Origin of the sequence: Psychrobacter urativorans, from assembly GCF_001298525.1 — a bacterium.
Lineage (GTDB): Bacteria > Pseudomonadota > Gammaproteobacteria > Pseudomonadales > Moraxellaceae > Psychrobacter > Psychrobacter urativorans_A.
The window spans coordinates 1268772-1326442 of record NZ_CP012678.1 but is presented as its reverse complement, the minus strand read 5'-3'; the positions used below and the strand labels follow the sequence as shown (position 1 = coordinate 1326442).

Annotated in this window: 58 protein-coding genes (2 of these 58 cut by a window edge); 33 read left to right on the top strand and 25 right to left on the bottom strand. The window is 43.0% G+C overall.

Translation table 11 applies throughout. From position 1 onward, the window contains the following. Positions 1-459, top strand: the 3' portion of a protein-coding gene (ftsW, locus tag AOC03_RS05765; RefSeq protein ID WP_062534148.1) for a putative lipid II flippase FtsW. It extends 666 nt beyond the left edge of the window; only the last 459 of its 1125 coding nucleotides appear in the window; its start codon lies beyond the left edge, outside the window; its stop codon occupies positions 457-459. A 137-nt stretch (positions 460-596) separates the two neighbouring features. Here the strand turns inward: ftsW and gluQRS are convergent, their stop codons facing one another. The 6 genes from gluQRS to AOC03_RS05735 form a co-directional block, all read right to left on the bottom strand. Further along, complete coding sequence (gluQRS, locus tag AOC03_RS05760) at positions 597-1628, bottom strand: tRNA glutamyl-Q(34) synthetase GluQRS (protein WP_227514296.1); 1032 nt, start codon at positions 1626-1628, stop codon at positions 597-599. A 222-nt stretch (positions 1629-1850) separates the two neighbouring features. Next, complete coding sequence (gene dksA, locus AOC03_RS05755; RefSeq protein ID WP_062534146.1) at positions 1851-2288, bottom strand: RNA polymerase-binding protein DksA; 438 nt, start codon at positions 2286-2288, stop codon at positions 1851-1853. 353 nt (positions 2289-2641) lie between these two features. Continuing rightward, entirely contained in the window at positions 2642-3475 is an 834-nt protein-coding gene (locus AOC03_RS05750) for a metallophosphoesterase (RefSeq protein ID WP_062534144.1), read from the bottom strand. 230 nt (positions 3476-3705) lie between these two features. Next, on the bottom strand, positions 3706-4521 hold the full coding sequence (locus AOC03_RS05745) for a metal ABC transporter permease (RefSeq protein WP_062534142.1): 816 nt from the start codon (positions 4519-4521) through the stop codon (positions 3706-3708). 99 nt (positions 4522-4620) lie between these two features. After that, on the bottom strand, positions 4621-5427 hold the full coding sequence (locus tag AOC03_RS05740) for a metal ABC transporter ATP-binding protein (RefSeq protein ID WP_084785781.1): 807 nt from the start codon (positions 5425-5427) through the stop codon (positions 4621-4623). A gap of 100 nt (positions 5428-5527) precedes the next feature. Beyond that, positions 5528-6037, bottom strand: a complete 510-nt coding sequence (locus AOC03_RS05735) for a transcriptional repressor (protein ID WP_420480456.1) — start codon at positions 6035-6037, stop codon at positions 5528-5530. 170 nt (positions 6038-6207) lie between these two features. Here AOC03_RS05735 and AOC03_RS05730 point away from each other — a divergent pair, with 170 nt between their 5' ends. From AOC03_RS05730 to AOC03_RS05670, 13 genes are all read left to right on the top strand, one after another. Continuing rightward, positions 6208-7164, top strand: coding sequence for a metal ABC transporter solute-binding protein, Zn/Mn family (locus tag AOC03_RS05730; protein WP_062534140.1), 957 nt, complete (start codon positions 6208-6210; stop codon positions 7162-7164). 230 nt (positions 7165-7394) lie between these two features. After that, positions 7395-7793 (top strand): ATP synthase subunit I, encoded by a 399-nt coding sequence (locus tag AOC03_RS05725; RefSeq protein ID WP_062534138.1) that lies wholly within the window; start codon positions 7395-7397, stop codon positions 7791-7793. Positions 7794-8685: 892 nt separating this feature from the next. Next, the gene (gene atpB / locus AOC03_RS05720) at positions 8686-9552 is read left to right on the top strand and encodes a F0F1 ATP synthase subunit A (RefSeq protein WP_062534136.1); all 867 of its coding nucleotides are present in this window, start codon (positions 8686-8688) and stop codon (positions 9550-9552) included. Between the two features lie 33 nt (positions 9553-9585). Then, positions 9586-9834, top strand: coding sequence for a F0F1 ATP synthase subunit C (atpE, locus tag AOC03_RS05715; RefSeq protein ID WP_025651437.1), 249 nt, complete (start codon positions 9586-9588; stop codon positions 9832-9834). Between the two features lie 116 nt (positions 9835-9950). Beyond that, complete coding sequence (locus AOC03_RS05710) at positions 9951-10421, top strand: F0F1 ATP synthase subunit B (RefSeq protein ID WP_062534134.1); 471 nt, start codon at positions 9951-9953, stop codon at positions 10419-10421. A gap of 13 nt (positions 10422-10434) precedes the next feature. Further along, on the top strand, positions 10435-11058 hold the full coding sequence (locus tag AOC03_RS05705) for a F0F1 ATP synthase subunit delta (RefSeq protein ID WP_062534132.1): 624 nt from the start codon (positions 10435-10437) through the stop codon (positions 11056-11058). Positions 11059-11155: 97 nt separating this feature from the next. Continuing rightward, positions 11156-12700 carry a F0F1 ATP synthase subunit alpha gene (atpA, locus tag AOC03_RS05700; protein WP_062534130.1) on the top strand — a complete coding sequence of 515 codons (1545 nt, stop codon included), beginning with the start codon at positions 11156-11158 and terminating at the stop codon, positions 12698-12700. Positions 12701-12878: 178 nt separating this feature from the next. Further along, positions 12879-13760, top strand: coding sequence for a F0F1 ATP synthase subunit gamma (gene atpG / locus AOC03_RS05695; protein WP_062534128.1), 882 nt, complete (start codon positions 12879-12881; stop codon positions 13758-13760). Between the two features lie 38 nt (positions 13761-13798). Further along, positions 13799-15232 (top strand): F0F1 ATP synthase subunit beta, encoded by a 1434-nt coding sequence (gene atpD / locus AOC03_RS05690; protein WP_062534126.1) that lies wholly within the window; start codon positions 13799-13801, stop codon positions 15230-15232. A gap of 99 nt (positions 15233-15331) precedes the next feature. After that, the gene (locus AOC03_RS05685; RefSeq protein WP_062534124.1) at positions 15332-15748 is read left to right on the top strand and encodes a F0F1 ATP synthase subunit epsilon; all 417 of its coding nucleotides are present in this window, start codon (positions 15332-15334) and stop codon (positions 15746-15748) included. Between the two features lie 527 nt (positions 15749-16275). Further along, complete coding sequence (locus tag AOC03_RS05680; RefSeq protein ID WP_062536526.1) at positions 16276-16986, top strand: response regulator; 711 nt, start codon at positions 16276-16278, stop codon at positions 16984-16986. 218 nt (positions 16987-17204) lie between these two features. Next, positions 17205-18887, top strand: coding sequence for an ATP-binding protein (locus AOC03_RS05675; protein ID WP_062534122.1), 1683 nt, complete (start codon positions 17205-17207; stop codon positions 18885-18887). Positions 18888-18976: 89 nt separating this feature from the next. Next, positions 18977-19156 (top strand): hypothetical protein, encoded by a 180-nt coding sequence (locus AOC03_RS05670; protein WP_062534120.1) that lies wholly within the window; start codon positions 18977-18979, stop codon positions 19154-19156. A gap of 115 nt (positions 19157-19271) precedes the next feature. On the opposite strand, the gene AOC03_RS05665 is transcribed toward AOC03_RS05670, so the two are convergent. Further along, positions 19272-20720 carry an ATP-binding protein gene (locus AOC03_RS05665; RefSeq protein WP_062534117.1) on the bottom strand — a complete coding sequence of 483 codons (1449 nt, stop codon included), beginning with the start codon at positions 20718-20720 and terminating at the stop codon, positions 19272-19274. Positions 20721-21016: 296 nt separating this feature from the next. Here AOC03_RS05665 and rpsP point away from each other — a divergent pair, with 296 nt between their 5' ends. From rpsP to rplS, 4 genes are all read left to right on the top strand, one after another. Beyond that, complete coding sequence (rpsP, locus tag AOC03_RS05660; RefSeq protein WP_062534115.1) at positions 21017-21286, top strand: 30S ribosomal protein S16; 270 nt, start codon at positions 21017-21019, stop codon at positions 21284-21286. Positions 21287-21465: 179 nt separating this feature from the next. Next, positions 21466-21999, top strand: coding sequence for a ribosome maturation factor RimM (gene rimM / locus AOC03_RS05655; RefSeq protein WP_062534113.1), 534 nt, complete (start codon positions 21466-21468; stop codon positions 21997-21999). Positions 22000-22035: 36 nt separating this feature from the next. Next, the gene (gene trmD, locus AOC03_RS05650) at positions 22036-22800 is read left to right on the top strand and encodes a tRNA (guanosine(37)-N1)-methyltransferase TrmD (protein WP_062534111.1); all 765 of its coding nucleotides are present in this window, start codon (positions 22036-22038) and stop codon (positions 22798-22800) included. A gap of 203 nt (positions 22801-23003) precedes the next feature. Beyond that, positions 23004-23396, top strand: a complete 393-nt coding sequence (rplS, locus tag AOC03_RS05645; protein WP_062534109.1) for a 50S ribosomal protein L19 — start codon at positions 23004-23006, stop codon at positions 23394-23396. 249 nt (positions 23397-23645) lie between these two features. On the opposite strand, the gene AOC03_RS05640 is transcribed toward rplS, so the two are convergent. Then, on the bottom strand, positions 23646-24203 hold the full coding sequence (locus tag AOC03_RS05640; protein WP_084785780.1) for a DUF4442 domain-containing protein: 558 nt from the start codon (positions 24201-24203) through the stop codon (positions 23646-23648). Between the two features lie 732 nt (positions 24204-24935). Between AOC03_RS05640 and AOC03_RS05635 the strand changes: the two genes are divergently transcribed. Beyond that, a complete protein-coding gene (locus tag AOC03_RS05635) occupies positions 24936-26459 on the top strand; it encodes a DUF3360 family protein (protein ID WP_062534107.1) in 1524 nt (507 codons plus the stop codon). A gap of 126 nt (positions 26460-26585) precedes the next feature. Further along, a complete protein-coding gene (gene uvrC, locus AOC03_RS05630) occupies positions 26586-28439 on the top strand; it encodes an excinuclease ABC subunit UvrC (RefSeq protein WP_062534105.1) in 1854 nt (617 codons plus the stop codon). A gap of 82 nt (positions 28440-28521) precedes the next feature. On the opposite strand, the gene AOC03_RS05625 is transcribed toward uvrC, so the two are convergent. From AOC03_RS05625 to lgt, 3 genes are all read right to left on the bottom strand, one after another. Further along, positions 28522-29082: a dihydrofolate reductase gene (locus AOC03_RS05625; protein ID WP_062534101.1), complete on the bottom strand. Its 561-nt coding sequence runs from the start codon at positions 29080-29082 to the stop codon at positions 28522-28524. A 45-nt stretch (positions 29083-29127) separates the two neighbouring features. Next, positions 29128-29988, bottom strand: a complete 861-nt coding sequence (locus AOC03_RS05620; RefSeq protein ID WP_062534100.1) for a thymidylate synthase — start codon at positions 29986-29988, stop codon at positions 29128-29130. Between the two features lie 62 nt (positions 29989-30050). Next, the gene (gene lgt, locus AOC03_RS05615) at positions 30051-30935 is read right to left on the bottom strand and encodes a prolipoprotein diacylglyceryl transferase (RefSeq protein ID WP_062534097.1); all 885 of its coding nucleotides are present in this window, start codon (positions 30933-30935) and stop codon (positions 30051-30053) included. Positions 30936-31161: 226 nt separating this feature from the next. On the opposite strand from lgt, the gene AOC03_RS05610 reads away from it, so the two are divergent. Together AOC03_RS05610 and AOC03_RS05605 are read left to right on the top strand one after the other, a co-directional pair. After that, positions 31162-31986, top strand: coding sequence for an NRDE family protein (locus tag AOC03_RS05610; protein WP_062534094.1), 825 nt, complete (start codon positions 31162-31164; stop codon positions 31984-31986). A 210-nt stretch (positions 31987-32196) separates the two neighbouring features. Then, positions 32197-33291 carry an NAD(P)-dependent alcohol dehydrogenase gene (locus AOC03_RS05605; RefSeq protein WP_062534092.1) on the top strand — a complete coding sequence of 365 codons (1095 nt, stop codon included), beginning with the start codon at positions 32197-32199 and terminating at the stop codon, positions 33289-33291. Positions 33292-33441: 150 nt separating this feature from the next. On the opposite strand, the gene AOC03_RS05600 is transcribed toward AOC03_RS05605, so the two are convergent. Beyond that, positions 33442-33963: an RNA pyrophosphohydrolase gene (locus tag AOC03_RS05600; RefSeq protein WP_062534090.1), complete on the bottom strand. Its 522-nt coding sequence runs from the start codon at positions 33961-33963 to the stop codon at positions 33442-33444. A 441-nt stretch (positions 33964-34404) separates the two neighbouring features. Here AOC03_RS05600 and AOC03_RS05595 point away from each other — a divergent pair, with 441 nt between their 5' ends. Together AOC03_RS05595 and AOC03_RS05590 are read left to right on the top strand one after the other, a co-directional pair. Further along, positions 34405-34818, top strand: a complete 414-nt coding sequence (locus tag AOC03_RS05595) for an OsmC family protein (protein WP_062534088.1) — start codon at positions 34405-34407, stop codon at positions 34816-34818. Positions 34819-34832: 14 nt separating this feature from the next. Continuing rightward, positions 34833-35258 (top strand): MAPEG family protein, encoded by a 426-nt coding sequence (locus AOC03_RS05590; RefSeq protein WP_062534086.1) that lies wholly within the window; start codon positions 34833-34835, stop codon positions 35256-35258. 32 nt (positions 35259-35290) lie between these two features. Here the strand turns inward: AOC03_RS05590 and AOC03_RS05585 are convergent, their stop codons facing one another. The 8 genes from AOC03_RS05585 to AOC03_RS05550 all read right to left on the bottom strand — a co-directional run bounded on the left by AOC03_RS05585 (position 35291) and on the right by AOC03_RS05550 (position 41510). Then, a complete protein-coding gene (locus AOC03_RS05585; RefSeq protein WP_062534084.1) occupies positions 35291-36319 on the bottom strand; it encodes a tRNA dihydrouridine synthase in 1029 nt (342 codons plus the stop codon). Next, on the bottom strand, positions 36309-37805 hold the full coding sequence (locus tag AOC03_RS05580; protein WP_062534082.1) for a UvrD-helicase domain-containing protein: 1497 nt from the start codon (positions 37803-37805) through the stop codon (positions 36309-36311). Before AOC03_RS05580 ends, AOC03_RS05585 begins: the two co-directional genes overlap by 11 nt. 104 nt (positions 37806-37909) lie before the next feature. After that, positions 37910-38692, bottom strand: coding sequence for a twin-arginine translocase subunit TatC (gene tatC, locus AOC03_RS05575; RefSeq protein ID WP_420480455.1), 783 nt, complete (start codon positions 38690-38692; stop codon positions 37910-37912). A gap of 83 nt (positions 38693-38775) precedes the next feature. After that, entirely contained in the window at positions 38776-39489 is a 714-nt protein-coding gene (tatB, locus tag AOC03_RS05570; protein WP_062534078.1) for a Sec-independent protein translocase protein TatB, read from the bottom strand. Positions 39490-39549: 60 nt separating this feature from the next. Further along, entirely contained in the window at positions 39550-39828 is a 279-nt protein-coding gene (gene tatA / locus AOC03_RS05565) for a Sec-independent protein translocase subunit TatA (RefSeq protein ID WP_062534076.1), read from the bottom strand. A gap of 52 nt (positions 39829-39880) precedes the next feature. Continuing rightward, a complete protein-coding gene (locus AOC03_RS05560; RefSeq protein ID WP_420480445.1) occupies positions 39881-39991 on the bottom strand; it encodes a twin-arginine translocase TatA/TatE family subunit in 111 nt (36 codons plus the stop codon). A gap of 153 nt (positions 39992-40144) precedes the next feature. Continuing rightward, on the bottom strand, positions 40145-40972 hold the full coding sequence (gene hisIE / locus AOC03_RS05555) for a bifunctional phosphoribosyl-AMP cyclohydrolase/phosphoribosyl-ATP diphosphatase HisIE (protein ID WP_062534074.1): 828 nt from the start codon (positions 40970-40972) through the stop codon (positions 40145-40147). Positions 40973-41066: 94 nt separating this feature from the next. Continuing rightward, positions 41067-41510, bottom strand: a complete 444-nt coding sequence (locus tag AOC03_RS05550; protein ID WP_062534072.1) for a thioesterase — start codon at positions 41508-41510, stop codon at positions 41067-41069. Between the two features lie 590 nt (positions 41511-42100). Here AOC03_RS05550 and rpmI point away from each other — a divergent pair. From rpmI to AOC03_RS05525, 5 genes are all read left to right on the top strand, one after another. Continuing rightward, on the top strand, positions 42101-42298 hold the full coding sequence (rpmI, locus tag AOC03_RS05545) for a 50S ribosomal protein L35 (RefSeq protein ID WP_062534070.1): 198 nt from the start codon (positions 42101-42103) through the stop codon (positions 42296-42298). Between the two features lie 99 nt (positions 42299-42397). Beyond that, positions 42398-42754: a 50S ribosomal protein L20 gene (rplT, locus tag AOC03_RS05540; RefSeq protein ID WP_062534068.1), complete on the top strand. Its 357-nt coding sequence runs from the start codon at positions 42398-42400 to the stop codon at positions 42752-42754. Between the two features lie 300 nt (positions 42755-43054). Next, positions 43055-44110: a phenylalanine--tRNA ligase subunit alpha gene (pheS, locus tag AOC03_RS05535; RefSeq protein WP_062534066.1), complete on the top strand. Its 1056-nt coding sequence runs from the start codon at positions 43055-43057 to the stop codon at positions 44108-44110. 55 nt (positions 44111-44165) lie between these two features. Continuing rightward, entirely contained in the window at positions 44166-46577 is a 2412-nt protein-coding gene (gene pheT, locus AOC03_RS05530; RefSeq protein ID WP_062534064.1) for a phenylalanine--tRNA ligase subunit beta, read from the top strand. 242 nt (positions 46578-46819) lie between these two features. Then, positions 46820-47119: an integration host factor subunit alpha gene (locus AOC03_RS05525; protein ID WP_062534062.1), complete on the top strand. Its 300-nt coding sequence runs from the start codon at positions 46820-46822 to the stop codon at positions 47117-47119. A 155-nt stretch (positions 47120-47274) separates the two neighbouring features. On the opposite strand, the gene AOC03_RS05520 is transcribed toward AOC03_RS05525, so the two are convergent. Beyond that, positions 47275-47601: a hypothetical protein gene (locus AOC03_RS05520; protein ID WP_062534060.1), complete on the bottom strand. Its 327-nt coding sequence runs from the start codon at positions 47599-47601 to the stop codon at positions 47275-47277. 376 nt (positions 47602-47977) lie between these two features. On the opposite strand from AOC03_RS05520, the gene AOC03_RS05515 reads away from it, so the two are divergent. Next, a complete protein-coding gene (locus AOC03_RS05515) occupies positions 47978-48865 on the top strand; it encodes a neutral zinc metallopeptidase (protein ID WP_062534058.1) in 888 nt (295 codons plus the stop codon). 179 nt (positions 48866-49044) lie between these two features. On the opposite strand, the gene AOC03_RS05510 is transcribed toward AOC03_RS05515, so the two are convergent. The 3 genes from AOC03_RS05510 to trxA form a co-directional block, all read right to left on the bottom strand. Then, positions 49045-49296 carry a hypothetical protein gene (locus AOC03_RS05510; RefSeq protein WP_062534056.1) on the bottom strand — a complete coding sequence of 84 codons (252 nt, stop codon included), beginning with the start codon at positions 49294-49296 and terminating at the stop codon, positions 49045-49047. 325 nt (positions 49297-49621) lie between these two features. Beyond that, positions 49622-50890, bottom strand: coding sequence for a transcription termination factor Rho (gene rho, locus AOC03_RS05505; RefSeq protein WP_055125334.1), 1269 nt, complete (start codon positions 50888-50890; stop codon positions 49622-49624). 556 nt (positions 50891-51446) lie between these two features. Further along, positions 51447-51773, bottom strand: coding sequence for a thioredoxin (trxA, locus tag AOC03_RS05500; protein WP_062536521.1), 327 nt, complete (start codon positions 51771-51773; stop codon positions 51447-51449). 367 nt (positions 51774-52140) lie between these two features. On the opposite strand from trxA, the gene AOC03_RS05495 reads away from it, so the two are divergent. Continuing rightward, positions 52141-52854, top strand: a complete 714-nt coding sequence (locus AOC03_RS05495) for an RluA family pseudouridine synthase (protein ID WP_062534054.1) — start codon at positions 52141-52143, stop codon at positions 52852-52854. A gap of 79 nt (positions 52855-52933) precedes the next feature. On the opposite strand, the gene AOC03_RS05490 is transcribed toward AOC03_RS05495, so the two are convergent. Continuing rightward, complete coding sequence (locus AOC03_RS05490; RefSeq protein WP_062534051.1) at positions 52934-53887, bottom strand: D-2-hydroxyacid dehydrogenase; 954 nt, start codon at positions 53885-53887, stop codon at positions 52934-52936. A 353-nt stretch (positions 53888-54240) separates the two neighbouring features. Between AOC03_RS05490 and rapA the strand changes: the two genes are divergently transcribed. After that, the gene (rapA, locus tag AOC03_RS05485; protein WP_062534049.1) at positions 54241-57126 is read left to right on the top strand and encodes an RNA polymerase-associated protein RapA; all 2886 of its coding nucleotides are present in this window, start codon (positions 54241-54243) and stop codon (positions 57124-57126) included. Positions 57127-57483: 357 nt separating this feature from the next. Next, positions 57484-57671: the 5' portion of an acyl-CoA thioesterase gene (locus AOC03_RS05480; RefSeq protein ID WP_062534048.1), read on the top strand. 715 nt of this gene lie beyond the right edge of the window; 188 of the gene's 903 nt are visible here — the first part of the coding sequence; its start codon is at positions 57484-57486; its stop codon lies beyond the right edge, outside the window.

The window sequence follows — 57671 nt, the reverse complement described above, 5'->3', positions numbered from 1 at the left end:
GATTATCAGCTGGCACGCAGTTTAATTGCCTTTGGTCGTGGGCAATTTACCGGTGTGGGTTATGGCGAAAGTGTGCAAAAGCTCTCACATCTACCGGAGGCACATACGGATTTTTTATTGGCAATTACCGGTGAAGAGCTTGGTTTCGTTGGTGTGGCGATGATTTTGCTATTAGAGACGCTCATTATCGGTAGCGCGATGCGCATCAGTTACAATGCTTTGAAGCGTCGGCAAATGCGTATGAGCTATACAGCATTTGGCATTGGGATTATTTTTATTGCGCAGACGGTGATTAATGCAGCGATGAATATGGGTGCGATGCCGACTAAGGGTTTGACCATGCCATTCTTTAGTTATGGTGGCTCTTCAATGTTAATCAGTTTAATTATGGTCGCTATCCTGCTGAAAATTTATAAAGAAAGCCCTGAAATCGAAAAAAGCCAATGTCGTTATTATTAAGCAATCGTTTAAGCTAATAATTCGTCAACATAAAAAAGCGTCGCAAGTAGCGGCGCTTTTTATTATTTAGCTTTTGCTCTTTCTGTTTAAATAGCTCCAATATTTAAATATTAGGGCTGTTTAGATATTGAAGCTATTCAGATATTAAAGCTATTTAAAGTCTGTTTGCCTTGTAAAGGGGCGTTATCCCACTGCGCAATGGCTTGTTCTAGCATACGTGTTGGCGTGTCCATATCAACAGCCGGTTGTTGTAGCAGCCGCAACGCAGTGGCGATAAGCGCACTTGATTTACGCGTATCAATTGGCTGCGCAAGGTTTTGTTTGGAGAGTTTTTGTCCATCCGCATGACATATCAGTGGCAAGTGATACCAGTAATCAATACTTGGCAGCTTGGCTGCTTGCATGATGCTAATTTGGGCGGTGGTCAGCGGTAAAATATCCAAACCGCGCATGACATGGCTAACGTGTTGCAGCCCATCGTCAATACTTGCCGCCAAGATATAATTAATCATCCCATCTTGCCGCCGTACCACCATATCCCCCAACGTTTGCTGCGGATTTTGCCATTGTAGCCCCTGAATGCCATCGATAAAGCCAGTGGTATAATCGGGCAGCTGTAAGCGCAGTTTATGCTGCTCTTTATTCAGATGTGCGTCTAGACAGCAGCGCGGATAGCGTTGATGTTCGGCTGTATGGTTATTTTTATTTGGAGCGGTTGTATTTGAAGCGGTTTTATTTAGAACGCTCTTGTCTGGAGCAGTTTGGTTTGATGGTTGCGAGTCTTGTTGCGCCCCCTGTTGTGCCCAATATTGCGCCAGACTTTTACGCGAGCATTGACAACCATAGGTGAGAGGAAATAGGGCAGACGATAAGTAATCATTATAAATATCAATACGCTCTGACTGATAAATAACATCACCGTCCCAATACAACCCAAGTGCCTCTAAGTCTATTAATATCTGCTCACTAAATTGCTCATCACATCGTTCACTATCGGTATCTTCTATACGCAATAGCCATGAACCGCCCAACGACTTAATCTGGCAAAAACTTGCCAGTGCCGTGGTCAATGACCCTAAATGTAGCTCACCAGTCGGTGATGGCGCAAAGCGTCCAATAGGGTGGCGCTTGCTCGATAATAGGTCGGTCGGCGTATGAATCAATGTCAAAATAGAGCGCTATTAAAAGTGAAAGAGTACCGATAGCATAAAGAATGTGACTATAAAAAGATATTTATTAAATGAAAGTATTTTGTTAGTAGTCACTTTCTACGTTACTTAGTCCTTAATACGCTAATAAGTAGTGATTTGCTAAAAAGCTATCCACTACAATACAAAAAGCGACCCGTGATATGGTCGCTTCTTGTGATAACTACTGTCGTGCTATTAGATTTAAGCGCCTTGATTTTGACGTTCTTTCATCTCTGATAACGTTTTGCAATCAATGCACTGCGTTGCCGTTGGACGGGCTTCTAAACGACGTAGTCCAATTTCAACGCCACACGTTTCACAAAATCCATAGTCATCACCATCGATTTCTGCTATTGATTTGTCAATTTTACGAATGAGCTTACGTTCACGGTCACGCGTACGCAAGGTTAACGCAAACTCTTCTTCTTGAGTCGCGCGGTCATTGATATCCGGCATGGCGCTCGATTCATCTTGGATATAAGTCATGGTGCGGTCAGCTTCACCGATCAGCTCATCTTTCCATGCCAATAAAATAGCTCTAAAGTGCTCTAACTGCGCCTCAGACATATACTCTTCGTCTTTAGCAGGCACATAAGGGGTGAACTTCACATCACTCGGATTCGTAGTCAGGGTGCTCATATGGGTCTCCTACTTTTTCAAATTAATTCAACAAAACGACATTATAAAAAAACAAGACGTAAAAATTTTTACTATAGGTCAGAACTGTACTGCTAAGGAACGCGTTATTACTGAACAACGTAAGCGCTAGCGCTACTCAATCGCCTTGGTTATCCTAGCCATTAATAGAGTATCTAGATAATAATAGCTTCTATCTCATTTTGCTTATCGATTTTAAAATTTATTATTTTTATTATTCATGTATTTTACTGCTTGTGATTGTCAATAGTATGGCAGTTTGTTATGACAGTATTTATGATGGCTATCACTTATTAATATAGCAGTTATGTGATTTAGGTCAATAATACTGGCGGTCAAGTATCCAATCTTTTTACCCAGCTTGCAACCTGTCCATTGTTGGCTAATTGCAACCAGCGATAACCGGGGCGTGCATGGTTATCATAAGCAAAGTCGTTTTCATAAGGCTTGAACTGATAGCAAGTAGAAGGAGTATTATAGACGGTCACACCCTGATGTTCACGCGCTTGTTCTTGATGGGTATGACCGCTGATGACCACGCGAAGATGGCTAAAATCATCCATACGCTGCCAAAAAGTCTCTGCATTTTTAGCAATATACTCATCTATCCAGTCAGAGTGCATGGGGAGCACGTGATGATGTAATGCTAAAAATGCCGGCTTATCACAGGCGCTCAGCTGCGCACACAACCAATCAATATCAGTAGGAGTAATTTCACCCGCCACCTTGCCTGCTATAGCCGAGTCCAAAAATAACAACTGCCAATCGTCCGTGTGAATCACATGGCGACTGAGTAAGCGTGGATCAGCAGATTTGGCGACCAGCTGACGTTGAAAAAAAGGTAGCTCTCTACCCGTTTCATCGGTCACATCATGGTTACCCGCAATACAGGCATAAGGAATATTGGTAGCGTCTAGTACCGCAAAAATATAATCGTAAATAGCGGGTTGTACTTCATCTACTAAGTCGCCTGTCACCACGATTAAATCACAGCGAATGTCTTCATTTAGCGCTTGCTGTAACACAGCTTCAAAGCGTTGCCGACAGTTAACGGTAGCGACTACATCATTAAGACAGATATCATGCATCGATAAATGCAAATCAGTGATTTGCAGCACGTTTAGTTGCTTATCTGGTGTACTAAGATTATAGGGGGGATAGCTTCGCATAGGGTCTGTCCCTCAGCATGCCAAAACAGTCGTTGCTATCACAGAGCAATAGCTATTTTTATCCTATCATTTCATACATCTGTTTAATGGCGTGGTCAGTTAAATATCATATACAATTATATTTAGGCGGTTTATAACATATATTTTAGAAAAGCCCTAGCGATATTTGCCAAATAAAGTTGAATAAGTACGTGATAAACAGCAATAAAGTGTCATATCTCGTGGAGGTTTTAGTAGCGTGATTGACGATTCGCTGTCCAAAAATTTGATACGATTAATGCCGCAAAAAACAGAATCGCCAACACTAAAACAATCGCCAGTCCCGTTTGAATATCTAACCAAATACTACCCCAAATCCCCAACGTTACGCCCACTTGTGCCACTAGCAGCGCGATAATGACCATCTGCTTTGGCGCGCTAGAATATAAACGCGCTGTTAATGCAGGTAATACCAACAAGCCACTGATGAGTAAGCTCCCCACCGCTTGCAACGCGATGGCACAAAATCCGGCGAGTACACCCATAAAGAATAGCCGCTGCCGTGTTGGATTGATACCTTGAATACGCGCTAGTGCTTCGTGAGTAGCAAGCTTCACTTGTGCTGACCAAATATAAATTAAAAATCCTAAGCCTACCAACACACTACCGGCAAGTAGGGGTAAATCTGCCCAATCAATATCTAGCAAATTACCAAACAAAAATCCTAAAACATTGGCTTGCTGATCGGTTAACTGGGTTAAGGTTAATAATCCTAAGCACAGCAGCGTGACAGAGACAACGGCTAACACCGCATCGACTGGCAGGCGCTCATCATCAATCACTACCAAGCCTACCACCACCATCACGCTGACCATAGCAACGCCAATGCCCATGGGCAACTGCCACAACACCGCAAGGGCGACACCCAATAGCGTTCCGTGGGCTAAAGCGTCGGCAAAAAACGCCATCCGTCGCCATAATACTAAGCAACCAAGCGGCGCTGACAGCAATCCTAAAATACTGCCGGCAATCCAAGCAGGGGCAATGATGGCTAACCAAGCGGTCATAACAGGTATCCGTTAAAGCTTTTAATAAAGAGAAAGAGAGAAAGGGAGTAAAGCAAGGCAAAGTAGTCAACGAGACGGCACGCCTAGCGCAACTTTCCACTAATTTGGGGCATGATGCTCACAAGCGTGGGGCTGATGGACATACGGTTGCTCGTAATGATGACCGAACAGCTGTTGGAACTCAGCAGTCGTCGCAAGCTCGCTTGGTTTGCCCTCGCAGCAAATGTGCTTATTGAGACAAATCACGCGTCGACTGCCTTTCATGACCCAATGCAAGTCATGGGAGACCACTAACATGGCACAGCGTAAAAAATCAGGCAGCTCATCAATAAACTTATACAGCCAAACTTCAGTATCCGGATCAAGACCTTGCATCGGCTCATCCAAAATCAACAGATTGGGCTTATCTAACAAGGCGCGCGCTAATAATACACGCTGAGTTTCACCACCAGATAAATGCAGCATTTGTCGCGGTAGTAAATGCGTCAATGATAAATTATCAAAAATAAACTGGCGCTGGGTATCATTCAACCGGCGTTTATCCGCTTGCGCTAGCAGGTCTTGCACCCGTAGCGGCAAGATGGGTGGCACTGAAAATCGTTGCGGCACATAGCCAAGTTGTAGCGCTTGATGCGCGGTAATTTGACCTTTAGTAGGGCTGATTAAGCCTAAAATCAGCTTGACCAACGTTGACTTACCCGCGCCATTCGGTCCTATTAAGCTCACCGTTTCATCGACCGCGATATCAATATTAATATGGGAAACCAAACGCTGCCTGCCAATATCAAAGTTGACATCATTTAAACTCAGTAGCTGAGTACTATTGTCATTAGATTTATTTTCAACCGTGCCATTATCAAGCGCAGAAGTAGAAGGTTGACGTAATGGGGATGCAAATGGGCTCATGAGGTCACAGCGAATAAGTTAAAAGTGAGGGTAACTGTCAATAAAAAATGGTCAATAAAAAAACGGGCGATAAAAATAGCAAAGATATGTGGCTAAGCGATTAATGACAAGTTTGACAGCGTCCACTCAGCTCAATAACACTACGCGTGACCGTAAAGCCAACATCGTGTTCCGCAAAGCTCATGATTTCTTGCACCGGCACGCTACTACATTCTTGTACACGCTGGCACTGCTCACAAATCAAAAAAGCGGCGGTATGTTGCGCGCGTGGATGACAGCAAGGCACGTAGGCGTTAATGGAGGTCAGCTGATGAATCAAGTTCTCTGCCAATAAAAACTCTAGGCTACGATAAACCGTCGGCGGTGCAACATTTTTTTGCGTCACTTTTTTTGCGTCACCGTTGTTAATGGTCTCAGCATGCTCTATTTCTGCTAAGCGCGTTTGCTGCAATTGGGTAATCAAATCATAAGCCCCAACTGGTTTATCGGCTTGCAATATCAGTGCATATATCTGCTGACGTAGCAGCGTAAATCTTACCCCACGTATGCGGCATTGCTCTTCGGCTGCTATCAGACGGTCATTCACATCAGTAGACGTCAATTGTTGCACATCATGTACATGGTCACAGACCGATGAAGAAATAGACACCGTACGAACCCCCAAAATAATCGTGCGCTTTCAATTGTTATAGTATAACATAATGCAGATTGAATAATAAAATTATAATCATAAATCCTCACCACACTTTTTGAAAATATACCGCATAGGATAATGACCACATGACTGCCAATCATCAACGCTGCGCCAACGCGGCTAATAATAACCTCTCTCAAGCTAAAGTTGGACCAATTAGAAAAGCATTTTTGCGCCAAGGAAGCACACTATTACGCCAACCTAAGCGCTGGATAGCCGCGTCTATCATGCTATTAGGCTCAGTGATGATGCTAAGTGCTCAAGCAGCCACGGTTAGCGTCAGTAACTATCCGCTGTTTTTGCTCAGTCAGGCAGTAACAGAAGGCGCACCGCCTGCTAAGCAATTATTGCAAGCAGGGGAGGTGGGTCATCATGGCAGTATCAGCCCGGGCGATATTAAAGCCATTCAAGACAGCACCTTTGTGGTTTGGTTTGGTGCATCGCTAGAGAACAACTTGGCAACCACTCTCAATACCGCGCCCAATGCTATCTCGTTGTTTAACTTTAAAGCGTTTAACCGTCATCCGCTCCGTGACGTAAAATCTATGCCCATTGCTGGCACACTAGATCCTCATATTTGGCTAGATCCTGAAAACGCCAAAGCAATTACCCGCGCTCTTGCCGTCATTCATAGTCATGCCAATCCGCAATATAAAAAGCTCTATCAAGCCAATACGCAAAAATTCGCCCAGCGCATGGATGCCGCTGTCGCTAAAATGCAGCAGCAGAATAATAAAAAACGACCTTATTGGGCGTACCATGATGCCTATCAATATATGGAACCGGCTTTGCATCTACAGTTTATCGGCAGCCTAAGCACAGACCATCATTTAGCACCCAAAGCCAGTCAACTGCGCTGGCTTAATGAGCAGCGTCCGATGAAGCAAATGTGCTTAGTTAGTCAAGGTGAGCCTGCCAAAGGTTTACTTGCCAAACTCCAACCGGTAAAAAGCACCGTCCAAGTCGAAGATATGAGCGCAAGTAAAGACTTCGTGAGCGGTTGGTTAAGTATGGCGCAGCAGATAGTAAACTGTATTTCATAAAATTATCAGGCGACAGATTCACCTAGCAAGTAAGGGTGATCATCAAAAGCACCACCTGTTTGGCTCTAAATGGCTGACAAACCTCACATTTTACTTGCTTAACAGGCGTCCGCTCCCTATAATGAGGAGCGTTTAATTTTGGTTAAAGGTGATGCCTGTATAGTGAGACATTCACGGATAAGTCTGCTTTTGTGCTGCTATTATCCCAACGCTATATTATAGGATAGCTGATGACCAAGCCTGCCAAACGCACGCAAAAAGATAATATTGGCATTTATCTCAAACGACAAGCATGGATATTATTTATCCTGATTGTTATTGCTGGGATAGTAGATGTCGCGTGGCTGCATACGCAGCTTATCGCCGCAAAAAGTCTAGCCATCGGTGCGCTATTAAGTTTTGCCACCCAAGTGGTTTTTGCTAGTTTTATCTTTTGGCATACCGGATATCGCGCGCGCGGACGTATTGTCAGCCAGCTATATCGGGGTCAGATGGTCAAATGGCTACTGACCGTGTTTGGTTTCGCACTAATTTTTATTACCATACAACCCCTATCAGCACCTGCGCTGTTTATCGGTTTTATGGTAATGCAGATTAGTCACAGTTGGATGTTGTGGCACATACGCTAACGACCGTAACAATACAATTGCTCAGAGATAATAATTAAATTGAACTGAGCTTTTGTGATCTACCGTCGTTCAGGGTAACCAAGATACTTATAACCAAGATACTGCTTACAAACTATATTGTCATTAAGAACATATTGTCATTAAAAGTACACCAGTATTAATAGTATATCGTTATCAATAGCGCTCATGAGGTCACCCTGCCGTCCAATTTCTTTACGGCTAACTCAGCACCGTTAAATATATCAATAGCATTAAATGTACTAGTAAATAACGTCTTCTAATATTAATAAACCTAAATAAGAAATGTATTTAAAGTAAAACGCGACTCATTTTTATTATAAAACGATATGAATCGTCACATTTAATGTCATAATGAGCGTTATTAGCGGATTTAAGATATAAAACATAAAGTAAAGACAGTATAAAAATAAAGTTTTACAATTTATTTATGAGCGCAAAGCTAGATTGCTAAACGCTGACAGCTGCCACCTTACTGATACAATGAATAAAAAACAGATAATTTACTTTACACGAATACAACGCTGCATTAAGATACACAGTTAAATGTTTTGCTTAAACGTGTTGTATTAAGCATTAATCTTGCTACAAGGATATGAGCAAGTACTAACATGATATTTTCATGTGCAGATACCAAGGGCTGGTAATTACTACTATTAAGCCCTTTTTTGATAGCTAAATTTTATAAAAAGCTAATAAAATCAGGTACTTGCATCAGTTCTATAGGTTGGGTGTTGTTGATTACATGATAGCTTGAGTACGATGATTTGCAGGTATTTTAAACGATGCAAATTGCCGCGCTAAACTATTCATCAGATGACAACCGTATTTTTTGGTAGTTGATTAAATCGTTGATTAATAAGAAGCTTACATTATGGCAGCCGAGCAAACATCATCAGAATATATCTCTCACCACTTAACGAACTGGACGTACGGCTATCTGCCGGGCGAAGGCTGGAAAGTCGCGCATACCGCTGAAGAAGCGGGGCAAATGGGCTTCAATGCTATTCATCTTGACTCTATGCTATGGTCAATTGGTCTGGGTGTTTTCTTTTGTGCCCTCTTTTGGATGGTTGCCAAAAAAGTCACCTCAGGTGTGCCGGGTAAACTACAAGCCGCCGTTGAGATGATCGTTGAGTTTGTTGATAACAACGTACGTGATTCGTACAGTGGTACCTCAAAGTTAGTTGCGCCTTTAGCGTTAACCATCTTTGTATGGATATTCTTAATGAACTTGATGGATTTAATGCCCATTGACTTCATTCCAAGCATTGCCGGTCAAGTTGGCGCGGCGATGGGTCATGATCCACACCACGTATTTTTCAAAATTGTACCAACAACCGATCCTAACATCACGCTTGGCATGTCATTTTCTGTCTTTGCGTTGATTATCTTTTATAGTATCAAAGAAAAAGGTTTAGGTGGTTTTGTTGGCGAGCTGACCCTGCATCCGTTTAGTGCTAAAAACCCTATCATGCAGGCTATTTTAATCCCCATCAACTTTATCTTAGAGTTTGTAACTCTGATAGCCAAGCCTATCTCATTAGGTCTGCGTCTATTCGGTAACATGTATGCTGGGGAGCTGATTTTCGTATTGATTGCCCTAATGCCATTTTGGATTCAATGGGCGTTATCTGTACCGTGGGCTATCTTCCACATCTTAATTATTACCCTTCAAGCGTTCGTATTTATGATGCTGACGATAGTTTACATGTCGCTTGCATCATCAACTGAACATTAATTAGACATTCAATAGGTAAATGAGGATACATCGATGGATCCAGTATTAGGTGGTTACACAGTTATCGCAGTAGCGCTACTAATCGGTTTAGGCGCACTTGGTACAGGTATTGGCTTTGCTATCTTAGGTGGCAAATTCTTAGAAGGTGTTGCCCGTCAGCCAGAACTTGGCTCACAGTTGCAAACCCGTATGTTCATCGTGGCAGGTCTTCTTGATGCTGTACCGATGATTGGTGTTGGTATTGCCATGCTATTGTTATTCGCAAACCCTCTAGCAGGTTAATCAGAAAGCTCAGTTGTAAATGTTTGATGGTCAATATTTATAGATGCACCGCATCGAAATTTGACTGTCAAATATGATCAATGACACTGATTTTTCATTAACAAAGAGGTGATCACGTGAATATCAATTCTACCCTCATCGGTCAAGCCATTGCTTTTGCAATCTTTGTGATGTTCTGCATGAAATTCGTGTGGCCACCACTTATTGGCGCAATTAATGACCGTCAGCGTAAAATTGCTGAAGGCTTAAGTGCTGCTGAAAAAGCAAAAGCAGACTTGGCAACCGCTGAGCAAGATGTACAGCAAGAGCTTGATTTGGCTAAGACAAAAGCGGCTGCATTAATTGAGCAGGCGAATAAAAGCGCCAACCAACTTGTTGAAGATGCTAAATCGCAAGCCCAAGTGGAAGGCGAACGTATCCGTCAACAAGCGCAAACTGCCATTGATCAAGAGATCAATCAAGCCCGTGAATCATTACGTGCTCAAGTGGCAGAGCTTGCAGTATTGGGTGCTGAGAAGATTTTGCAAGACAAAGTCGATATGCAAACACATGCCAAAATGTTAGACCAACTGGCGGCGAAGCTGTAATTGTGAGGATATAATGGCTGACTTATCAACCTTAGCACGACCCTACGCTAAAGCCGCGTTTGACTATGCCAATGAGAACGGGGTAGTAAATGAGTGGGAAGACTTCTTGTTTATTGCCAGTACGATTGTCAAAGACACGTCGTTCCAACCATTGCTAGACAATCCAGCCGTTTCTGCTGAGCAAAAGTCAGCCGTTTTGGTCGATCTTTATGATACACAAGTGGCGAGCGATAATGATTCTGCCTTTAAGTTGTTATTGAAAAATAACCAAGGTCATAGTCATGACGGTAACGTCCGCTATCCACCAGTATCAACCGAGCTTAGCAACTTCGTTATTCAGTTATCAGAGCACGAGCGTCTGGCGCTGCTGCCTGAAGTTTATGAGCATTATCGTCATCATAAGGCGTTAAGCTTAAAGCAACTTGACGCTTATGTGACCTCTGCCTATCCTTTAACCGATGCGCAGCGCGAGCTGTTGCAATCACGTCTTGCTGCCTCGCTTAATGCCAGCGTAGTGATTCATGAGTCGGTTGATGCAAGTCTTTTGGCAGGCGCAACCATCAAGGTTGGCGATAAAGTCATTGATGATTCCATGCGTGGCAAGTTACAACAGTTAAAAACACAGCTAACGGCCTAATACCAATCATGAACGCAAACTTGCCTTATCGGGTGTGCGTGATATAAGAGTATTTAAGTCAGTGGGCGGGTTATCATAAATTAAAGGAAACACGGCAATGCAACAATTGAATCCAGCGGAAATCAGTAATCTGATTAAGCAGCGCATTCAAGACCTTGATGCAGGTGCAACTGCAAAGAATGAAGGCACGATTGTCAAAGTATCTGACGGTATTGTGCAAATTCATGGTCTTGAAGATGCCATGTATGGCGAGATGATTGAATTTGAAGGCGAAGTCTATGGTATGGCGCTGAACTTAGAGCGTGATTCTGTGGGCGCGGTAGTCCTTGGTGACTACTTAAAACTACAAGAAGGTCAAAAAGCCTATTGTACAGGTCGCATTCTTGAAGTTCCGGTAGGTCCTGAGCTGCTAGGTCGTGTTGTTGATGCTTTAGGTAACCCTATTGATGGCAAAGGTCCTATCAACGCCAAGCTTACTGATAAAGTTGAAAAAATCGCCCCTGGCGTTATCGACCGTCAGTCAGTAGATCAGCCAGTAATGACGGGTTATAAAGCAGTTGATACCATGATTCCAATCGGTCGTGGTCAGCGTGAGCTTATCATTGGTGACCGTCAGACCGGTAAAACGGCGATGGCAATCGATGCGATTATTGCGCAAAAAGCTTCTGGCATTAAGTGTGTCTATGTGGCTATCGGTCAAAAACGCTCAACGATTGCGAACGTGGTTCGTAAGCTTGAGCAAACTGGCGCACTTGAATATACGACTGTTGTTGTAGCTTCTGCGTCAGAGCCAGCCGCACTACAGTATATCGCACCGTACTCAGGTTGTACGATGGGCGAATACTTCCGTGACCGCGGTGAAGATGCACTAATCGTATTTGATGATTTATCAAAACAAGCGGTTGCGTATCGTCAGATTTCACTACTATTACGTCGTCCGCCAGGTCGCGAAGCTTATCCTGGTGACGTATTCTATTTACACTCACGTTTACTTGAGCGTGCCTCACGCGTAAACGCCGCGTACGTAGAAAAGTTCACCAATGGTGAAGTGGTTGGTAAAACCGGTTCTTTAACCGCGCTACCAATTATTGAAACCCAAGCTGGTGACGTATCTGCATTCGTACCGACTAACGTAATTTCAATTACTGATGGTCAGATTTTCTTAGAGTCAAGCTTATTCAACTCAGGTATCCGTCCGGCAGTGAACGCTGGTATCTCGGTATCACGTGTTGGTGGTGCGGCGCAAACTAAGATTATCAAAAAGCTATCTGGTGGTATCCGTACCGCTTTAGCACAGTATCGTGAACTTGCCGCATTTGCTCAGTTTGCATCGGATCTTGATGATGTCACTCGTGCACAGCTTGACCACGGTGAGCGTGTCACTGAATTGATGAAACAAAAGCAGTATCAGCCGATGTCTATTGCTGAACAAGCGGCGGTTATTTATGCATCAAACGAAGGATTCTTATCAGACATTCCGGTTGAAAAAATCGGTGCTTTTGAAGAAGCTTACTTACGTTATATGCGTGATGAGCAAGCAGCACTAATGACTGAGATTGATGACACTGCCAACTATAATGATGATATTGCAGGTCGTTTGAAGTCAGCTATTGAGACCTTTAAAACAAACCACAGTTATTAATTTAACGGGTTTGGTTGGTTGTTTACTAGCGGTACGGTGTCATTAATAGACAGTCGTGCCGCTTTGCCCGCAACCAACGGCATGTGATCGCGTAGTGCCACGAGATATTAATACCTTGTTTTATATTAAAAAATTGTGAACTGCGCCAATGCTTTTAACCCTCTATATTGGAATCATTATGGCAAACTTAAAAGAAATACGTGCCAAAGTCACCAGTATTCAAAGCACCCAGAAAATTACCCGCGCCATGCAAATGGTTGCTGCGAGTAAAATGCGCCGTGCCCAAGAGCGCATGGTTGTGGGGCGCCCGTATGCTGATAGTATGCGCCGGGTTATCTCGCATTTGGTGCATGCTTCATCTGATTATAAACACCCGTATATGGAAGCGCGTCCAGTTAATAAGGTGGGTTACATCGTTATCACCTCTGACCGCGGACTTGCTGGTGGCTTGAATATTAATTTATTTAAAGCATTAAGCAAAAATATTAAGAGCTACCAAGACCAGTCTGTACACGCTGAATTTGCAGTTATTGGTTCTAAAGGTGTCAGCTTCTTTAAAAGCTTTGGTGGTAAAGTGACCTCAGCGATTACAGATTATGGCGATAACCCAACCTTTGAGCAGCTAAACGCTCCCGTTCAAGCAATGTTAGACGATTATAATGAGGGCAAAATTGACCGCATTTATGTGGTGTATAATCAGTTTATTAATGCGATGACTCAAAAGCCAACTATTACTCAATTAGTGCCGCTACCAGAAGGTACACTGAATGAGGAAAACAGTGGCATACAGACTGAGTTGAGCTGGGATTATATCTATGAGCCTGATATCAAAACGTTGATTGATGGTCTGCTGGGGCGCTATATTGAGTCGATTGTGTATCAAGCGGTAATGGAAAACATTGCCTCTGAGCAGTCGTCGCGTATGGTTGCGATGAAAGCAGCAACAGATAATGCTGGTGACCTCATTAACGATTTACAGTTGGTTTATAACAAGCTGCGTCAAGCGGCGATTACCCGAGAAATTTCGGAAATCGTTGGCGGTGCTGCCGCTGTTTCATAATTGACACCCCCTATATATAGAAGATCATGGAGAACGCAATGAGTAGCGGTCGTATTGTACAGATTATTGGCGCGGTTCTTGACGTTGAGTTCAACCGTAACGAAGTACCTCAGATTTATGATGCCTTACAAGTAGATGGCACTGAAACCACTCTAGAAGTACAGCAACAGCTCGGCGATGGCATCGTACGTACGATTGCCATGGGTTCAACTGAAGGTCTAAAACGTAACCTACCCGTTACGAATACTGGCGGTCCAATTTCTGTGCCAGTAGGTATTGGTACGCTTGGTCGTATCATGGATGTGCTAGGTCGTCCTATTGATGAAGAAGGTCCAGTAGTTGCGGATGCTAAATGGTCGATTCACCGTGAAGCACCAAGCTATGCAGAACAATCAAACAGCACTGAATTGTTAGAGACTGGTATTAAAGTAATCGATTTATTATGCCCGTTTGCGAAAGGTGGTAAAGTTGGTTTGTTCGGTGGTGCGGGTGTTGGTAAAACCGTTAACATGATGGAACTGATTAACAATATCGCGCTGAAACACGAAGGCTTGTCAGTATTTGCAGGCGTTGGTGAGCGTACGCGTGAAGGTAATGACTTCTATCACGAAATGCAAGAAGCAGGCGTTGTTAATACCGAAGACTTTAGCAAATCTAAAGTAGCGATGGTATATGGTCAGATGAATGAGCCACCGGGTAACCGTTTACGTGTTGCGCTGTCTGGTTTAACCATGGCTGAATACTTCCGTGATACCAAAGATCCTGCTACTGGTAAAGGTCGCGACGTTCTATTGTTCGTTGATAACATCTACCGCTATACGCTAGCCGGTACGGAAGTATCAGCACTACTAGGTCGTATGCCATCAGCGGTTGGTTATCAGCCAACACTTGCTGAAGAGATGGGTATGCTGCAAGAGCGTATTACTTCTACGCAATCAGGATCTATTACTTCTGTGCAAGCGGTATATGTACCTGCGGATGACTTGACCGATCCATCACCTGCGACTACCTTTGCTCACTTAGATGCAACTGTGGTACTGAGTCGTGATATCGCGTCACAAGGTATTTATCCTGCGGTTGATCCACTCGATTCAACCTCACGTCAGCTTGATCCACAAGTGATTGGCGAAGAGCATTACAACGTTGCTCGTGGTGTTCAGGAGGTTCTACAGCGTTATAAAGAACTAAAAGACATCATTGCTATTTTGGGTATGGATGAGTTATCAGAAGAAGATAAATTAGTCGTTTATCGCGCGCGTAAAATTCAGCGCTTTTTATCACAGCCATTCCACGTAGCAGAAGTATTCACCGGCGCACCTGGTAAATATGTATCATTACGTGACACCATCGCCAGCTTTAAAGCTATCATCGCTGGTGAATACGATGACCTACCAGAGCAAGCGTTCTACATGGCAGGTGGTATTGATGAAGTTGTTGCTAAAGCAGAAAAAATGAAAGCTTCTGCAGCGTAATAGACATCGTTAGGCACGAATCAGTAAATTGCTGTTTATTAAGCCGTTTACTGGTTCGCATTACCGTTTTATAACTGCTGAAATAGTAAGGAGAGAGGGATGGCAACGTTTCAATGTCGCGTCGTAAGTGCCCGTGAAGAGCTATACTCAGGCGAAATCAGTATGTTGATTGCGACTGGTAGCGAGGGTGAAGTTGGTGTGTTACCAGGCCATACTCCGCTCATTACTTTGCTAAAACCGGGTCCAATGCGCGTACAAACACCAGATGGTGAAGAAATCGTTATCTATGTATCAGGTGGTGTGTTAGAAGTTCAACCGAAGATGGTTACTGTACTAGCTGATACGGCAATGCGTGCACATAACCTTGACGAAAGCAAAATCGTCGAAGCACGCAAAAAAGCAGAGCAAATGCTCGTCAATCAATCTGATACTCTGCAAACTAACGTAGCTCTAGCCTCATTAGCAGAGTCAGTGGCGCAGTTACAGACGATTCGTAAGTTCAAAAACCGCGCCTAAGCTTATCCGCTTTAGAATTTTTGAGTGATAGCTTAATTGCAATAAAAAAACAGCCCATTACGGGCTGTTTTTTTATTGTCTAATCAATGTTGCTTCAACCTACTTTAAACGTATTCATTAATATTCCATGTGCGCATGGTTGTTTTATAGGATGCTAAATAGAAAGTCACAAAGAGAATAGAAAGAGACTAGCGTGATGACGACTATTTGGTTATATTATCATTGACCATTTTTTTACAAATAAATTTATAAACCAAAATAAATCAATAAGAGATAGAAGCGTGATTAGCGTTATCATTATTTATTGCAGTAATAATGACCAGTAACGGACGTAAACTAACGTTTTAGTCGGTGTTGTTTATAGGTTTTGTTAACAGCAATAGGCTATAGTATAGGAAGTTGCGTGTTTGATAGTATACTGTGCTACCACATTTATACCATCTATATGAACATGACTTGTTCTACTTTATTAGACGATTAACTTTTTCTTATCTCGATTTTATACATTAGAGGATATCACAATGACAATGAACGAAGACGATAACACCCCTCGAATCCTAATTGTTGAGGATGATGAGCGTCTAGCGATGTTGACCCAAGACTATTTGGTCAAAAATGGTTTAGAAGTAGCGATTGAAACGGACGGTAATCGTGCTATTCGCCGTATCGTGAATGAACAGCCAGATTTAGTAGTACTCGATGTCATGCTTCCTGGTAGCGATGGTTTAACCGTATGTCGTGAAGTGCGCCCACATTATCAAAATCCTATTTTGATGCTGACGGCTCGTACTGAAGATATGGACCAAGTATTGGGTTTAGAGATGGGTGCGGATGATTATGTCGCTAAGCCTGCTCAGCCACGTGTGTTGCTTGCTCGTATTCGTGCGTTATTACGCCGCTCTGAAAATGCCCCATCAGAAGATGTGCCTCAGCGTTTAGAGTTCGGCGAATTGATTATTGATAATGGTGGTCGTTCGGTCATGCTTGGCGAAGAGTTGGTTGATTTCACCAGCGCTGAATATGACTTATTGTGGCTTCTTGCTTCGAATGCTGGTCGTATTTTATCGCGCGAAGATATCTTTGAGCGTCTACGTGGTATTGAGTATGATGGTCAAGATCGCTCGATTGACGTACGTATCTCGCGTATTCGTCCAAAAATTGGTGATGATCCAGAGAACCCAAAACGTATTAAAACCGTACGCAGTAAAGGCTATTTATTCGTAAAAGAAGGTAACTAAGTCTACCAAAGTATTGTTGATGTATTGATAGCTATTTGTAAAACATAAAGAACCAGCGTGATGCTGGTTTTTTTGTGGATAAATTTTAAGTTTTTAGCCTTATAGTCAGCGTTATGTGGTTTAATTGTGCGATGAAGCCAAAGCGCTGAATGTTTATTTAAGTAGTCGCTTTTCATTATCCGGTAACTCATAACTCAACAAATTTGGTCACGGCACGTATGTCATTAGTTTCTTCTTTAAAACACAGTATTTTTGTTCGCATCTATGCTGGGCTCTTAATTGTCTGCTTATGTGTGGCGTTATTTGCGCAGTTATTGATGGATACGATTAATAAGGAACGCGTACAGTCATACCGTGAAAATATGGCCACGGGTGCTTTTTACTTGGTTGCTGAGGGTATCGCACGTCAAGATAGTGAAAGCCAACGCGAATACTGGTTATCTGATGCCAGTAGTTTATTCGGCTCAACCTTTCGTATTATACCGATTAAAGAGGTTAATTTTAGCGCCAATGAGCTTCGTCGTTTTGATAGAGATGAAACAGTCGTGCGCTATGTTAGCCAACAAAACTATGCTGATGTTTATCACCGTATGCCAGATGGCGAGAGTGTGTTAACCGTTAAGGTATCACAAGTTACTGAACAGCAAGTGCGTGCCATGTCGGTATTCTTATTAGATGATATGTCTTATTATACAACGCTATCCGCTAAGCGTGCGCGTCTTGCCGAGCTAGAAAAAAAGTTTCCTTTCCCGTTAGCGTTAGAAGGGGTGAATGAGCTTAACCTCGACAGTGACCAGCTTGCACGCTTACGCCGTGATGAAATCGTAATTTTGTTTCAAGACACAAGTACCAGCCAAAGTGATTCCTCTATCCGAGTGGTTGTGCCCTCAGAAATCAGTGGCATGGCAATTTTAATGGGACCTGTACCTTTATTTAACTGGTTCCCGCTAAATTTAATTGTCAGTATGATTCTGATTAGTATGTTTTTGATCAGCTTAGGCGTTTATGCTCTGATTTTCCCGCTTGAACGTAAATTACAATTGATTCAAGTGGGTGTCAATGAGGTGAGCCAAGGCAACCTAGACAGTCAAGTTCAAGTCATTGGTCAAGATGAAATCGCCCGATTATCAGCGACTTTTAATGCGATGACGTCGCATATTAAACGCCTGATTGAGTCGCAGCGCGAGCTAACGCGGGCGGTATCACATGAGCTGCGTACGCCCGTCGCACGTATTCGCTTTGCAGTGGATATGCTTGCCGATACGGATGACGAAGAATCGCGCTTCACGCAGCGTGATTATATCGATGAAGATATTGAGGCGCTTAATGGTCTGATTGATGAGATGTTAACTTATGCGAAGCTTGAAGAAGGTTCGCCAAAATTAGATTTAGAACCTGTAAATTTTAAAGAACTGATTGAGCAAATCGTGCGTGAGACCAATGCTTTAGGTAAAGATATCAAAATCGTTGGCAATCCGCCAAGCTCAAAAGTGACCGCAATAGCTGATCGTCGCTATTTGCACCGCGTGATTCAAAACCTTGCGGGTAATGCGCTGCGCTATGCTGAAACCACCATTATTATTAGCGCTGGCGTCAAGAAAGGCAACGCTTTTGTGTGCGTTGAGGATGATGGACAAGGTATTCCAGAAGCGGATCGCGAAAAAGTATTTATTCCCTTTTCGCGCTTAGATGACAGCCGGACACGCGCGTCGGGTGGTTACGGACTAGGACTGTCGATTGTGTCACGGATTGCCTTTTGGTTTAGTGGCAGTATGAGTGTGGATGAAAGTCCGAATCTTGGTGGTGCTCGTTTCACCATGACATGGCCTGTCAAACCATTGACTCAAACGATTGCCGCGGATCAAATTACCCAAGAAAAAAGTGACCGAACGTTTAGTTGATAAAGGGTTGTACTAGGCTAGGACATCCTGATAAGCGTTAAGCGCGTATGTTAACATTCATATCATTTCAAAAAATAGGAAGGTAGAGCATGCCATATTTATTTGGCGGATTAGTGATATTAAATGCCCTCACGCTGGGCTATTATCTTTTCGTTCAGCAGCCGACAGCGACTCATAGTGTAAAAATGGCACAAGCCGAGTTGATTGAGCCGTTAGCTTTTACCAATAGCGCTGTCCACATTCCACCGCTAATCGGTAGCAAAGATTAAGAGTGCTTATTTGCAATTTTAATCTTAATAGGCAGATCGCTAACCCCTTATTCTTTTATCCACCGTATCGCAGTTTTGTCTTTTATTCTATGGTATGAGTGGGCGCTTGTAATGACTAAACATCAATGTCTTCTGTGCTTGCTATGCGTTCTAGGTCTTCACCCTCAACTTTAGAGATTAAGGGAATGCGTACACAGACCTGCAAGCCGCCATCAGGATGATTAATGGCCTCAACGGTACCATGATGTAATCGCGCAATACGGTTCACAATTGCCAAACCAAGTCCACTACCTTGGGTGGTGCGTGCGGTTTCGCCACGCTCAAAGGGCTGCATAATACGCTCTAATTGATCTTCTGCTACACCGTCACCACAATCGCGCACACAGATTATCAGCTGCTCTTGGGCCTCTTTATTGACCGCATTTTCACTAACGATATTATCTTCTGCAATAGCCGTTTCTACGACTGTTGGCACTATGGTGGTAGACAGATAAATCGGTGGTTTTCCATAACGATTGGCATTGTTCACCAGATTGATAATTAAGCGTTTAATCGAGAGCGGACGTACGGGTACAGCCTTATGACATTCTGACTGATAAACAAACTTCATTGGCGCAAATTGCACCATAATTTCATTAAAAATTACCTCTAAATTGGTCAAGCTCACCGGTTCATCAGAGCCATCTTTCATAAATGAGATAAACTGCTCCAAGATGGCATCCATATCCTCGATATCATAGATCAACCCTTCGCGAAAAAAATCGTCCGGTAGCATCTCTGCGGTTAGGCGCATACGGGTAAGCGGTGTGCGCAAATCATGTGAAATGCCCGCTAGCATGATAGTTCGTTCTTTTTGCGCTTGATTAAGCGTGGTAAACATTTGATTAAACGCCATATTTACCTGACGTATCTCAGTAGGACCCTTGTGCGTAGGTAAAGTCGTTGCATGACCAAGACGAATATAATTATTAGCGGCACGTTGTAAATGGCGTAACGGACGGTTGAGCTGTTGCGCAAGTAAAATAATGGTCAGCAGCGTCAATATCGGCAGCCCAAATAAAAATAATATTAATAAGGTTGGACTATATTGTGAATAATAAACCACCGACTCACGAATCCAAAAACTACTGTCGCGGCTATCTTGTACCCACAGCTGCGGGGTAGGCTTAAATTTAAAATAAACTTTAACTGGACGACCCAGTTGTGCGCTAATTTCACGCTGTAAGACATCCGTAAAAATTCCCACAAAAGCCTTGTCCTCAACCTCTGGAAACTCATTGGGATTGTCGATTACGGTCACATGTGAATGCTGATAGACCCACTGGCGTATTTCAGGATTGTTCCGCCAGTCTCTTTTTACACTACTGGTCAGCTGTAGCTCACTAGTCAAATAACGCGCATGCGTTTTTAATTCTGGCAAATAGAAACTACGCCAAAAAAACCAAATCGTTATTCCTACACTGATGATAACAATAAATGCGACCATTAAAGTCGTCAGCCAGCTATTAGAATAAGACAGTGTAGACCCGCTATTACGGCGCGTGGGTAAGGGTGGTGTCGTCATTAGTATGATTTACTCTTACAGGTATGCCATAAAGTATAGTGTAATCGCTCTCAATGCGCTATGGGTGCACGCTTGGTATTCGTGTTATCAGTATGTTTTATCAGCATTACGGTAGGAGAGATTTTGACCACAATTTTACTAAATACAGCGTAATAATTATTGACCTTATTTTTCACTTAATCTTCTTTAAGCCCTTGTTATAAAATAATTAAATAAACATGTTTTATATTTTCAATAAAATAAAACTATGGTATAATTATGCCCTTTTTGGTATACCTGCGAAAGAGAGAATTCACATGGTTGTTATTCGTTTAGCACGGGGCGGTGCCAAGAAACGCCCGTTTTATCAAGTTGTTGTTGCTGATCAACGCCGCGCGCGTGATGGTCGCTACATCGAAAACATTGGCTTTTTTAACCCGCTCGCTAAAGAGTCAGAAGAAGCAGTACGCTTAAACATGGAAGCGTATCATGCGTGGATTGCTAAAGGTGCACAACCTTCAGACCGCGTTGCTTCATTAGTAAGAGCTTACAACAAGGCTGCAACTACTACTGAAGCGACTGCTTAAGTTTTAAGCAGTCACTTTTAGTTGTTAAGTACTGATAGCGCGTTCGCCGCGTTCATTAGTCGGCTTTAGAACACATAGCGTAGCTGGTCTGACCGGTATACGCGATTAACTGTTTGTCGCTGTTGGTTTGTTTTAACCATCCTTTATTATTTACTGCTATTTATATCAGGTTAGCCGTTATGTCCTCTGTTCCAGACGCCAATACCCTTATGAAAATTGGTCAGCTTAAGAAGCCTTATGGCATTAAAGGCTGGCTGTGGGTATTTAGCGATACAGATGAACATGCGGAAATATTTGATATTAAACAGTGGTGGATGAAAACAGCTAGCGGTATGAAACCACTAACCGTTAAAGCATGGCGTGAGCAAGGTACAGGACTGGTCGCTCAGTTTGAGCAAGTTCCAGACCGTAATGTTGCTGAAACCATGAACGGTGTGACGATTTGGGTCGCAAAAGATGTGTTGCCAGAACCAAACGAAGACGAATATTATTGGTCGGATTTGGTTGGTATGCGGGTCATGAATGAACAAGACGAGTATCTGGGTGATATCACTGAGATGTTTGCAACGGGTGCTCATGATATTATGCGTGTGGCATCAACGGCAGACAGTTTAGATGGTGAAGAGCGTTTGATACCGTGGCATAAGCAAACGGTGGTGACAGTCGATATGGCTGCCAAAACCGTACTTGTAGCATGGCAGAGCGACTATTAACGAGTCGTTCTTAAGACGCCTTAATGTGGGATCCAGATGTATTTTGCCGTGATTAGTATTTTCCCTGAGATGTTTGCAACGATTCGTGATTTTGGTATTACGGGGCGTGCAATCACTCAAGAACAAGTCACCATTGAATGCCTTAATCCACGTGATTATACCACTGACAATTATCGCCGTATTGATGAACGTCCATATGGCGGTGGTCCTGGCATGGTGATGATGGCTGAGCCATTATCTAAAGCCATTGACGATGCACGCTTGCGGGCAAGTCAACACGGTTGCCGTATGGATGCAGCGCACTGTCCGGTGATTTATATGTCACCGCAAGGGCAGACGCTGAGTGAGAATAGCGTGGTTAGCATGGCTGACTATGATGGCATGATTATATTATGTGGTCGTTACGAAGGCATTGATGAGCGCTTATTAGCACAATATGTCGATATGGAAGTGTCACTGGGTGATTACGTACTGACCGGTGGTGAGCTGCCAGCGATGGTGCTGATGGATAGTGTGATACGTCGTCTGCCCGATATCATGGGTGATGATAAGTCAGCAGAGCAAGACTCGTTTGTCGATGGTTTGCTGGACTGCCCACACTATACGAAGCCGCATGAGTTTGCGGGTATGGCAGTGCCTGAAGTACTGCTATCAGGTCACCATGCCAATATTGCCGAGTGGCGCTTTAGTCAACAAGTTGAGCGCACGCAAACACGGCGTCCTGACTTATGGCAAGCGTTCAGCCCCAGTGTACAGCAAGCTAAGTGGCTAAAAGCGTTGGCTAAAGCCACTAAAAAATAGCTTGCATAGTTTGATAAACAGTTAATAAGTAAAATTTTGAGCAATACTAAACAGGTCATATCATAATGGCCGTTTGCAACCCCATTTACGTTGTGTTTGTTATAGATAGATTAATACAAGATATCAATAATAGACATGATTACTTATTACAAACAGGTGATATGCGCGAAGCCTCTATTATCTAATGTGAGGAGATAACTCTCATGAGCAACAAGCATCTATTGGTTCAAGCCGTTGAAAACGCTCAAATTATTGAACGTCCAAGCTTTGGTCCTGGCGACACTGTCGTCGTTCAAGTAAAAGTACGTGAAGGCGAACGTGAGCGTTTACAGGCTTTTGAAGGCATTGTTATTGCTAAACGTAACCGCGGTTTAAACTCAGCGTTTACGGTTCGTAAAATTTCAAGTGGTGTTGGTGTTGAACGTGCATTCCAATTGCATTCACCCATCATTGAGAGCATTGAAGTGAAACGCCGTGGCGCAGTTCGCCGTGCGAAACTATACTACTTACGTGAGCGCTCTGGTAAATCAGCACGTATCCGCGAGAAGCTTGCTCCGCGTGCACCTAAAGTTGTTAAGCCAAAAGCTGACGCTTAGATTTTATCCAGTATCTGGTTTTAAGCATTGCGCTTAATATTACTTTATTGCTGAGCCCATATTATGCGTTTCGGCAATAAAGAAAAATCAGATACAAGCCCTTATTCATAGGTTTATCATATAAATAAGCGGGTAGTACCAAAAAAGACAAAACCCCAATCTGTGCTGATGCCAGATTGGGGTTTTTGTATGTGTAGAGTTTAGATTTTAATCGTTTAATCGTTTAATCGTTTAATCATTTAATTTTTTCTATGCTTCCATAATATCAATACGGCTGCTCTGCTCTTTAGATTTACTGTACTTACGCAGGCGTATATAGATAGTCTTGGTGACGGTCGCGATAACTTTTTGCTGCTCATCAACGATATCGGTGGTGTATTCACGAAAGACCGGTTCACCTTCTTTTGCAAGCTCTTGAATCGTTGCAATTTCGGTACTGGGAATTTTCATACGAGTCGTCACTTTACTATTACCGGGAGCGATAAACTCAATATGCGAACTTTTGTCCCATACAACGTAGGTACTGCCTAATTGGTGCATGAGCATCAACATATAAAAAGGGTCGACCATTGAGTATAAGCTGCCACCGAACTGCGTGCCCACAATATTCTTATTAAGCGCGTTAAGACCCATACTGACCACACACAACCCTTGATCTAAATCAACGTGTTCAACTTTAATGCCGGCACCAACGTAAGGTGCATAGGTGTTGATACGCAGCTTGAGTAGATGAGGGGTGAGTAGGGGCATGATGCTTTTTTTGGTTTTACGTCTTAGCGTCTCTAAATTTTTCGGTAACAGACTCATGTTTTATCCTTTAGTCTTTTGATGATCATGCCAGTGGTATCCGCTTGATGCATTGGACAAGTATCTAGTGTCATAGTAAATAGTGATGACAGCGTTATTGGCGCAAATGAACGACGTTGCCTCTGACCGTTACGATTACCTAATGGCTGAGCAAAAGATTGCTATCATAATTAAAAATAGCAGATAGCACCAGTCTTAAAGCGTAACCAAAAATCTTGCTTACTCGTTCAGTTTGGACGTATTAAATAACTATTAATACGTTGCTGTCCATGTGTTGCTATCCATACGTCACTATCTTGTTAATCAACTGCTCTTTAATAACACACTCCTTCATAACACACACATTCAATATTCATCATTCATTAATAGCGCCGCCGCAAAAATGGCTAGCGTTATGCTTCGCCATACTTGTTATCGCCAAATATCTTGACCTATAAACATCATCAATTGGCATATTGCCGTCATACGATTGAGCATCTAAACGTCTAAATATTGATATTACTATTAAGCTAAAAAGCGGTTTAATTGGCTAAAAAGGAGTAAAAGCATTTAAACTAAGATATTGATACATAAAGTATCTTTTTAAGCGAAAAACTCGCAATTAAAGTATGGTTAGCATACAATAACTGCCAATTTATGTCTTTTGGCTTATTTTTTGTACGATTATAAGATCAAACGGAAATAAGGCATCACACAAAGCAATGAAAACCTCAGTCGACATAGGGAGATGTGATGAGTAACCCGCAAAGAGCCGCTTTAGAGGCGAATCCGCCGTTAGATTTATCCGATGACGACCATGAGTTGCAAGGCAGCTATGCTGAGTTGCATGAGCCAAGCGCCAGTTTTAAAAACCGCGATGCCTATCTTAAACATGAATTACAAATCATGCAGCCTAAGCGTTGGCGTGCCAATTTGCCATTTCGTGATTATCGTTTTGAGTATGAAGATACTATTCCAGCGATGGCGGCGACCATTGGTAAAGTCGTGATGGTGGGTGCTATTGCCGCAACCTTTGCAGGACCACTCGGCTTAGGAGAGGCGTTTGTATTAGAGAATGTCCGCTATGAGCTGTTAATTGTATCTTTCTTTATTGTTCTGTTTTCAGGGTTTTTGCTGCCGACAGCTAACCTTGCTGGGACACATGGTCCATTGATTCCGCTGATTCCTATCGTAGTAGCGGCAGGTGGTCACCCGATGGCATTTGGTTTGCTGATTGGTGCTTTTGGTCTCTTGCTGGCGATTAGTAAAGGGGGAAGTTTACTGGCAAATCTCACCAGTAAGGGTGTTTGTGGTGGTTTGCTGCTGTATTTGGGCTTTATCGGTACGACGTCACAGGTGAAGAGCTTATTTACATGGGCAGAAGGCATTGGTATGTCGTATATTGCCTTTGTGGTGATTTTACTCACGATTGTGCTCTACGCTGTACTAGAGAATTTTAATAAGCGTTGGCTTGCGGTGCCGCTGAGCTGTTTGTTAGGCGGTGGGGTTGCATTTGCTTTAGGTGCGCCCTTTGCCTTTAAAACAGCACCCGGTTTACCACATATGAGCCCGATGTATTGGTGGGGCGAAAATACGGGCTGGATGCTGGGTCTACCAACGGTTGAAAGCTTTATTGTGGTGTTACCGTTTGCCATTTTGGCGGTGGCTATGTGGTCACCCGACTTCTTGGGACATCAGGTTTTTCAAAAAATTAGCTATCCAAAACGTACGGAAAAGGTGCTGATGGATATTGATGATACGATGGTCAGCGCCTCATTTCGCCAAGTTGCGGGCTCAGTACTTGGTGGTGCAAATTTTGCGTCGTCTTGGGGTACGTATATCGTGCCTGCGGCAATTGCCAAGCGTCCGATTCCAGCGGGCGCATTGCTAACGGCATTGTTCTGTGTGGTTGCCGGTCTTTGGGGTTATCCGATGGATTTGGCAATTTGGGAACCGGTCATGTGTGTGGCGCTGATTGTTGGGGTTTTTATTCCGCTATTGGAAGCTGGGATGGAAATGACACGCGAAGGAAAAACCACCCAGTCGGCGGCTATTGTGGTGTTTGCATCAGCATTGGTAAACCCAGCATTTGGCTGGTCAATCACCTTACTGCTCGATAATTTAGGGTTGATTGGCTCGAAAGAGCGTAGTGCCAGCTTATCAAAAATGAGCCGCTGGATTATTCCTCTAGTGATGTTTGTCGTGTTAACGGGCGTTATGGCTGTGGTCGGAATGTTGCCGGGGATTCCCGCTTTGCTGCCGAATTTTCGTCATTAATAAAGTGTTATTAAATTGAGTAATGATAAAAAGTCAGCCACGCGCTGGCTTTTTTGTGCTTGCAATCGGGAGGAAATTGCCCCATAACTAAAGACATTCCAGAATTATTTGAGAGTATTGTCTGCCATGGTGAATGTGTCGAAGCCAAGTGCTATTACTGATAAAGAAGATAAGCAAGCTCGCTTAAAGCACCTTATCCAGCGTCTACCGAATTTGCCGGGTGTCTATAAAATGCTCGGTAAAAATGGTGATATTCTCTATGTTGGTAAGGCAAAATCACTGAAAAGCCGTGTGAACAGCTACTTTGCCAAGACCATTGACCATCCAAAAACACGGGCGCTAGTGGCGCGGATTCATAATATTGAAACCATCATTACCCGTAGTGAAACTGAAGCCTTATTGCTTGAGCAAAATCTCATTAAAGAACATCGTCCGCCTTATAACGTGTTGCTGCGTGATGATAAATCCTATCTGTATGTCTTCATTTCAGCGGACAAACCTTATCCAAGGCTGGCTTATGGGCGCGGTAAAGGCAATCATCAAAAGGGTCGCTTCTTTGGACCTTTTCCCTCTGCTCATGCGGCAAAAGAAACCTTAGTACTCATGCAAAAAATGTTTCAGATGCGCCAATGTACCAATACCTTTTTTAAACAGCGTCAACGCCCATGTTTAGAATATCAAATCAAACGCTGCCGTGCGCCTTGTGTAGGCTTTGTGACGGCAGAGGATTACGCAGAAGATGTGAATAATACCATTCGTTTTTTAAAGGGTGATTCAAGTGATATTCATAGTACGCTGATTACCAAAATGGAAGGTGCAGCGGAAGAGTTAGATTTTGAAAAGGCGGTATTTTATCGTGATCAGCTGTCTATGCTGCGTGAAGTGCAAGCCAAGCAAGCGGTGTATACGGTAGAGGGCGAAGCCGATGTGATATCTATTGCCAGCCAAGCGGGTATGACCGCAGTTAACGTCCTGACGGTTCGCGGTGGGCGAGTTTTGGGTGGCAAAAATTACTTCCCTGACGTTGATAGCAGCGAGCCGATTGCCGATAATTTATCTGCTTTTATTACTTCGTTTTATTTTCAAGTTACCGATGATTTGCCTGCTGAAATTATTCTAAGCCATCAGTTGCCCGATCAAGTAGCTATTAGCGAGGCACTGGCTACCCATTTTGGTAGTAAGGTGACCATTAAAACTAGCGTACGCGAACATCGAGCGGAGTGGCTTGATTTGGCAACGCTCAATGCAACGAACGCTCTTAAAACCAAATTGGGTGATTATTTAGAATTACATGCGCGTTTTGGGGCATTAAAAGACGTATTAGCGTCAGTGACTGAACGCACGATTGATCGTATCGAATGCTTTGATATTTCGCATACCATGGGTGAGGCGACCATTGGCAGTTGCGTGGTGTTTGATCAAGGTGGCTCACGCCGGCGGGATTATCGTCAATATGCCATTCATGATATTGTCGGTGGAGATGATTATGCGGCGATGAAACAGGTACTCACGCGCCGTTATAAAAAACAGCCGTTACCGGACTTGTTATTGATTGATGGCGGAAAAGGTCAGCTGAGTATGGCAAAAGAGGTGCTAGTAGAATTAGGTATTCTCGGCGATACCTTACTGATTGGGGTAGCAAAAGGCGAAGGGCGTAAGGCAGGTCTTGAAGTGTTGCATTTCTTAGATCACGAGCCGCTTGATTTGCCCATGGACAGTAAGGCGCTGCATTTATTGATGCATATTCGTGATGAGGCACACCGGTTTGCCATTACGGCGCATCGTAAAAAGCGCGATAAACGCCGCTCATCCTCAGTGTTAGAGGTCATTCCGGGACTTGGTGAAAAGCGCCGCCGCGACATACTCAATCATTTTGGTGGTATGCAGCAGTTACTTGGCGCATCACAACAAGAATTGGCAGGCGTGCCGGGGATTGGTAAAGTGTTGGCAAATACGATTTATAAAGTGTTGCATGAATAAGTCGTATCCCAGCATAATTTTTTGTTATTGATGATGAAAAAACCGCTACTCATTATTGATTTGCGGTTTTATTTTTAATCAGTCACTTCTGATAAGTCACAAATTTAAAATCCAGCTCACTTTTTTCATCGTGTATCTGCTCAGACTCTGCCACGACTTTAAACTCGTTTGGTAGTTCAGGATAAAATGCGTCACCATTCTCAATATCGGTATCCACATGCGTCAGCTCAATGCGGTCAGTAACGCTTAGCGCCTCGCTAAACACGCGCTCACCACCAATCACCCAAATGGTCTTTAACTGTAATTCTGCTGCCAAGTCTGCCGCTTGCTGTAGGGCAGAGGCTAAATCATGCAGCACGTGCGCATTCTTTTTTTCTATCAGCCCTTGTTGCTGCGCATAATCCAGCTGGCTGGTAATGATAAAACTAATACGCTTTGGCAGTGGTTTAGAACCCATTGATTCAAAGGTCTTGCGTCCCATGATGACAATACCTTTAATGGTATCATCACTATTTTGGGTGGTCAGTTGCTTAAAATGCTGCAAATCAGTCGGGATATGCCATGGTAAATCATTGCCTTTGCCGATACAGCGATTACGGCTAATAGCGGCAATTTGCGCCACTTCGATGCTGTTGATACTCATGGTATTACCTTTTTTTAAAATAGCTCTTAAAATATAAACGCGTTATTAGACTGCCACAGGCGCTTTAATAGCGAGGTGCGATTCGTAGCCATCCACGCTGATATCTTCATAAGTAAACGCAAAGATATCTTTAACGTTAGGATTTAATGTCAATGTGGGCAGCGTATACAGCGAGCGAGTCAGCTGTAATTCGACTTGTTCGCGGTGGTTTTGATAAATGTGGCAATCTCCGCCCGTCCAGATAAATTCACCCACTTCTAAATCGCACACCTGCGCCACCATTTGCGTTAATAATGCATAGCTGGCAATATTAAACGGTACGCCTAGGAATAAATCGGCTGAGCGTTGATACAGCTGGCAAGACAGTTTATTGTCTGCCACAAAAAACTGAAACAGCGTATGACAAGGCGGCAATGCAACTTGTTCTGCCTCGCAAGGATTCCAGCCTGACACAATTAAGCGCCGTGAATTGGGATTGATTTTGATTTGATGAATCACTTCGGTAATTTGATCGACACCATCAGCCGCATAACTGCCGTCTTCTTTTTTACTAGCGCCATAATTACGCCATTGATGCCCATAAATCGGACCCAAATCCCCTTCAGCACGATTAAAGCGTGCCGTTTGTGCTGCGGTTGCCCATTCATTCCAAATACGCACATTATGCTGCTGTAGATAGCCAACGTGAGTACTGCCACTTAAAAACCATAATAATTCGTACACAATGGATTTAAAGTGCACTTTTTTGGTGGTTAATAACGGAAAACCATCGGCTAGATTAAAGCGCAACTGCGCCCCAAAATGGCTGATTGTGCCTGTTCCGGTACGGTCGCCTTTTTCAGTGCCGTTATTCATCACGTATTGCAGCAAATCGAGATAGGCGTGTTCATTTTTGCTATTTTTCATAAAAGTGCTCTTTGATATTATTACAACGCTTTATTACTATCAGGCTTAACGAAACTGAGAATTTAATAAGCGCCTTGCTTACCCCAATCGTAGATACCGCGTTTATAGGCATAAATCAGTAAGATGAAGCCAATAATAATCATCGGTGCCGATAATAGCTGCCCTTTTGTCATCCATCCTAAAAGGATAAAACCTTGGTCAACGTCTGGCTGGCGGAAAAACTCAATGATAAAGCGGCTCAGACCATAGCCCAATAAGAAGATAGCGGTCACTGCCATTCGTGGACGTGGCTTTGAGGAATACCACCATAAAAAGATAAACAATAACAATCCTTCAGCGAAGGCTTCGTAAAGTTGTGATGGGTGACGAGGCAGTAAATATTGTCCATTTACTTCTAGCATCAAATTTTGCAGCGCCGGATTAGCTTGTAGTTGCTGCATATCAACGCCCGCGGCTTGCGGAAAATAAGTCAGCCAATTATAGCCGCCATCTGACACTCGTCCCCACAGCTCACCATTAATATAGTTGCCGATACGACCAAATAATAGACCCGTTGGCACTACGGGCACTACAAAATCAAAGACTTCAAATGGCGATTTTTTATACTTACGCGCAAAAAGCCACATACCCAGCATTACGCCAATAAATCCGCCGTGAAAGGACATACCGCCTTCCCAAACCTTTAGCAGATAAGCTGGATTTTGCAACAGCTCGCCAAATTGGTAAAACAGCACATAACCGATGCGACCGCCTAAGATAACCCCAAGCGCCCCGTAAAATATCAAATCGGATACCATATCCGTCGACCACGTATCACGCTTGGTGCTGCGATACCATGCCAGACCATAAGCCGCAGCAAAAGCTAATAAATACATCAAGCCGTACCAATGTACCTCGACAGGTCCAAGCGCTAAGGCTACAGGGTCAAACTGGGGATGAATCATCATAAAGGCATCATAAAAGTGATTGTGGAATGGTGCTCATGATAGCAAAAATCAACCCATAGGCATACACTCGTTATGGATGCAGTTTTGTGTCACAAGTGATTTTGAGTAGTGGTTTATATAAAGTCTGAGTGATAAGAAATCAAAAATAACGCTAGAATAAAGACAGATAAATTAGTGTTAAAATCTTAGATTGAAATTTTGGAAAGTCTGAAATCTAAGGAGTTTTATGTGTATTGTCGCCATCGCTTGGCAATTGTTTGATGAGTTGCCATTAATACTATTGTCTAACCGCGATGAGTTTTTGCAGCGTCCGACTGAACCTCTGCATCAGTGGACGGACAAGCCTATTTTTGCGGGAAGAGATGAGCAGAGCGGAGGTACATGGCTCGGTATTCATCAAGAAATCCAACCGTACCACCATCAAAACGGACGCTGGGTAGCCGTGTTAAATTTTCGTGATGGCGCACAGGCAAGTGATAATGAGCGTTCACGTGGTGAGTTAGTGACTGACTTTTTAACCAGTCATTTAAGTCCGATGGCATTTGCCCACCAAATTAATCTGCTCGATTATGGAGGTTTTAACCTTATTATTGGTGATACACAGCAAGCGGTCATTGTTAATAATCGTGGTCATGCGCCAACGCCACTTTATGCAGGGTTGCATGTATTTTCTAATGGTCAGCCAGAAGACAGCTGGTTTAAAACTGAACGACTGCGCAGCCGTTTGCGCCAAGAAGTCCTGCCATTAATAAGCGAAAATAGTGCTTTTGAGTATTGGCAAGATGCCGCCTTTGCAGCTTTGTCAGACACTACCAAAGCGCCCATAGATAAATTGCCCAAAACAGGATTGGACATTGCCATTGAACAAGCATTGTCTTCTATTTATATTGAGCCGATAGCTTTATCGAATATTGAGACGACCATGCCAACTTATGGCACACGCACTCAAAGTATTTTGACTGTAAGTTATGATTCGAAGTCCATTAATTTGTCAGAAAAATATCATTTGCAATTAAACAGTCGAGAGTATCAGCATACACAGCATGAATAGATAACAAGTTTATTTCATTTTAAGTCGTTAATTTTGATTGGATAATCAACCTCTACCATTCACATTAGATTAATATAAAATCCCTAAAATAAGTGTGGTTTTACTTTGAATTGCTATTCTTATGTCATACACTCAATGAGTAGGGCATCAAAACCTACGATTAATATCTAATGCGATTTAAGTTAATGCTGATCATACAAGGATTGTGACATGAACATGATGAAATCACTGATATTTATTGAGCCGGGTAAAATTGAGATTGTAGATAAAAGGATTCCGGATGTAGGACCGAATGATGCTTTACTAAAAATTACCACAACCACTATTTGTGGCACGGATATTCATATTTATAAAGGGGAATACCCTGTTGCCAAAGGATTAACGATAGGTCATGAGCCAGTAGGCATTATTGAAAAACTAGGCTCAGCGGTACAAGGCTACCAAGAAGGACAACGCGTTATCGCTGGCGCAATTTGTCCCAGCTTTAGCTCGTATGCTTGTCAAGACGGTTTCCCCTCACAAGATGGAGGCTACATTCAGCCAGACGGCACGTGCGCGTGTCATGGCTATAAAGCCACGGGCGGTTGGCGCTTTGGTAATATCATTGATGGCACGCAAGCCGAATACGTTCTAGTGCCAGATGCTCAAGCTAACCTCGCGCCTGTGCCTGATGGGCTAACCGATGAACAAGTGCTGATGTGCCCCGACATTATGTCTACTGGCTTTAAAGGGGCGGAAAATGCCAATATTAAAATCGGTGATATCGTTGCGGTATTCGCGCAAGGTCCAATTGGCTTATGTGCCACTGCCGGAGCAAGGCTCAAAGGTGCTTCGACCATTATCGCCATTGACGGTAACAATAGCCGCTTAGCCATGGCAAAAAAAATGGGCGCAGATATTACCCTTAACTTTAACGAAGTCGATGTGGTCGATGAAGTATTAAAACTCACTGGCGGTCGCGGCGTTGATAGTAGTATCGAAGCGTTGGGTTTAAAAACTACCTTTGAGCAGGCGCTGAAAGTATTAAAACCGGGTGGCACGCTATCTAGTCTTGGAGTTTATTCAGAAGATTTAACCATTCCCATGGCACACTTTGCCTCAGGTCTCGGTGACCACACGATTCGCACTGCTTTATGTCCCGGTGGTAAAGAGCGCATGCGCCGTTTAATGAATGTCATCGAAACAGGACGGGTGGATTTGTCAGAAATGGTGACCCATACTTATGCTTTAGATGACATCGTCGAAGCCTATGACTTATTTATGCATCAACGTGATGGCGTATTAAAAATCGCTATTAAACCCTAGTTATTTCTATATCGCCCCTATATCACCGACGTAAAAGTTAACCAAAAAAAAGCCTGTATCGCTTAAATACAGGCTTTTTGCATTGTAGAATAAAATCTAACAGTACAGAACTATTGAAACAGAACTATTGAAACAGAACTATTGAAAACATCAGAACTGAATTAAATGATTATTCTGTTCAGGGATAATTAGCTCTTGCTTGAGAGGCAGCTCGCGCGCCAACTCTTGCAGTGCACGCTGATATACCCCGCGTTTAAAGTGAATCACTTGTCCAATGGGATACCAATAACTGACCCATTGCCAGTGGTCAAACTCAGGTTTACCCGCATCGAAGCGGATATGTTGCGTGTTTGCCTCATCTAAGCGCAGCAAAAACCATTTCTGTTTTTGCCCAATACACAAAGGATATTGTCCATGACGCACGTAACGCTTTGGTAGACGGTAGCGTAACCAATCTTGCGTCACCGCCAATAAGTCCACGTGGCGCGGATATAGCCCGACCTCTTCCCAGAGCTCACGATACATCGCATCCATTGGCGTCTCGCCGCGGTCAATACCACCTTGGGGGAACTGCCAAGCATCGTGACCAAGACGTTTTGCCCACAGAACTTGCCCTTGTGTATTTGCCAAAATGATGCCGACATTGGCACGAAAGCCGTCTGCATCTATCATGACTCAACCTTTCCAATTATTTTAAACCGCTCATTTCAATAGAGTGTTGATACACCAGTCATAGTTATTATAGAGTGCCTGATAGTAGCGGGCGACTGTTATCGATACCTTATTAAAATAAGATTCATTGCCATTATTAAACCAAGAAAAAGACTAAATGTGTAACAGTATTTTGCTATAAAATGTTTCACAAATTTAACCTTTAATAATCAATTACTTACATTGATTTTTTAGTGGGCTAATTCACTAATAAAATTTAATAAACAAATGAGGAATGACTGACGTTATTCAGTAGGCTTGAAAAAGGTAAGATTGGGTATGACAACCAATGACACTTACGCTATAAAATCGCGTTTTAGCTTGTGCTACACTAGCGAAGTAATATTAATCCAAGCATATAAAAAATTATTTATAATAAATTGAAAATAAGGATAAGTGCTCATGGCAGAATCAACAGCAAGCGTCACATGGCAGGAAAATAAAGCTTTTATGGGCGTGTCGCCATCAGGACATAACGTGCAGATTGATGCGGATAAAGAAAAAGGCGCAAGCCCTATGGAGCTGATTTTGCTCGGACTTGGTGGCTGTGCCAGTTATGATGTGGTGGGGATTTTGCAAAAGTCGCGTCAAGATGTGCAAGGGGTACGCTGCGAGCTAACTGCCCAACGCGCTGAAACCGTGCCAGCAGTTTATACCGATATTCATCTGCATTTTGTGGTGACGGGTAACGATATTGCAGAAAAACAGGTTGAAAGGGCGATTCATTTATCAGCCGAAAAATACTGCTCAGCGAGTCGTATGTTGGCGAATGGTGGGGTGAATGTGACTCATGATTATGAAATTATCGCAGGCTAGGGGCAAAAATACTGATGAGTGCACTATTTAGCTTAATTCCTGATACGATAGCGGCAGCGATTTGGGCAATGGTAGTCGCGAGCTTATTACCACTGTTCATGGCGATGTTGGCTAAAGTGCTAGGCGGCTTTCACTTGGCAGATAACGCGCATCCACGTGATTTTTTGCAGCGTACCACTGGCGCAGCATCACGAGCTAATGCCGCGCAACAAAACAGTTATGAGACGTTGCCGATATTTTTGGCGGCAGTATTGGTCGCGATGCTATTCTTTGTGCCGCAACCTGTTATTAATAAGCTGGCATGGCTGTATGTCATTATCCGTATGGGCTATTGCGTCGCGTATATCACCAATTTAGCCCTGTTTCGCTCAATACTTTGGGTATTATCAATGGCGTGTAGTTTGATGTTATTTTATTTAGCGATTCGAATTAGCGCTTAATATTGCTATTTTTATCATAAAAGCGACTATTGTTAAAGCATACTGCACTGTAGCGCCTTGATAATAGTCGCTTTATCTTTTTCACGTTTAATATCTTGCCACAATGCTTGCGCTTCAGGATAGCCTTTAGTCAGCATCGCCAGCCATTGTTTATAGCGTCCGATAAGAACGATATCGTTTTTCGCTTCGCCGTGTAAAAAGTCGATTTGATGCGGTATTAATGCCTGCCAAGATAAGGTCGTATTATGCGCGTCATTATCTAATGCGTAATTTTTATCCACTTGTGCAATCAAATCTGGACGCGTCACCGCCCCGCGCCCCAGCATTAAATGAGCCGTACCCGACTGCTGCATACAGGACTGTGCTTGCTCTGTGGTCCAAATTTCACCATTGGCAATCACTGGAATAGCAAGGGTATTAAATGCTTGGATTTTATCCCAATAAGCAGGCGGTTTATAACCTTGCGTTTTGGTTCGCGCATGAATGGTCAGCCAATCAGCGCCACTATCGGCAATTGCCCCACGAATATCGTCCATTTTAGACGTATCGGTATAGCCCAAACGAATTTTTGCCGACACAGGAATATGGGCAGGAACAGCTTGGCGGACAGCACTGATAATTTCATACAGCACCGCAGGCTCATCTAGCAAAACCGAGCCGCCTCGGTGGTTATTCACTGACTTAGCAGGACAACCAAAGTTAATATCAATGGCAGGCGCACCAAGCTCACAAGCATAAGCGGCATTTTCTGCCATCAGCTGCGCGTCGCTGCCTAATAGTTGAATATGAATGGGCGTGCCAGAAGATGTTTTGGCATCATTATGTAGCTCTGGCACATATTTATAAAATACATGCGCGGGTAGCAGATGTTGGGTCACGCGAATAAACTCACTGACCGACCAATCATAAGGGCGACCCAAATTATGGGCGATTTGCGTGAGTATTTGGCGCATTAACGGATCGCTTAAACCTTCCATGGGGGCAAGTAAGCGTACAGGATGAGCAAAAAATTGTTGTACGGCGGCGATAGGTTGCCGGTTATTTATTATACTAGCTGCCATAAATTACCTTTTTTCCTGCCTGCAATCCTGATATTAAGGGTTGAATATTGGCAATATCTAAATTGACCTGCGCTCGTGTGCAAGCAACATATAGCAAACGCAGTTCTTCAGGACTGATTTTAATACCATTAGTCGTCACATCATAATAAAAATCATCATCGAGCTGCACGCGTCCCCATTCAAGACCTTTTGCTTTATGCGCGGTCGAGATAACATAGTCGGCATTTTCAATACTGGTTAAGCTGTTTACCGCTTTGCTCAACACATTGGTGCCATGGTCATCAACCAATTTAACCAGCGTTTTTAAGTCGCTGCCTTCATTAGTTTCCGCATATTCTTGTACGTCCGCCCAATTATAAAAATATGCCAGTTCCGGTACACCATATGCTGATTTGCCATGCTTTAAATTCTCCGCGGCTTGGCAAAATTTAAGCATCCGCTCGGTATCCGCTTGCAATGCCACGCGGTGCCCTAACTTTAATCCGGTTAATAATTGCGACATCGCCGCCGCATTGGTACGGCAGAGAATGGCATCTTTTTTACTGTGTACCAACCCTTTATCAGTCGACGAGTGCTTCGCAGGATTGCCAATCAGTGGCACATCTTCTTGTAGTGCCTTTAATAGCGTGTTGGCAATCTCCGCAATTGGCTCACCAAAGCGAAAGGATTGGGTCAATAAGGTTTGCGGTAGTGGCAATTTTTTCATCGCATTGACCGCGCCGCGCCACTCATAAATCTGCTGATGGGCATCACCAACATAAATCACTTGCTTAGATTGCTGAGTTAAAATCCCCATCATTAACGGGTCGGCATCTTGCGCTTCATCAAATAAGATAAAGTCAGCGGGAATACTGGGTTTCGACAATGCCCATAATTTTAGGTAAATATCATGACCGATACCCGCCGGATGACGCGCATCAATGGACTGTAGCCAACGCTGCTCAACGGCAGGATAGAGCATTTCGCGCAATTGTTCGCCGTCAGAGCTGTCCAACCATTTTGGGAACTCAATATGACGTGGCGCTGGATAACTGGCATGCGTGCTACAAAAATGACTGACCGCATCACTGACAAAACGTGCCAATCGGGCAGGCGTTAAAGTAACGTACTTATTAACCCCGTCCATTTTTCGGCGTACTTGCACTGGCTGCAAGCCTAAATCATCGCCCAAGCGTTTGGGTGAAAAGCGCGGCAAAGATAATTTGGCGGTAATATCACGCGGCACGTGGCGATAGGCGAGCGAGTGAAAAGTACGACAATCAACATGACCGGGGAATTTTTGCCGCGCATCATTAGCAATCGCTTTATTAAATGCCAAATATAAACCACGCCCGCGCAGCCGCTCGCCAATCAATTTTAAGGTCGTGGTTTTACCTGCACCGGCATAGGCGACCACTTTAAATGACTTGTGATCCATCGCCATATTCAGCGCAGCAAGTTGTTCGTCTGTGGGATGGCTCATATAAGCGGGCATAGATGCAGACATAAAAAGCTACCTAAAATACGAAGACAAGATAATAAAGTATTGGGGGTAAAAAAAGCCACTGCATAGACAATGGCTGAATGGTGTTGGCATGACTCACTAAATAATTAATTATCTGTCACGTTATGCTCTGCTACTAAAGTGGTTTTTGACTCTTCTTTAATCAATAATTGTGCAAATAATAAGCCCAACTCAAATAACAACCACATCGGAATCGCCAACATCAACATCGACACACCATCGGGCGGTGTCACTATGGCTGCAACCCCAAAACAACCCACAATAATATAGCGGCGTTTGTCCTTGAGACTCTGAATGGAGACAAAACCGACCAATATCAAGAGCAATGTCACTACAGGAATCTCAAAAGTCAGCCCAAATACCATAAATAACTTTAATGCAAAGCTGAGATAGCTGTCGATATCCGTCATAGGCACGACGTTTTGCGGGGCAAACATAATAAAAAATTTCAGCACCCCTTTTAGAACAACAAAGTAGGCGAAAGCGATACCTGAATAAAATAAAAATATTGAAGATAATAGCAATGGAATGGCGATTTTCTTTTCTTTCTTATATAAGGCAGGTGCGACAAACGACCAAATTTGGTACAAGATATATGGCATTGCCACAAATGCCGCAACAAATATAGTCAGCCGAATAGGTGCCATAAAGTTTGAGGTGATATCGGTTGCAATCATGGTCGAATTGGCAGGTAACTGCGCGACCAGTGGGTCAGATAAGAAGTTATATAGCTCGCGAGAAAAACCTACCAATGCCAAAAATATAATAAGAACCGCAACACATATTTTGATTAAATGCGCGCGCAATTCAATTAAATGTTCAGTAATAGGCATATCAGCAAGTATGCTTGAAGTGTTATCCGATTTAATGTGGCTATCTTTTGATAAGGCGGCTGATGATGCTTCGGTTTCGGCTATTTTTTCTAGGCGGCTTTTACGCTGTTTAAACAGTTTCATTCAGCCGTTCCTTGGGTATTCATAGCAGCATCGTTTAATAACGTATCGGCTTTATAATTCGGTAAGTAGGGCGCAGAGGGTAGACGTCGCGCTTTATCATAAGCACCTAGGCGAAACCACATATTTTCCCAAGGTCTAGTGATCATCGGCTGAACAGCAGCGATACTGTCGGCTTTAGCTGATATTGTGGCATTGCTATCAGTATTATAACTGCAAGTACTATGATTATCAGCGCTGTAAATTGATTCTATAGATTCATTCATCCCTTGGTATTGCTCATGGCTTTGGTCTTGCTCATAAGCGTAATTGAACTCTGCTGGCGCGAATGGCTCTGGGCTCTCTTGTTTAGAGTGGCTTGGCATATGGTGATTTGGTTTTGAGTCATTCGCTAATTCAGGCTGGGCTTTAGTGTATATGCTTTGACTTTGCGTGTATTCAAACTCTTTAATACTGCCACGCATTTCTGCCATCTCACGGCGCATCTCCGCTTCAGTTTGGCGGATTTTGGCAATTTCTTGTTCCATTTGTTGGCGCGTTTCCACCAAATCAAGTTCAGCTTCTATTTCAGACTGCAAGGTTGATACGGTGCGGCGAATTTTGGCATACCATTGCCCAGCCGTCCGCGCTGCCTTAGGCAGTTTTTCTGGACCTAGTACAATGAGGGCAATGATGCCAAATAAGAGTAATTCAGAAAACCCGATATCAAACATAATGCTCAAATATAGTGATGAATATAGCGACTGGACTTTAAATCATGGGGCTGTCAAACATTAGACTTTATGTTGGTCATCCGCTGGTGCAGGACTGATTTTGATATCATCGATTCGCGTACCTGACTGCTCATCTTGTACAGGGGAGCCAACTTTGTGATCCAAAACTCGACGCTTATGCTTATGTTTATGCTCTGCTTGCTCGTCATTCACAGCTTCTTTAAAGCCTTTAACCGCACCGCCTAAATCTTTGCCAGCATTTTTAAGTTTAGAGGTGCCAAAAATGACCACCACCACCACCAACAAAATCAGCCAATGCGTAATAGAAAAACTACCCATAACGGTATCCTTATGTCTTGGTAAGAGCAATAATTATAATAGTACGTTAAATTTATGATTCGTCAGGCAAACCTTTGCCAGCATTTTTCAGCTTGGAGGTGCCAAATACGACAACCACCACGACCAATAAAATAAGCCAATGCGTAATGGAAAAACTGCCCATAACGGTATCCTTATAACCTGATAAAACCAGTATGTATGATAATACGTTGAATGTGCTTATATTATAACGCGCCCTCATGACAAAAAGGTGAAAACAATTGTCATCATGAGCGACTGGTATTTATCTGTCTATTATTGTTCTGTTGTTGGTAAGCTATTGTTGGCGTGCTGCTTTTTCGTCGATACCTGATAATCCAAAGCGTCGTCCAAGCTCATTTAATACCGCATCCGATTCAATATCAAACCATGCCAGCCCAACTAAGGTATGAAACCAAACATCCGCCACTTCATAAATCAGCTCATCACGTGCCGCATCATATTGTGCTTTATTAGTTTTTTCATCACAGTTGTCAAAGTCTTTAGCAGCAATGATACTTTCTGTTGCTTCTTCGCCGATTTTTTCTAATATTTTATTGAGACCTTTTGCATATAAGCTGGCGACGTAAGAGCTGTCTGCATCGGCTTGTTTGCGTTCTGCTAGCACTTGATCTAGCTGTTGTAAAATGGGCGCGTTATTAATGTCATTATGAGGGATGCTATTGTTAGTATTTACTTGCGGAGTAGGGTTTATAGCTTTATTAGAGCTATAGATATCCACAGGGTCTTTTAATATCGCATCGACGCTTTGCCATGTTGGTTCAGAGCCTGATAAATCTAACCGCTGATAAAAACATGATTCGCGCCCTGTGTGGCAGGCAATACCACCAATTTGAGTAACACTTAGTACAATCACATCGGCATCACAGTCTAAGCGAATATCGTGAACGTGCTGAGTGTGCCCTGAAGTTTCCCCTTTGTGCCAGAGCTTGTTACGCGAGCGCGAAAAATAAACCGCGGTCTGTGTTTGCGCCGTTAATTGCAGCGCTTCAGCGTTCATCCACGCCATCATCAAAATACGTCCTGATTGCGCATCTTGTGCAATCGCAGGAAGCAAGCCATCAGCATTAAAGGTTATGGCAGTAAGCCAAGCAGGTACGGTCATAGTCTGTCTATTATCTTATATCGTGTGAGTAACAAAGGAGAGGTGGTCGTCAAGTCTATTAGACCAACACTATAGAGTATATTCTAAATCATTATTAAATTTCAAACGGCTGCGGACTGAGTGCCTCTTGTATGCAGCTAGTGATGGTACTTATTTTATTTAAACGATAGTCATAATTGATAAAATGCTTTCGAGCTTTTGCCACTAACGAGCCATCATACATACGCGTGACTTTAATCGCCAACTGACCATCATTATCGGATAATTGTTCGATTCCTACCTCAAATAATAATTCTTCGCGCGCGCGTACTTGGCTGATAATAGCCAGCTGTAAATGATCAACCATTAAACCTTGATGATCCGCACTCTTTGCTTGAATACCTTTAGAGTATAAGAATCGCGCTCGCGCTTCGGCAAGTAGCGCGGTCATTGACTCAAGCGTCAAGTATTGACTCACATCAATTTCGGCATTACGCACGCGCATCACCGTCTCAAATACAAACACACCGTCATCGAAAGTTAATTCTTGATCTGACAACGTCCTCTCCTAATTTGCTTAAACATAATGATTTATATACGATTATGATCGCTTACGAAGCAAGCATATGGACTGGCGATACCGCAATTGATGCTAAGCATCAACTTTATGGTTGACTGTTTTTATAAGATGAATAGTGCGTTCTGAATAGCATTTAAAGGTATACATAAGCTCAGTCCTCACTTAAGCATAGCCTTGGCTGATATTCAATCAATTTAGTCATGAACGGTAAAATTCTTAAACATTATCTATAATATAAGTTTAACCGTGTTATCACTACTATCATCATATCTGCAATGGATTTTAAAGAATAAATAAAGGTAATATAAAGTTAAAGCTTATTAAATAATAGAGGATACCACTAATTTATTAAACTTTAGTTCACTAAATTTTATTTTTCTGAAAAGTAAACATTGATAAAAATGATATAAAATAGTGGCTAAAACTTTGGTTGGCAAAACAGCGACGATTCTGCTAAAATAGCGCCTCCCACCTCGAGGCAAATAGAAATTTAGCAATTATATAGATAATGCTTGCTAGTATGACTATTTGACGACCAGGTTCTACCGAAGATAAAGAGGCAATCACTCATGAAAGTGAAGATGAAAACCAAAAGCGGCGCCGCTAAACGCTTTAAAAGAACAGCGAATGGCTTCAAGCGTAAGCAAGCATTCAAAAGCCACATTTTGACCAAGAAATCATCTAAGCGTATCCGTCAGTTGCGCGGTCTTAAGATGGTGGACAAGTCTGACGAAGCAGCTGTTCGTCGTATGTGTCCATACATCTAATCGACTATTGTCATCTATTTTATGTGACTTTGTAATCTGATAACAGGGTTTGTGGTAACACAATACTGATTATCGCTTAAAAATATCTTGGAGCAAATTATGGCCCGTGTAAAACGTGGTGTACAGGCGAATCGTCGCCACAAAAAAATCTTAAAACGCGCTAAAGGTTACTACGGTGCCCGTTCACGTGTTTACCGTGTAGCGGTACAAGCAGTAACTAAAGCTGGTCAATATGCATACCGTGACCGTCGTAACAAAAAACGTACTTTCCGTCGTCTTTGGATTGCTCGTATTAATGCTGGTGCACGTTTAAACGGCTTAAGCTATAGCCGCTTTATCAATGGCATGAAAAAAGCCAACATCACCATCGACCGTCGCGTATTAGCTGACATCGCTATGCATGATGCAGCGACTTTCGGCGCATTGGTCGAAAAAGCAAAAGCGGAATTGGCATAAATATTAAATTCGTTTAAATGCTTTATTAAGCTAACCGTAATAAGTGTTTAAAGAATCGAGTTTACTATTAATTAATAGCAGCTATATTAATAAAAGCTACCGCTGGTCGGTGGCTTTTTTTATGTGACTTAACTTAACGATATATTTTTTTAGAGCATTTATTAGCATCTAAACCCATTAAAGTCTCAATATCCAAGTTATTAATCGACGGCTCTTTTATAAAAGGCGCGTTAGATACTTTGAATATTTAGTCAAACCCTTACCATTAATAGTCTGTTTAAATCAGGAACGAAACGTCTTATGACTACCCCTGCTGCTACGGCCGATTTGTCGGCGCTACCGACCTTATCAACTGAGTTGAGTGATCTTAACGAAGGACAGTTGACCGATCTTGCCCATGCGGCAGAAATTATGATTGCTCAAGCACACGATGTGAGCGCCCTTCAAAACCTACGCGTACAGCTGACTGGTAAAAAAAGTTTGCTCACTGGCTGGTCAAAGCAGCTTGGTAAACTGAGCAATGACGATAAAAAAACCTATGGCGGCTGGTTGCATCAAGTCCGTAGTCGCATTAATGAAGCATTGACTGAGCAGCAGGAACAGTTAGAAATCGCTGCCTTGAATGCCAAGCTCGAAGCGGAACGTATTGATATTACGTTGCCTGCGCGCGGTGGACAAAAAGGTCATTTGCATCCCGTGACCATGATTACCCAGCGTATGCAGCAGTTCTTTGTACAAGCAGGATTCAATGTGGCAACTGGTCCTGAAGTTGAAAGCGATTATTATAACTTTGAAGCCTTAAATATTCCGTCGCATCATCCGGCTCGTGCCATGCATGACACCTTTTATTTTGATGCCCATTATTTACTGCGTACGCATACCAGTCCGGTACAGATTCGCACGATGGAAAAAAGTGCGCCACCGATTCGTATTATTTGCCCAGGGCGTGTTTATCGCAATGATTCAGACCAAACTCATTCACCGATGTTTCATCAGTTAGAAGGGCTAATGGTGACAGAGTCGAGCACCTTTGCTGAGCTAAAAGGGTTGATTAGCGAATTTTTGCAGGCGTTTTTTGGTAAAGAATTAACGGTGCGTTTCCGTCCTTCATTTTTCCCATTCACTGAACCATCAGCCGAGGTTGATATCTTGGCTGATAATGGCAAATGGCTTGAGGTGATGGGCTGCGGTATGGTACATCCACAAGTATTGACCAACTGTGGTATTGATGCCGAAAAATATACTGGTTTTGCCTTTGGAATGGGTATTGAGCGTTTTGCCATGCTGTATTACGGTATTGATGATTTGCGTTTATTCTTCCAAAATGACGTGCGTTTCTTAAAACAATTCGGCTAAATCGTTGAGATGTAACGACCAACAAGCCCTACTTTTATTTTGATCCGAGATATTTATGAAAATCAGTGAACAATGGCTACGTCAATGGGTAAATCCTGCAAATACCAGTGAGCAATTAGCCGAACAGTTAACCATGGCAGGGCTTGAGATTGATGATCGCTACACCGTTGCGCGTCCTTTTAGTGGCGTCGTCGTCGGCGAAGTCATCAGCGTTATCCCGCATCCTGATGCCGATAAGCTACGTGTGACCCAAGTGAGTATTGGCGCGGCAGAACCTATCCAAATCGTCTGCGGTGCGCCTAATGTGCGTGTTGGTATGAAAGCACCGGTGGCAACGGTTGGTGCGGTGCTGCCTAGCGACAACAAACAAGGCTTTGAAATTAAGCACAGTGAGCTCCGTGGTATCGCTTCAAATGGCATGCTTTGCGGTGCTTCTGAGATTGACTTGACAGACTCAATAGATGGTTTACTTGAGCTGCCTGAAGATGCACCGATTGGCGCAGATATCCGTGACTATTTGGGATTGAATAACCAAATATTTGATATCTCAATCACGCCTAATCGTGGTGACTGCTTTAGTGTACGTGGTATTGCTCGCGAAATATCGGTTATTAATGATTTGCCGATGCAGCAGCCAGAGATTGATATTATTAATAGTGCAGCAGCAGGTAGTACCGCATCGACGCTAAATGTCACCGTCAATGCCGTAGAGCAGTGCCCACGCTATTTATTACAATCCATCCGTCATATTGATCGCAGTATGGTAACGCCAAAATGGATGCAAGATGCGCTAGTGCAATCGGGACTACGTACACATAATTTCTTAGTCGATGTGACCAATTATGTGTTAATGGAGCTTGGGCAACCGCTACACGCCTTTGATGCCGATACGATTGTTGGTGATATCGTTGTCCGTTTAGCAGAGCCAAAAGAAAGTGTCATCTTACTGAATGAACAAACCATCAGCCTAACTGGCGATGAGTTGGTTATTGCTGATGACCAAGGCGTACTGGCACTGGCTGGTATCATGGGTGGACAACGCAGTAGTGTGACTGATAGCACGACTAATATTGTGTTAGAAAGCGCATTCTTTAGCCCGTTAGCGATTGCTGCACGTGCGCGCCGTTTTGGCTTGCATACTGATGCCTCGCAGCGCTTTGAGCGTGGGGTAGATTTTGAATTGCCAGAGTTAGCGCTTGCGCGTGCTACTAATTTAATTACCAGTATTACTGGTGGTCAAGCGGGACAAGTAATAAGTGTTGAGCACAACATTCAATTACCTGCACGCGCACCAATTAGCTTACCACTTACTAAAGTTCGTGATGTAATTGGTATCGAGATTGAACCGACAGTGATGGTACGTATTCTAACCCAGTTAGGATTTGCAGTAGAACAGCAAGCGGAGAGCTTGCTTTGTACGCCGCCATCGTATCGCTTTGATATGAGTATTAAAGAAGATTTAATCGAAGAAATTGCGCGTATTTATGGCTATGACAATATTCCAAGCACCTTGCCACATCTGCAAGTCAGCATGGATTATGACGATACTGCCGATTTAACCTATGAGATGAAGTTGGCTCTGGTTGATGCAGGCTACATGGAAGCGATTAGTTTTAGCTTTAGTGATGCCAAATTAGAAGCGTTGATTGATGATAAAGCGCTTGGTGAAGTGTTGGCGCTTGCCAATCCAATCTCTAGCGATTTAGCAGTAATGCGTCGTACGTTACTATCCAGCTTACTGCCTTGCGTACAGTACAATCTAAACCGTCAGCAGTCACGTGTGCGCTTTTTTGAGACAGGTCTCAGCTTTGTTGGTCATAGCATCAGTGAATTGGTACAAACGCCCAGTATTGCCTTGATTGCGGTCGGTGATATTTGGGACGAGCAAGCGTATCAAAATCGTGCCATAGATTTTTATGACCTCAAACATGATGTTGAGCAATTGCTACCTGCACTCATTGACAGCGCCCGTATCCGCTATGAGCGTAGTGAGCTGGATTTCTTGCATCCTGGTCAAAGTGCCAAGTTATACATAGATGACCATTATCTCGGTTGGCTAGGACAGCTACATCCTAATACCGCAAAACAGCTGGATTTACCGGCGACATGGGTGGCGCAACTAGAGTTAGCGCCGTTGTTAAGCTTAGCTCGAGAACAACATAGCATTGCAACGCCTAGCAAATTTCCACAAGTGCGCCGTGATATTGCCATTTTAGTGGATAGTGATATTAGTTTACAGACGCTACAGGCGACAATACGTGCGGCAGCGGGAGAGATGTTGACGGACGTATGGTTGTTTGATGTGTATCAAGGTGAGCATGTACCGACAGGGCAGCGTTCATTGGCTTTTGCGCTTATTTGGCAAGACAGTACCCAAACACTCGCAGATGATACGGTTAAAGTTGTTACGGATAACGTTATCCATGCGTTAACTGAGCAACATCATGCCAAATTGCGTGACAGTTAATACTTAACAACCTTATTAATGTGCAATAACGTGCTAGCGCTATTTGAATCCAACGCTTTATGAGTAGATGGGTTGATAGCGCTGTATGTTTATAATAAAATCTAACTGCTTATTAATAAAGGGTTTTTCCCGCTAGTTTATTAAAAGAATGCTAAAAAACCTTTATAATAGCCAAGATTGTTCGTTATACCGCTACACGACGTTATCACGTTATATTATTAGCATCGCAAAGGAGTCGTACCGTGAGTACCTTAACCAAATCTGATATGATTGAGCATTTAATGTATCAGCTTAACTTGACACGCCAAGAAGGTCGCTGTTTGGTTGAGAACTTTTTTGATGAGTTGTCAGAAAGCTTAATTGATGGCAAAGAGGTCAAGCTCTCAGGCTTTGGTAACTTCGAGCTTAAAGATAAAAATAGCCGACCAGGTCGTAACCCAAAAACTGGTGAGCCTGTTGATGTTTCTGCGCGTCGGGTTGTGACCTTTAAAACAGGTCAAAAATTCCGCCAAAAGGTCGATGAGCATCTATTTGATGCCTGATGATTAAAACCATTATTTTTTAATGGTTGTTAGACTTAGCAGTTAAGCCATTAATAATAATATCGAATATTTAATATCAAATAATAGACATAAAAAAAGAGAGCATAGGCTCTCTTTTTTACTACAGTACGTCTTTATTGTATAAACAATAAAACTTACTTAGCAGGTTCTTCAACAACTGCATCAGCAGCTGCAGCTGGATCAGTAGCAGGCTCAACAACAACAGTTGCGTCAGCAGGAGCTTCAACAACAGTAGTGTCAGCAGCAGTATCAGCTACAGGCTCAACAACAGTTGCGTCAGCAGCAGGATCTACAACAACAGTTGTGTCAGCAGTAGTATCAGCAGCAGGATCTACAACAACAGTAGTATCAGCAGCAGGTTCAACAGCAGCGTCAGCAGGAGCTTCTTTGTTGCTATCACAGGCAGTTAAGCCCATAGAAGCGGCCATGATACCAGCTAGAGCAAGTAATTTAAGTTTCATACGGTTTCTCCGGAAAAATGAAATGAGCAGCAGCCACAACAAAGTGTTGACTATCCGAAATATTTCGGATTCAACTATTCTTAGTCGCAGCTGCTCAGCTTGCACGCATTCTATATCTTTTATTATGAAAAGAAAAGGCTTTGTACAATTAAGTAACAATAAAGTAATGAAGAATATTAGAAGCGCTCTTTTCGTTATATGTTTTAATACAATAAAAAGCAGAAGCAATTCGTATAATCAACATTAATCTCTATTATAACACTATTAATAACGAGTATCAGTAGCTATATAGCTTATATTAAATAGGTCGTTAGGATAACTAATCGGTCTACATAATCATTATATATTGATTGTACTGTATTTGAGGAAGCATATTATGAAATGGCAAGGTAGAGAAGGAAGCTCTAATGTCCGTGCGAGTGGTGGTGGCGGGAAAATGATTGGAGGCGGTATCGGCGGTATTATTATTGCTGGTATTCTATGGTTGGTATTTGGGGTAAATCCGATGACCGCGCTGCAGACAGGGCAGGTAATTGCTGGCGGTGGTAACAGTACTGAGCCTGCTACGAATAACGATCGCGATACCCGATTTGTTAAGGTCGTGCTTGGTGATACTGAAAGAGTATGGCATCAGGTATTTACAGAAGGTGGGCAAACTTATAAAGATCCCTCATTGGTATTATTCAATGGGCAAGTCAGCTCGGCTTGCGGTAGTGCCACTTCTGCCACAGGTCCTTTTTATTGCCCAGGTGATCAGACCGTTTATCTTGATACGTCATTTTTTGCAGAGATGCGCCAAAATCTGGATATCAGTGGTGATCAACAAGGTTCAGGCGATGCCGAAAACCAAGGTAAAGCGGGTGATTTTGCGCAAGCGTATGTTATCGCGCATGAAGTCGGTCATCACGTTCAAACTTTATTGGGCATTACTCAGCAAGTGAATGAAGCGAGTCGTCAAGTCACGCGTGCAGAAGCCAATAAATTATCAGTGTTGCAGGAATTACAAGCAGATTGTTTTGCTGGGGTATGGGCAAACCGTAATGAATCATTAGTAGAGGGTGGGTTTTTAGAACCAGGTGATGTCGAAGAGGCAATCAATGCCGCCAGTCAAATTGGTGATGATCGTCTCGCACAAGCTAGTGGTCGTACAGTGACACCAGATAGCTTTACTCATGGCACTAGCCAACAGCGTGTGCAATGGTTCAGCCGTGGACTTAAAAGTGGTAATGTGCAAGCCTGTGATACCTTTAGTGGTGCGTTATAGACTGTAGCGGTGCGTTATAGACAATGACGCCTTATAAAGCTCTTTTCTTAATAATTGAATTGATTATTGGATTCAAAAGTAAAGAGCATTAAAAAAGCCTACCCTTGCAAGGATAGGCTTTTTTGATTTTAAGTTTAAGTCTGATACATAAACCTAAATTTGAGCTATAACACTAGATATTAGTGCTTTTTATTATTGTCAAGAATATAAGCACCAGCACCGCCAACCGCAGCACCAGCAATCGCGCCACGTGCGATGTCTTTACTGTTGCCGCCACTTCTGATAAGTGCACCAGCAGCAGCACCAGCAGCAGTACCTTTAGCGGTGTTACTTAAGCCACTATTGTAGCCATAGCCATTAGAGTTACAACCAGTCATGATGATCGCAGAGCTAGCGATAACCGTCATTGCGATAGTTTTAGCAAATTTCATATGAGTACCTATATAAGTTAGAAAGTGTAAGTGATCAAAATTAATATACGATAGTATTTATAAGCAGCATATATTTATACTGTGTCTAATAATAAGCTATTCTGAAGGTTTTAGTCGTAGTAAAAACGCTAAGCTTTGCCAATATTATGTAATTGATGTTACTTGGCTGTGTCATTGGTAGTGGTTTTGCTTAGGGTTATTGTATTCATCTCGATAATACGCTAACGGTTTTTTAGGTTTAACGTAAGTATAAACTGAAAAACACATCAAAAAAGAGACAGCTATGAAGCTGTCTCTTTTTGACTGAATAAATGCTATGCAATAACTAGTTCTGTGATTTACGTTTCATTTGCTCAAAGAATTCATCATTCGTCTTCGCTTCTTTGAGACGGTCTAATAAGAACTCTGTGGCTTGAACGCCATCCATCGGCTGCAGCAATTTACGCAAAATCCAAACTTTACGCAGCTTATCTTCATCAAGCAAACGCTCTTCGCGACGAGTACCAGATTTTTTGATATTAATCGCAGGGAAGACGCGTTTTTCAGCCAAATCACGCTCAAGAGTAATCTCTTGGTTACCTGTACCTTTGAACTCTTCAAAGATAACGCTGTCCATTTTACTACCAGTATCAATCAGTGCACTGGCAATAATGGTTAAGCTGCCACCTTCTTCGACGTTACGCGCAGCACCAAAGAAGCGTTTTGGGCGCTCAAGGGCATTGGCATCCAGACCACCAGTCAACACTTTACCTGATGACGGAATCACGGTGTTATAAGCGCGTGCCAGACGAGTAATAGAGTCTAGTAAGATGACGACATCTTGCTTATGCTCGACCAAACGCTTGGCTTTTTCGATGACCATTTCTGCGACTTGGACGTGACGTTGCGGTGGCTCATCAAAGGTAGAGGCGACCACTTCACCACGTACAGTACGCACCATTTCCGTGACTTCCTCTGGGCGCTCATCGATGAGTAGCACAATCAAATAACATTCAGGGTTATTACGGGTAATGGATTGGGCAATGGTCTGTAGCAGCATTGTTTTACCCGCTTTTGGCGGTGCGACAATAATAGAACGCTGACCTTTACCAATAGGCGCAATTAGGTCAATAATACGACCCGTCAAGTCCTCAGTCGTACCGTTACCAAGCTCAAGTTTGAGATGCTCAGTGGGGAACAATGGCGTTAAGTTTTCAAAAATAAGCTTATGGCGTGAACGATCTGGCGTATCAAAGTTGATTTCACCAACTTTTAATAGCGCAAAATAACGCTCAGAGTCTTTGGGCGGACGAATAGTACCGGCGATACTGTCACCGGTTTTTAAGCTAAAGCGTCGAATTTGGCTGGGGCTGACGTAAATATCATCAGGACCGGCTAAATATGAGCCTTCCGAGGAGCGTAAAAAGCCAAAGCCATCAGGCAATACCTCAAGCACGCCATCACCGTAGATGGCTTCGCCGTTACGAGCATGCGTCTTTAGGATCGCAAAAATAATGTCTTGTTTACGGCTACGCGCCATGTTATCAAGACCCATTTCTTTAGCAATAGCCAATAGCTCAGCGATTGATTTTTTCTTTAATTCAGTTAAATTCATAGATAAGTCATTAGCAATTTATTGGGTAAGAACAGCCAGTAGCTGGATAACCCACGACATTGATTAAGATAACGGAAGTGTACCAATATGGGTATGTGTAACGAGTTGAGTTTTAGATAGCATTGATTTTTATATATCACATTATCACCGGCGGTACAAAATTACGGTAAAAGGATAAAAAATGAGTATAAAAAAAGCTACATAAGAGTCAAGGAACAGAACTCTGTATCATTAATTAGGTTTAGTAATTTTATTCAGTAGCTATGCTTAATAATGATAATTGTGTTTTGTAGTGCTAAACACGAGGAGAACAGCGACAAGACGCTTAGGAAAACTACTATTTTCTCTTGTCAGCAGACTATACGGTTTTCACGTCAGACTTGTCAATTATTTTTGCTAAAAAAGTCACATAATTCTCTTTTTATGCGGTAAATAAACAAATAAGCCGTTATTTATATAAAATAACGGCTTATGTTTACTCGTTCAGTGCAGTACTTAATACGTAATATATTATTATGTAAGCACTAATATTTGAGTTAAGTACTTATATATGTGCTTATAAATGCTTATCAAGAACCTTGGCTAGCTCATTTTTTGGCTGTAAACCCATAACTGCATCTACTTTTTCGCCACCTTTAAAGACGAATAATGTCGGGATATTACGAATACCAAAACGGCTGGCAGATTGTGGATTGTGATCAACGTCGACTTTAACGATTTTAACTTTACCTTGGTATTCAGTTGCCAAGTCTTCTAAAATAGGGGCAATGGCTTTACAAGGACCACACCATGTTGCCCAAAAGTCTACCAAAACGGGCACATCTGACTCTAGAACATCTTTATCAAAATCAGCATCGGTGGTATTTACAATAAGGTCTGACATCATTTTTCTCTCTTGTTGGGTCTTCTTTTTTAGCAAAAAAATGCAAGCACCGCTTACAGATTAATGGCGGTAAAGACGTTAGAATGGATATAATTTGCAATTATCTTACCATGTATTTTGGGTGTGAACGCTCAAAAACAGGTTAAATTAATCAACAATTACGTTTAGTACAATAAATCGAAATATAAAGTAACGCGCTGAGTACTCATCAGTTTAATGGTTATTGACTTCATTTCACGTGGTACTGAGTTCATCATGAAACTATTTTTAAATATTTAATATCTGCTTGGCGCATTATGCTGCGTAAGTATTTCTTTTTTATTTCACGCCGTATCAATTCAATTAACTTAATAATAAGTAGTCATTTATGCCGTTTTCCGATGCCGCAATAGCTGCTTTAAACCAGCAAGAAGCTCAGTATTCACCCGATTTTTTTAAGACATTTGCACAAGATATTACGGTTTATGAAGATGATGATATTTGGGTGGTTGATAAGCCAGCTGGGTTACTTAGCGTGGATGGTAAGACGCTAAAGGTGAGTTTATTGTCCCGACTTGAGCGCGCCAATCCGGCAGTAAAGCTGATTCATCGCTTGGATATGGACACTTCCGGACTGCTTATTTTTGCGAAAAATGCCGCCGCGCAAACTCATATCAGTAAGCAGTTTATTGAACGCTTACCGCAAAAAACTTATCAAGCAAGAGTTTTTGGCGAATGGGAAACGGTGGGCGCAAAGGGTAAAATATCAGTACCTGTACGTTATGAGCCTGAAACTAAGCCGCGCCATATTGTGGATTTAGAATGGCATAAACACGCGCTAACCTTGTATGAGATTTTAGCGCATGAAGATTGTGCAGGATATCAGGTGACGCGGGTGGCGCTCAAGCCGGTGACCGGACGCAGCCATCAGTTGCGTGTGCATATGGTGCATGTCGGTCACGTCATGATTGGTGACCCGATTTATGCAGAAGATGAAGCGTTGGTAATTGCGCCACGGCTCAATCTCCATGCACAGCAACTACGCCTGAAGCATCCGGTATTGGGTGCATGGATGGATTGGGAAAGTCCCATTCCTTTTTAATTGAGTACTTTGCTAACCCGCTCCATTTTAACCCATACTTTTTTAAACCATGCTTTCTTGAATCATGCTTTTTTAGAGATTATGACTTGGTTGCCTGATTATCAATAAAGGCGCTGACTTGCTGACTGAGCATTTGCCATAAAGTTTCTTGCGCACTTCTACTGCCCCACGCATTATGCGGGCTAAAAATAACGCGAGGATGGTCTTTCAACGTTAATAAAGGGTCATTAGTAATGATAGGCTCTTGCTCAAACACGTCGCTACCATAGCCGCTGATTTGCCCATTATGAATCGCGTCCGTTAAGGCTTGGCTATCGACAATACCGCCACGTGCGACGTTGACAAGAATGGGCTTTTTAACCATTTTGGCAATGGTGTCTTTATTAATCAAATGCTCAGTTTGCTCGTTTAATGGACAATGCAGGCTAATCACATCCGCACGCGCTAGTACCTCGTCAAACGCGGTATAGTCATCATTACGCGGTGTGCGCCCTTGATGCTCTGCCCATAAGACGGTCATGCCAAAGGCGCGAGCAATGTCAGTCACGCGCTTGCCAATTGTGCCAATACCAATAATGCCCAGCGTTTTATCTTCTAAATCGATAAGTGGAATATCGAGCAAGCAAAAATTACCATCATTCTCCCATGTACCATCAATCACTTTTTGATGATAATAAATGCCTGCACGCATCGCATTGAGCATCAGCATAAAGGTGTGTTCGGGCACGCTTTTGACCGCATAACCGGCGACGTTATATAACGCAATATCATGAGCAGCACAGGCTTCTTGATCGACATTATTCATACCGGTTGCCGTGATTTGAATCAGTTTTAACTTGGGCAATTTGGCAATCACCTCAGCACTAATTTTTACTTTATTGGTAAAAATAATCTGCGCATCTTGGCAACGTTCAATGATGAGTTGGTCGTCTTGTGGCGTGTCATTGTGGGTAATATAATTGCTAATCCCTGCTGGTGCGGGCAAGTCAATGCCTTCTGAAAACGTGCCTTTGTCTAAAAATACCGCTTGCATGTTATGTCCTTATTTATGATTTTTTATCTAATTTTTTTTATTGAAGTGAGTAGGTGTGTTGCATGATGTTGGGGCTTGCCTAATGTAGCATGACCCACAGAAAACAAAAACATGAGAGCAAAATTCAATTGACTGCTGATGTTAGCCATTTAAATGCTCTTGAAAAATCGACTTAACGTACGCATCTAGCTGCTAACGTTATATAATAGATAAGTTTTATTACTTTAATAACTGCGCTCATCGCTATATTCGTGATGTTCGTTTAAATAAGGTAGCATGACGTCTCTGATTACTGACAGAGCCGTGGTTGTTACCGCCTATTTTTATCATCTGAGTACAAAAGACATCGCCCTATGACTACTTCCGCTCCATTGCTCCATTCTGAATTCGCTGTTGGTCAACGTTATTTATCTGATACTGAGTCCGAGCTTGGCTTGGGTGTGGTCATCGATGTCGATGATCGCTGTGTGCATATCCTATTTCCACAAAGTGAAGAGACGCGCGTCTATGCGAAAAGCTCTGCGCCGTTATCACGCGTGGTATTTAAGGTAGGCGATAGCATCAGCGACCAACAAGGTCAGAGCCATATTGTCACTGCCGTCGATGAAGTGATGGGCGTGCTGAAATACAGTGTCGATGGTTATGAAAAAGGCATCATGGAAACGCGCCTTGCTGCTAATATTACCTTGGCAAAACCGCTTGAGCGCTTGCTTGCTGGGCGTATTGAGCGTGGTGATTGGTATGATTTGCGCCAAGATATCCTACGTATGCAAGCCGCACTTGCCGGTCATCCGTTAAAAGGTCTGATGGGCGCGCGTGTTGATATCATCGAGCATCAGCTTTATATCGCCCATGAAGTGGGCAAGCGTATCGCCCCGCGGGTGTTGCTTGCTGATGAAGTTGGCTTGGGCAAAACCATTGAAGCTGGTTTGATTATTCATCAGCAATTACTCACGGGTAAAGCGGAACGGGTATTAGTTTTAGTGCCGGATAGCTTGCAATATCAGTGGATGATTGAGTTGCGCCGCCGCTTTAATCTCAACTTTGCGCTGTTCGATTTGGTACGTACGGCAGCGATTAAAGAGCATGACCCTGAGCAAAATGTCTTTTTAACCGAACAATGTATTATTGCCGGTATGGATTTATTACTCGACCATCCTGATTTATATGACCAAGCGATGGAAGCGGGCTTTGATTTATTGGTCGTTGATGAAGCACATCATCTGCATTGGGATGAAGAACGCGGCGGCAATGATAAATATGATTTGATTGCCGATTTTGCCGAAGAAACTGCAGGGGTGATGTTATTGACGGCAACGCCTGAACAGTTGGGTACGCAAAGCCATTTTGCGCGTTTGCGTCTGCTCGATGCCAATCGTTTTGATGATTTAGATGAATTTATCGCGGGTCAAGATGCTTTTGCCGAAACGGCGGCGGTGGCTGGCGTGTTAATAGAAGATAAGCCCTTAAGTGAAGGACAAATTGCGGCATTATCGGGCTTGTTAAATATTAGCTTAGATGAACTTGCAGCGATTAACGACGATGAAAAATTACGTACTTATGCGCTCAATGAATTGCTCGACCGTCATGGTACAGGGCGCGTGCTCTTCCGTAATACCCGTGAAAGCGTCAAAGGGTTTCATGGGCGTAGCAGTCAGCCGTATCCCTTGCCATTACCTGAGGCGTGGAAAAATAGTTATCAGACTATAGGCAAATTACGCGAACAGCTATGGGGCGAAGAAAATCAGCCCGATGGTGGTTGGTTAGAAGATGACCCACGCGTACCTTGGCTGATTGATATTTTAAAAGGTGCATTAAAACATCAAAAAGTGTTATTAATTGCTCGTAGTGGCGCAACCGTTGAGAGTTTAGAGGCGGTATTACGTCTGCATGCGGGTATCAAAACCGCAATTTTTACCGAGCAAATGACGTTACTTGAGCGTGACCAAGCGGCAGCTTACTTTGCGGATAGTGAAGGCGCACAGATTTTATTGTGCTCGGAGATTGGTTCAGAAGGGCGTAATTTCCAATTTGCCAGTCAGCTGATTTTATGGGATTTACCGGCTAATCCAGATACGTTAGAGCAGCGTATTGGTCGCCTAGACCGTATCGGACAAACGCAGGAAATAACCTTGCATGTCCCTTATGTACAAGGTACAGCGCAAGAGCGTTTATATCAGTGGTATGACAGTGCATTAAACATTTTTAATAAAATCTCGCCAACCGCGCAAAACGTGCAAGAGGAATATATTGCCGAGTTAAAGCCACTACTAGAAGGCGCCGATACGGCAGATAATCGGACGATTTTGCAAGCCGTTATCAAAGATGCACTGCAAACACGCTTGGGGCTTGAAGCGCAACTGCAAGCCGGTCGTGACCGTTTATTAGAATATAACTCTTGCCGTCCACGGGTAGCGGGGCGTATTGCCAAAGCGATGCATGACTTTGATGGTCACAATGTGTTGCCACAGTTCGTTGAGCGCTTTTTGGCATCGGCAAATATTGAATATAGCGTCCAGCGTGATGGTTCATGGGTGATTGCGCCGGTAGACAGTACCGAGATTAGCGACTATATCGATGGCTTACCACTCGGTGACGATGACGGTATGACCTTATCTTTTGAGCGTAATTTAGCGCTGCAACGCGAAGAGATTGAGTATATTACCCATGAACATCCGCTGATGCAGGCGATATATGAATTGGCAACCACCAGTACTTTTGGTAATACCACAGTCGCGACGTTAAAAAGTGCGGCCATGCCGCAAGGGATGGTGATGGTAGAAGTAAACTTCCGCGTAGAAGCCATTGCACCCAAAATATTAAACCTACCTGCGACCTTACCGACACAAAATATCCGCGTCTTTATTAGTGAGCAAGGGACTGATTTATCCGCCCGTATCAGTGCAGATATGATTATGCCGCACGTTGAGCGTTTGGATAAAAACCGTGCACGCCAAGTCATTAAAGTACGTGGCGACGTCATTGAAACTCGCTATTATGAAGCAGAAGAGATTGCCAAAAAGCAATTGGCGGATATTGGTGAGCAGGCAAGTGACCGCTTTAGCCAGCAATGGTCACGTGAAATCAAACGTCTTAAACATCTGCAAACCATCAATCCTAACGTGCGTCCTGAAGAGATTGAGCGCCTAGAGCAATTACAAGCGCAAGGTGAGCAAGCCTTGGCAAGCCTGTCCTTAGTACCGGATTCTATCCGCGTATTGGTGGCAGTGAAGCCTTAACGCTTGTCTTGTGATGATAAAATGAGGTGTTCCTGTAGCGCCTCTTTTTTTATTTTAAATTTCTATTCATGATTTTTTAAGCTGATTTTAAGCTGTTATTTATGTCTGCTTTAATAGTCAGCATAAGATGTTATAACCTCGCAGTGGTCACTGGTCAAAGACTCAAATATTGGGTAAGATGTTTGCTTTTTATCAATAAACGCCTAAGGATAATCGTTTATTCACCCCGCAGTCATGGACGATTTTTCTGTTGATAATACGTTATTAACGCTAAATAATTTTTGCTATTCTGAACGGTATCGCACTGCTATCGGCGTGATATGGGGTCAGGGATAGAAAATAAGGAAACATGCTGTCATGTCTGATTACTCGCAACTGATCGACGAGCTACTTGCTACTGTCACGCTTATCGAAGTGAGCCCTGATGTGTTTGAGGGTAAAAGCCATGACTATGTCGGCGCGCGTATTTTTGGCGGGCAAGTACTAGCGCAAGCGATTATGGCAGCGGCGCATACGTTGCCAGAAGATAAGCCTTGTCACTCGTT

What these genes read in the sequence shown, in the direction of transcription:
- dksA (WP_062534146.1), bottom strand. Translation starts at nt 2,288, where the DNA reads ATGAGCACCCTGACTACGAATCCGAGTGATGTGAAGTTCACCCCTTAT.
- AOC03_RS05750 (WP_062534144.1), bottom strand. Translation starts at nt 3,475, where the DNA reads ATGCGAAGCTATCCCCCCTATAATCTTAGTACACCAGATAAGCAACTA.
- AOC03_RS05745 (WP_062534142.1), bottom strand. Translation starts at nt 4,521, where the DNA reads ATGACCGCTTGGTTAGCCATCATTGCCCCTGCTTGGATTGCCGGCAGT.
- AOC03_RS05740 (WP_084785781.1), bottom strand. Translation starts at nt 5,427, where the DNA reads ATGAGCCCATTTGCATCCCCATTACGTCAACCTTCTACTTCTGCGCTT.
- AOC03_RS05730 (WP_062534140.1), top strand. Translation starts at nt 6,208, where the DNA reads ATGACTGCCAATCATCAACGCTGCGCCAACGCGGCTAATAATAACCTC.
- AOC03_RS05725 (WP_062534138.1), top strand. Translation starts at nt 7,395, where the DNA reads ATGACCAAGCCTGCCAAACGCACGCAAAAAGATAATATTGGCATTTAT.
- atpB (WP_062534136.1), top strand. Translation starts at nt 8,686, where the DNA reads ATGGCAGCCGAGCAAACATCATCAGAATATATCTCTCACCACTTAACG.
- atpE (WP_025651437.1), top strand. Translation starts at nt 9,586, where the DNA reads ATGGATCCAGTATTAGGTGGTTACACAGTTATCGCAGTAGCGCTACTA.
- AOC03_RS05705 (WP_062534132.1), top strand. Translation starts at nt 10,435, where the DNA reads ATGGCTGACTTATCAACCTTAGCACGACCCTACGCTAAAGCCGCGTTT.
- atpA (WP_062534130.1), top strand. Translation starts at nt 11,156, where the DNA reads ATGCAACAATTGAATCCAGCGGAAATCAGTAATCTGATTAAGCAGCGC.
- atpG (WP_062534128.1), top strand. Translation starts at nt 12,879, where the DNA reads ATGGCAAACTTAAAAGAAATACGTGCCAAAGTCACCAGTATTCAAAGC.
- atpD (WP_062534126.1), top strand. Translation starts at nt 13,799, where the DNA reads ATGAGTAGCGGTCGTATTGTACAGATTATTGGCGCGGTTCTTGACGTT.
- AOC03_RS05685 (WP_062534124.1), top strand. Translation starts at nt 15,332, where the DNA reads ATGGCAACGTTTCAATGTCGCGTCGTAAGTGCCCGTGAAGAGCTATAC.
- AOC03_RS05680 (WP_062536526.1), top strand. Translation starts at nt 16,276, where the DNA reads ATGAACGAAGACGATAACACCCCTCGAATCCTAATTGTTGAGGATGAT.
- AOC03_RS05675 (WP_062534122.1), top strand. Translation starts at nt 17,205, where the DNA reads ATGTCATTAGTTTCTTCTTTAAAACACAGTATTTTTGTTCGCATCTAT.
- AOC03_RS05670 (WP_062534120.1), top strand. Translation starts at nt 18,977, where the DNA reads ATGCCATATTTATTTGGCGGATTAGTGATATTAAATGCCCTCACGCTG.
- AOC03_RS05665 (WP_062534117.1), bottom strand. Translation starts at nt 20,720, where the DNA reads ATGACGACACCACCCTTACCCACGCGCCGTAATAGCGGGTCTACACTG.
- rpsP (WP_062534115.1), top strand. Translation starts at nt 21,017, where the DNA reads ATGGTTGTTATTCGTTTAGCACGGGGCGGTGCCAAGAAACGCCCGTTT.
- rimM (WP_062534113.1), top strand. Translation starts at nt 21,466, where the DNA reads ATGTCCTCTGTTCCAGACGCCAATACCCTTATGAAAATTGGTCAGCTT.
- trmD (WP_062534111.1), top strand. Translation starts at nt 22,036, where the DNA reads ATGTATTTTGCCGTGATTAGTATTTTCCCTGAGATGTTTGCAACGATT.
- rplS (WP_062534109.1), top strand. Translation starts at nt 23,004, where the DNA reads ATGAGCAACAAGCATCTATTGGTTCAAGCCGTTGAAAACGCTCAAATT.
- AOC03_RS05640 (WP_084785780.1), bottom strand. Translation starts at nt 24,203, where the DNA reads ATGAGTCTGTTACCGAAAAATTTAGAGACGCTAAGACGTAAAACCAAA.
- AOC03_RS05635 (WP_062534107.1), top strand. Translation starts at nt 24,936, where the DNA reads ATGAGTAACCCGCAAAGAGCCGCTTTAGAGGCGAATCCGCCGTTAGAT.
- uvrC (WP_062534105.1), top strand. Translation starts at nt 26,586, where the DNA reads ATGGTGAATGTGTCGAAGCCAAGTGCTATTACTGATAAAGAAGATAAG.
- AOC03_RS05625 (WP_062534101.1), bottom strand. Translation starts at nt 29,082, where the DNA reads ATGAGTATCAACAGCATCGAAGTGGCGCAAATTGCCGCTATTAGCCGT.
- AOC03_RS05620 (WP_062534100.1), bottom strand. Translation starts at nt 29,988, where the DNA reads ATGAAAAATAGCAAAAATGAACACGCCTATCTCGATTTGCTGCAATAC.
- lgt (WP_062534097.1), bottom strand. Translation starts at nt 30,935, where the DNA reads ATGATGATTCATCCCCAGTTTGACCCTGTAGCCTTAGCGCTTGGACCT.
- AOC03_RS05610 (WP_062534094.1), top strand. Translation starts at nt 31,162, where the DNA reads ATGTGTATTGTCGCCATCGCTTGGCAATTGTTTGATGAGTTGCCATTA.
- AOC03_RS05605 (WP_062534092.1), top strand. Translation starts at nt 32,197, where the DNA reads ATGAACATGATGAAATCACTGATATTTATTGAGCCGGGTAAAATTGAG.
- AOC03_RS05600 (WP_062534090.1), bottom strand. Translation starts at nt 33,963, where the DNA reads ATGATAGATGCAGACGGCTTTCGTGCCAATGTCGGCATCATTTTGGCA.
- AOC03_RS05595 (WP_062534088.1), top strand. Translation starts at nt 34,405, where the DNA reads ATGGCAGAATCAACAGCAAGCGTCACATGGCAGGAAAATAAAGCTTTT.
- AOC03_RS05590 (WP_062534086.1), top strand. Translation starts at nt 34,833, where the DNA reads ATGAGTGCACTATTTAGCTTAATTCCTGATACGATAGCGGCAGCGATT.
- AOC03_RS05585 (WP_062534084.1), bottom strand. Translation starts at nt 36,319, where the DNA reads ATGGCAGCTAGTATAATAAATAACCGGCAACCTATCGCCGCCGTACAA.
- AOC03_RS05580 (WP_062534082.1), bottom strand. Translation starts at nt 37,805, where the DNA reads ATGTCTGCATCTATGCCCGCTTATATGAGCCATCCCACAGACGAACAA.
- tatB (WP_062534078.1), bottom strand. Translation starts at nt 39,489, where the DNA reads ATGTTTGATATCGGGTTTTCTGAATTACTCTTATTTGGCATCATTGCC.
- tatA (WP_062534076.1), bottom strand. Translation starts at nt 39,828, where the DNA reads ATGGGTAGTTTTTCTATTACGCATTGGCTGATTTTGTTGGTGGTGGTG.
- AOC03_RS05560 (WP_420480445.1), bottom strand. Translation starts at nt 39,991, where the DNA reads ATGGGCAGTTTTTCCATTACGCATTGGCTTATTTTATTGGTCGTGGTG.
- hisIE (WP_062534074.1), bottom strand. Translation starts at nt 40,972, where the DNA reads ATGACCGTACCTGCTTGGCTTACTGCCATAACCTTTAATGCTGATGGC.
- rpmI (WP_062534070.1), top strand. Translation starts at nt 42,101, where the DNA reads ATGAAAGTGAAGATGAAAACCAAAAGCGGCGCCGCTAAACGCTTTAAA.
- rplT (WP_062534068.1), top strand. Translation starts at nt 42,398, where the DNA reads ATGGCCCGTGTAAAACGTGGTGTACAGGCGAATCGTCGCCACAAAAAA.
- pheS (WP_062534066.1), top strand. Translation starts at nt 43,055, where the DNA reads ATGACTACCCCTGCTGCTACGGCCGATTTGTCGGCGCTACCGACCTTA.
- pheT (WP_062534064.1), top strand. Translation starts at nt 44,166, where the DNA reads ATGAAAATCAGTGAACAATGGCTACGTCAATGGGTAAATCCTGCAAAT.
- AOC03_RS05520 (WP_062534060.1), bottom strand. Translation starts at nt 47,601, where the DNA reads ATGAAACTTAAATTACTTGCTCTAGCTGGTATCATGGCCGCTTCTATG.
- AOC03_RS05515 (WP_062534058.1), top strand. Translation starts at nt 47,978, where the DNA reads ATGAAATGGCAAGGTAGAGAAGGAAGCTCTAATGTCCGTGCGAGTGGT.
- AOC03_RS05510 (WP_062534056.1), bottom strand. Translation starts at nt 49,296, where the DNA reads ATGAAATTTGCTAAAACTATCGCAATGACGGTTATCGCTAGCTCTGCG.
- rho (WP_055125334.1), bottom strand. Translation starts at nt 50,890, where the DNA reads ATGAATTTAACTGAATTAAAGAAAAAATCAATCGCTGAGCTATTGGCT.
- trxA (WP_062536521.1), bottom strand. Translation starts at nt 51,773, where the DNA reads ATGTCAGACCTTATTGTAAATACCACCGATGCTGATTTTGATAAAGAT.
- AOC03_RS05495 (WP_062534054.1), top strand. Translation starts at nt 52,141, where the DNA reads ATGCCGTTTTCCGATGCCGCAATAGCTGCTTTAAACCAGCAAGAAGCT.
- AOC03_RS05490 (WP_062534051.1), bottom strand. Translation starts at nt 53,887, where the DNA reads ATGCAAGCGGTATTTTTAGACAAAGGCACGTTTTCAGAAGGCATTGAC.
- rapA (WP_062534049.1), top strand. Translation starts at nt 54,241, where the DNA reads ATGACTACTTCCGCTCCATTGCTCCATTCTGAATTCGCTGTTGGTCAA.